Source organism: Methanolobus sp. ZRKC4, from assembly GCF_045291305.1.
GTDB lineage: Archaea > Halobacteriota > Methanosarcinia > Methanosarcinales > Methanosarcinaceae > Methanolobus.
In genome coordinates this window covers 460,706-518,376 of the sequence record NZ_CP146983.1, presented here as the reverse complement: position 1 = coordinate 518,376, position 57,671 = coordinate 460,706, and the positions used below count along the sequence as shown (strand labels likewise).

The window sequence follows — 57,671 nt, the reverse complement described above, 5'->3', positions numbered from 1 at the left end:
AATATGTACCAGACAGTACAACTGTCTGGTCATTCAGGAAGAGAATTATCGACAATGGTAAAGAAAAAGCGGTGTGGGATGAAATGCAGAATCAGCTTGATGCTCTTGGTTTGAAGATTAAAAAAGGAATGATCCAGGATGCAACTTTTATTCACTCAGATCCAGGACATGCAAAAGCAGATGTACTCAGAGGAAAAGATGCGAAAACAAGAAGAAGCAAAGATGGAACCTGGACTAAGAAAAATGGTAAATCTCACTTTGGATACAAACTTCATACAATTATTGATAAGGATTATGAACTAATCAGAAGATTTGAGACAACAACTGCATCACTTCACGATTCACAGGTTGATCTGTCTGAAAAGGGTGAAGTGGTGTATAGAGATAAAGGATATTTTGGAGCAATAGCAAAAGGTTTTGCAGCAACAATGCAACGAGCTGTAAGAGGACATCCTTTAGGAATAATGGATATCCTCAGAAATGAAAGAATAAGTGTGAAAAGAGTCCCTTGCGAAAGAGTGTATGCAGTGACAAAAGAAATATTTAAAACCAGAAAGGTTCTTGTTACAACTGTAGAAAGAGTGAATGCAAAAATGTTGATGACAGCTTTTTGTTTTAATCTGCATCAATTGAGGACACTAAAAACCAAAGGAATAATCTAGGATAGCGGAAGCTATACTAAAAATAAGGATTAATGAAGAGAAATAAACAAAATGATAAAAAATGAGAGGATATAATTGAGTTTGAATACTTTAATGATCTAAAATGAGGGAATATCGAAATCCTCTTAAGTATATTCGCCCTATGTCCCGGAGAATTCATAAGGCCTTCGTGAGCTGCGATAAGGTCAGGAGGATAATGCAAAGCAATGTTCTCACCCGCGTACACGATATCATAGCCTGTACTGCTCAATCTTTCCGAAAAAGAAGTTCCATCATAGGAATCATGAGAAAAATAATCTTCTTCGATCATCTCTTTGCTATGCTCACTTGCAGCATCGTTCAAGACTGAATTGAAGCTAAATGGTTCAAGGCCATATAATGCTCTTTCCTCGTTGATAAGGTCAAGCATCTGCTGCTCCTCTTCAGCATATTCATTTATTGCACCAGTAACCCCGGTCAAAATACTGAATAAGATGACCAGGAAGATAATTTTCATTAACGTTGACATATTGATCAAATAACCCCATAAACAGATTATGCAAAAATAAATTCGAGGGCATATATAAATATTGTATTAAAAAAAAGAGAAAGTAAAGGGACCTATAAAAAATAAGGGCATTATGCCCTTAGTTCTTCATGATCAGATAATTTATGCTGGGACTCTGCTTGTATTTCAGTCTCCAGCAATTTCCCCACGTAAACTCTTGCCCACACAAAAATGAACAACGAACCTAGGATGTTACCTACGACCATGCCCCACCAAACACCTATAAGCCCCATATTCAGATTAAAAGCGAAAAACAAAGCGAACACTGGTACGAATATGACAGCACGCACAATTGTTGCAACAAGCGCATAAAGTCCTTTGCCAACTCCCTGAAAAAGAGACGAAGAGAGCATACCAAGAGATACTGTGGGATAGAATATGCAAATAATCCTCAGAAATATAATAAGGTCATCTGTGATATGAGAAGCGCTTTCTGAAAGAGTGAATGCGTAAGCTATCTGAGGAGCCAGTATGAATGTAAAAAAAGCAATGACTGTTTCTACAAGAAGACCGATCTTCATTGAATATATATGAGCGAAGGAGACTTTGTCATATGAACCTTCACCGTATGAAAAACCAGTCATCGTTACAACTGCTGTTGAAATTCCAATGAGTGGAGCAATAGCTATGGTTGCAACACGCCATCCAACAGTGTAAACAGCTACTCCATCGGTATTACTGGCAGCTATTATGATGACATTCATTACAAGCATCATAAGTGCCATAGATGCCTGTTGTACAGTGGCAGGAATGCCAACCTTGGATATGTCCCTGAGAATTCCCCGCTCAAAACTGAAATCCTTGAAATCAAAGGATAAATAAGTATCTTTTTTGAAGAACAACCAGCTGGACATCAGAACTGCAGTCACTCCCATTGATATCACTGTGGCCCATGCAGCACCCGCAACACCCATCTTGAACTGATAGATGAAAATCGGGTCAAGTACTATATTCAGAATGGAACCAAATATCATTGCATTCATAGCTCGTTTGGTGTCACCTTCACTGCGAAGTATCGCATTTGCAACATTGGTAAAGAACAGGAGGATACTGCCTCCAAAGATAATACGACCATAAGATGTCGCCATTGCAGTTGTCTTTCCGGCACCTATCATAGCAAATATCGGCTCTGCAAATGTGAAGAGTGTTATAGTGAAAACAGCAGACATCAAAACCATCAGGATCATCGTATGAACTGCAACATTGTCCGCACCTATTTTATCCCTTGAACCAAGCCGTCGGGATATTGCTGAACCGGCACCAACCCCAAGGCCGTTTGACAATGCAATGATAATAAAGAAGAATGGAAATACAAAACCCACTGCTGCAAGAGCATCCGAACCCAAGCCGGAAACCCAGAAAGTATCTACAAGATTGTACAATGTCTGGATGGACATACCAAGCATCATTGGTAATGCTAATTTAATTATAGCCTTTTTCGGGTCACCCAACATGGCTTTCATTCCGGAAGTTGCATTTGGAGTCTCAAATGCAGGTCCCTCATTTTCATTATTTGTAGTATTATTCATTTGAAGCCTTCTTCATTTCGTTTTCAGATGCTATGTTTTTGGCAGCTTTTTCCATCATGGAAATAAACATAGCCTTTTCTTCAGTGCTAAAGCCATGCAAGAGTACATCATTGAGCTTTGAGCTTATATCGATCAGCACAGGCTTCATTTCGCGCCCTTTATCAGTAAGGTAGACACAGTAGGCACGTTTATCGCAAGGGTCCCTTTTCCTGATAACATAGCCCATTTCTTCGAGTTTGTTAACAGAGCGGGTGATGGTTGCACGATCATATTTCAATGAACTGGCAAGTGATTCCTGACTCACTCCTTCATGATACATTAAAAGCTTAAAAAAAGGGAACTGTCCACTTCCAATGCCATATGGTTCCAGCTCTTTTGAAAGATATATATTGATCGACCTGAAAAGGTGAGATATATCCCTACCTATGGATTCATGTTTTTTAATGCTACAAAGGTTTTCATGTTTAACGGGATGTGTCAGAACTACCACCTATTAGTTGCGTTTGCAATTGTTGCATACTCAACTATATTATAAAAAAGCATTCTCCAAAACAGCAATAATTTGAGAATATCAGTCTATAAAAAGTTCAACACCCATAAGTTCAAGGAAGATCTCTTCGAGGGAAGGTACAATAGTTCGCATTTCTACAATGTCCCCACCCCTGGCTGCAACCCATTTGGTAGTATTGTTAACAATATCAATGTCACTGGTTGTAACGACATAGTTATCGTCCACTATCTTGGTTTCGGAGATGGAGTACTCTTCAATACCGTCCACTTTGAACTCAAGACGATACTGTATCTTGCCATATTTCTTTCGTATTTCCTCAGCAGTACCCAATGTTACCAGCTTTCCTGCCTTGAGAATAAGTATCCTGTCACACAGGCTCTCCACCTGATAGAGATTGTGTGCAGTGAAAATTACCGTTTTGCCGGCTTTTTTAAGGGAGCGCACATAATCGGTAATGTACCGGGAAGTCATGGGATCAAGACCGGATGCGGGTTCATCGTAGATCAGGATATCAGGATCATTAATAAGAGAGCGGGCTATGGCAACCTTGCGCTTCATACCCTTGGAAAGGTCACCTATCCTCTTGCCGTCTGCATTAAGAGAAAGATCAAACAGAAGGTTACGGATTCTCTTTTTAGCTTCACTCTTTCCCACACCATAGAGTTCTGCGAAGAAGATAAGGTAGTCATCCACCGACATACCTTCGTATAAGGGAGATTCCTCCGGCAGAAATCCCAGAAAAGACTTAATTTCAACAGAATCCCTGGACATGTCCAGGCCTTTCATGGCAATGTTGCCCCTGCTTGGCCTGATAAGACCTCCGAGCATCTTCAAGGTAGTAGTCTTACCGGCTCCGTTGGGACCCACTATGCCAAATATTTCACCCTTACCTATGGAAAAGTTCAGGTTCTCAACAGCAACAAAATCCCCGTATTCTTTTCTAAGTCCATTGACTTCGATAATTTTCTGTTCCACAAGAAGGTAATATTCTTCGCTATATATAAACAATGTTATAAAATAAGGAAAAGCATAGTTGCAGATCAACTATGCCTGAAGACAGTTTAATTCTTGTACATATGTACATCCAGCTGTGGGAAGGGAATCTCAATCTCTTCCTTGCCAAACGCCGCATGTATAGCTATTGTCAGGTCATTTTTCACAGCCCAGAAATCAGGGGTATTGACCCAGGCACGAAGCTGTAGATTTACAGATGAATCTGCCAGTTCGGCGGTAACAACTGCTGCTACAGGGTCAGCAAGCACACGGGAATCCTGTTTGATGACATCCAGAGCGATCTGTACAGCTTTTGGAATGTCCGTAGTGTAACCCACACCAACATCGACCCTGCGTGTAGGCATTCGGGTAGCATTGATAATAGGGCTGCCCCATACCAGCTTGTTGGGAACGGTGATGAACTGGTTATCAGGAGTAAGGAGTTCGGTCGCCATCATACCTACCGCATCAACCGTGCCTGAAAGACCATCAACGGTTACATACTCACCTTTATCCAGGGGCCGAAGCGATGCAATCCAGACGCCAGCAGCCACATTGTTCAGGGAATCCTGCATACCGAAACCAAGGATCAGTCCGATTACCGCAGAAAGACCCACAACAATGGCACTTACATCAAGTCCCAGCGCACTGACAAAGGCCAGCAGCACAGCCACGTAGAGTAATGCCCGCAGAAACCTTACAAGAAATTCAGATACAAGTTCTGGAAGCTTAGTCTTCTTCAGACTGTTCCTGAACATCCTGGAAAGAATTCCGGCCACAATGAGACCGGCAATAAGTACTACCAGTGCAAATACTATGTTTGCTATCGTTATCTCTGTATAAGGTATAGTTTGAGCTAAAATGTCTACCAATCTACCACTCCTGTGTATTATTAGTAAATAATCATATAAAAGTAGACAATTGCCTGCATATAACCCTTCGTAATTATATAGCAAGTGTAGAAATATCTATTAATATAATAAAATACTAATAAAATCTGATGCCAGGCTGGTTCACAATAGCAAAATGGGAGTTCTTCAGGTCCAGACTCAAATTCGATGCAAGATCATCCATCATGCTCATTTTTTCTCTTATACTGGTAATAGCCGCATCTTTTGCTGCTGCACAGACCGAAATGAGCATGAACCAGAAAATATATCTTGTAGCTATTTCACAGCCTGAAGTACAACCTGTTATCGAAACCGATCAGAGATTCGATCATATTCTTGTAGACAGATTCACTGCAGGTAGCTACTATGAATATGGTGCTGATATGGCCATCATAGGAAACAACGTATATCTGGGGGATACTCGTAAAGCAGCGGCTGCGGGCGATTCATTGGACAGTACTTTTAAAACATATCGTGAAGCGGTACTTACTTCCTACAATGACGTAAATAACAGCCATCCCGTATGGGTTACAGTCCATGATCTTGAGAGGCCGCAGGATTTCCAGCTGGCAGGAGCTGAGGAAACTGTTGATGGCATTAAAAAAGGAGCCAACGGACCTGCGGATCTTGAAGATGTACCCCGCACTGGTGCCACAAACGAGCAGGAAAGAAGTGGATCCGTAAGAACTGGCTCATCAACTATCTCCCCGGAAGATATCGCAGCTCTTGATGCCATGGAAGGGAAGACATTCTTTGAGAGACAGACAATCTCCACACCAACTCATTTCTCACCACCCATACCTTTCACTGCAATTCTCTACGCATTCCTGTTCATTTTCCCCATATATTTTGTATCACAGTTTTATTCCACAAGCATTATGGATGAACGCACCAATAAGAAAGGTGAACTTTTGCTTGCTGCACCCTTGCGTGGCATAGATGTTGTGGTTGGGAAAACTATCCCCTATCTTTTCATCACAATGGCTATCCAGACAGCAATAACTCTATACATAATCGGCATACCGTCAACTTTTGCAGGTGTAGAGAGAGTATTGCTTGTACTTGCAGCCATATTCCCCGTGGTGCTGCTGTTCTTCGCACTCTCCTTTTTCGGAGCTATCCTTTCAAGAAGTTTCAAGGAGCTTACCTTTGCAAGCGTATTTCTTTCGGTAGTAATTTCAGGCTACCTGTTCTTCCCGGCTATGTTCACAAACATCCATGCAATAAGCTCCATATCCCCAATCACGCTCATAGTCAGGCTCATTGAGAACGAGGAAGTGCTGATAAACACATATCTTTTCTCAACCCTGCCATTCTACTTCGTAGCAATCTCAGTATATGCATTCGGGACATTCATTTTCAGGGAAGAAGACCTTTTCACCCAGAAACATGTATCAGATAAGATAATAGACTGTTTCGAAGTTTTCCTTACATACAAATACGGTTCCGTTTTCCTTCTCAGTATCATATTCATTCCTTTCGTTTATATGACTCAGTTGATGCTGATTGTCATGCTCTTCAATCTACCCGCACCATACTCGGTAGTTACAATGATAGTACTGTCTGCAATGGCGGAAGAACTTGTAAAGTCCGTAGGTATTTACACTATATTCAAGAGGAAACTTGCTGATATCTCCCTGAAGAATGCTATCCGGCTTGCGATTCTCTCGGGAACAGGTTTTTTTGTGGGAGAGAAAGCTGTTGCAGTGCTGACACTGGCACCTATAGCGAGTTCAGCATTCGGTTCGGTTATGACAATGGGCACTTTGCTATTGATACCATTGTTCCTGCATATCACAACAGTTCTCATCAGCTCACTGGTAATGTACAAAAAAGGACCACGATATTACGTGGTAGCCGTAGTACTTGCAACCCTTTTCCACAGTTTGTATAACATGATAATCCTAAGGGGGCTGTTCTTTTGAATAAATTCGGAAATTCATGCAGCAAAGTGAAGACCATAGCTAAAAAGGAATTCAAAGATCTCATGCACGAGAAGACATTCATACTTTCCGTTTTGATCCAGCTTTTCATAGCATCCTTTTCAACCTTCCTCGTGATAGGACTTACTTCCTTCTATGACCCAAGCACATTGGGAGATATGGAACTGGAAGGAACTTCCATTGCTGTGGTTGGAACCCAGGACAATGAGCTTTATAAGATATTACAGGAAAGCAATGTCAGGACATATCTTTATCACGACTTCCAGTTAGCATATACAGATTTCTATGACCATAAGTTAGATGCGATCATTGTGGCTCCATTGGGGACTTCTACTGGAACTGATCTGCTCAATGTTGAAATATACCTGCCAAAATCAGAAATAAAGGCAACTGTTGTTTCCCTTCAGCTTAAGGAACCACTTGAGATGTACGAGCAGAGTGTGAGGGATGTAAGGACGCAGAGATTGCCCGGATATACACCTATAGATATCAACATCATAAAAAGAGGGGTGGAAACCTCTTCTACTTACTTCGAATTCATCTACGTAGCACTGCTTCCATTGCTGGTATTCACACCTGCATTCATATCAGGAGGACTTGTAATTGATTTTATAACAGAGGAATATGAGAGAAAAACGATGGAACTGTTGCTTGCCTCCCCGGCATCCATACTTGACATCATTAATGGAAAGGTGATACTGGCAATATTGATAGTTCCCCTGCAATCGTTTGTCTGGATGCTACTGCTGTCAATGAACAGGGTGTCGATACAAAATTCATTGCAGATATTACTACTTGTGACAGTTATCGCTGCTGTACTTGTACTGTCAAGTACTATAATCGCAGTCCTGTTCAGAGAAAGAGGAGTTGCACAGCTACTGTACTCACTTATCCTCATCTTCCTGTTCATGGCCTCTTACCTGTTCACGAACTCCCCACTGAACTTGGTTACCCGTCTTTCTATAGAAAGCATAGGAGCACTGGAAAGCTGGACATGGATGGGGATCTATATCCTTGTGGCCATATTTCTGTATGCCTCAATGGTGATTGCAGTCAAGAAAGAAGCACATAACATTTAAAACATACAAATATATAGATGATAATAATGCCAACAAAAAAGCTCCTTTCAGCAATCATAATGTTGCTAATTCTTATTGCACCTGTAAGCGCTTATGGAATCAGGGAGGAGAACATATGGATTTTCCAGGGTTCCTACGACCTGGGAATTGCCGAAAGAGCATACCTGGAAGGCTTCACTATAAAAATACATGAGATCAACGTCGATAATGAATCCTCAGCTACATTGTTGGTATACAGGAACTCCATTTTCAAAGAGGCTGTTCAGGTTGATAGTGAATTGAACAGCGAGCATATCTATAACGGTGAGCTCAAGATCAACGTACTTGCCATAAGCCAGGAGAAAGTCTCACTGGAAATATACAAACAAAAATCTGAACTTGTATGGGTCACTGACATTCCAAAGACATCATTCAGAACAGGTGACACGCTAACAGGAGATAAATACAAGATCATCTTTGCTGATATCAATGAAGATGGGGCAGCAATATCAGGAGAGTATGATGGCAACAAGTTTGAAGGAACTTATAAAACAGGAGACCATCAGAAATTCTCTGATGAGTTCATGATCAATGTAGTATATCTGAAAAAGGATACAAAAGAAGTGTTTATAGAGACACTAAAACCGGGAGCTCCTGATATAAAATTAGATTCTGCAGATGTAAAAGATAGCTATGAACCAGATGAGTACGTGGAATATGAACTTCTGGTCACAAACAACGGGACAATACCATTGCATGGGATGATACTGACTACGGAATGTGATGACGGATACGTAGAAGAAGCAACTCAGCAACATTCGATACTCGAAGCCGGGAAACAAAAAAAATTCATCATCAAGATTAGACCTGAAAGTGAACCCGTAGGTAAGAACATAAGTATAATTTCAAAAGTTCAGGGCTATGATTACAGAGGAAATGAATATAGAAACGAAATCTCGACAGAAGTGAACGTCAAACCGTACATATCCATCGAAAAAGAGATAATTACAAGGGAAAAAGCATCTGAAAATCCTGAATTTGGAACCGAACAGTACTTCCAGATAATTATTACTCTTGAGAATAAGGCAAACTTCCAGACAGCTGTCACAGTCACAGATGAATTGCCTGCATCTTTTATTCCCAATGATATAGAAACTACTGAATGGGCAGTATTGCTTGATGCCAGAAGCACAAAGACAATAGAATACTTTGTATCACCTACAGAACCTGGGGATTTCATATTCATGCCTGCAACAGTGATATGGAAAGATGGAGGGGAAACCTACACACTGGACTCTGAGAAAACTGATACGCTCTTTCACGTAAGTGGCTCGAAGGTTATTGTAGAAAAAGAACTCAGTTCCAGTTATATGCTTGTGGGAGAGGAAATAAATGTCACTATTATAGTAATTAATGAAGGTGATAACGCTTTTAAAGTATCTTACAAGGAAAGCATTCCTGATGAACTCACTTTCATCGAAGGAGATTACAAGTGGGCTGGAACACTGACAGCAGGAGAGACCAGGAAGTTCACTTACATTGTACGGGCGGAAAGAGCAGGAGAATACTACCTGCCTATGACCGAACTGAGTACTACAGACGAAGAGGGGAAAAAAGAAAACACTGTTTCAGCTCAACCTTTCCTTTACATTGATGATGCTCTTGTGGAAGATGAAATCTACATTGAACAAAGCAGCTATAATGAGCCATATGATAGCTCCTTTGAAAATAGTGATGAGACTGCAACAACAGAGCCTGAGATCACAAGGGTTGAAGCTGCAGGTTTTTTAGCATCTTCATTTGTCAGCCTTTTCCTCTTAATTGGTGTTGTACCTGGCTTCATATATTTATATATAATCAGAGAATATAAACAAACGAAATAAACTGACAGGAGAAAAAGACTATGGGAATTCTAGCTTTTGTAGGATCAGGGATGCTTTTTGCATTATTTGCCGTGCTAGTACTTTTTGTTCTGATCAATATGTCTTCCAGACTTGCACTCATTATTCTGTTCATTACACCCCTTTTTTTTATGCTCCTAATACCAGGAACTTCAATAGCTTTCCTTTCTTACAGACAGATGCTCCTTGCAAACGGACTTGTACCCATAAACAATTTCCACATATTGCTAATGCTCTGGTCCACCCTTATAGGAATAATACTGTACACTGAGTTTTTGACATGGTATCTTGGAAAGGGTGCAAAGATGAAGAAAGGAAGTACAGGCAATAGTCAAAATATGGAAACTTTTGGAAACGTACTACAAAATACATCTTCTGCAATCGAAAAAGTAAAAGATAACGTTCTGAAACGTAATTAACATCTGGCAAAATTGTTATGCAAAGGGAACTATACCCTATTACATAGTTATGGGGGAATAAGTCTGACAGATGAAGAAGAGAAGTATGTTATAAATGTAGAGGAAGACGAAGAACATAAACCAATGCCATGGAGATCCGCACTCTATTCCCTGGTATTCCCTGGACTTGGGCAGATGTACAACGGAGATTTTGCCAGAGGTTCTTACTATTTTGTAATTGCGTTTATACTGATTGTTGCATCATATCTTGTAATACCTATATTGATACTGATCGTTTTCTGGCTGTACAACATATATCAGGCTTTTAGTTTTGCCAGAAATTATGAAGCTAATGAACAGGGCTGAGAAAAAAGGAATAATAAAGGAGGCTAAGGCCCATGTTATGCTGGATTATTCCTGTTATAAGGTGCAGCAGCCAGTGATGAAATGCTACCTGCAGAAATGGAATTGTAAACAGGCTGAGTCGGTGCAAGCCAGACAATTCCTGTTCCTTCAAATGTTTGCAGGCGCCCTTCTCCAGATGTCATTGATCCTGCAATTCCCTTTGAGGATCTTTCCACACTGAAATTAACTGAGTCTGACCTGAGCAGGGCAAAATTGCCATCTACCTGTAACCTTTCATTATTCAGGTTGCACTTGAGTATCTCATTCATTGGTACGGGACTCTCCAATACACAGATGCCTGTACCACTGATCCTGGTCTGGAACCAGTCTCCTCCAAAGAGGCCTGCAGAGATGTTCTTCTGGCTTGCAACCCCAACTTCAAGAGTGTCCTCACAGCAGTAGAATATACCCTTGTCCACGATTACTGAGCCATTGTCAAGCTTTACTATCAGGAAATGGCTGAAACCCGGTTCAAGGAATACCTCACCTGTTCCGGTGTAGCGGGGTTTGAAAGTTGATTCGTTTGTCAGTTTATTGTGGAGCATTTTCTTGGCAAGACCGCCAACGCCACCGATATTGGATTCACATGCAATATTTCCTTTGTGAAAATAAAGAGCACCGGGTTCGACTATAACGCCACTATCATTCAAGGTTACTTTTACCTGTTTCAGATGCATACCTGCCATCTGTGTATAATGCAGGTTCCTTGCAATGGCAGGGTCCTTGCTTCCGGTTAAAGAATTGTACTGAAGGATCTCTGCTTTAAAATCACCTTTGTCAACACTGTCAAGGACAGTTATATTGTTATAGAATTTTGTTTCCACTATAATACCACATCCAGAAGAAAAACAGCACCAAGACGCATCAGCATTGGCGCTAACTTATAATATATTTATAGATATATAATATATAAACATATCCTTTTTTAATCCATGACTGAGATATAAAGTCTGACAACCCATAAAGGTCCCTGAAATTAAGCATGAACCCAAATCCTAGAAAACACGGAACAGCACCATACACAATTGCAGTCGTCCATGGTGGTCCCGGAGCGCCGGGAACGGTGACAGAACTGGCCATTGAACTTTCAAGCAGGTCAATGACAGGAGTATTGGAACCACTGCAGACATCAATGAGTATCGAAGGGCAGATAAGGGAATTGAGAAAAATGCTGAAAAAAAATGGGAAACTGCCTGTTTCACTGATAGGGCATTCCTGGGGTGCATGGCTTGCCTTTATGTTTGCCGCACATTACCCTTCCTATGTGAAGAAACTGATACTTGTTGCAAGCGGACCTTTTGAAGAAAGGTATGCCTCCACAGTTATGCAAACAAGACTTGAACGCATGAGTGAAAGCGAAATAGAAGAGTACCTGCATCTTAGCTCAAGTATGAGTGATCCATCTGTGGCAAATAAAAATCATGTCTTTGCAAAATTCGGGAAACTTATCTCAGCTGCAGATTCTTTTGATCTTGTGCCTTATGAAGGAGCAAATGCAGGGTTTATGCATGATGTTAATAGAAGTATATGGAACGAAGCCAGTTATTTGAGAAGAAGCGGAAAACTGCTTGATATGGGAGAACACATAAAATGTCCTGTAGTTGCAATTCATGGGAATCATGACCCACATCCTTTTGAAGGAGTAAAAGCCCCTCTTTCAAAGAGGTTAAAACACTTCAGGTTTACCATGTTGGAGAACTGTGGACATTATCCCTGGCAGGAAAAACATGCTTCAGAAAAGTTTTACCAGGTAATCCAAAAAGAACTTTTGTGAGAGAATGGAAAAAGAAGAAGAAACAAAACTTACGGATCCTTAACCAAACAGATGGTCCGGTCTTTTAATTCCTATCTTTTGCAGACACCGGCCTTTGCATTCATATAAGAATCAAACGACAGTTCCATTGTACCTTTGACTTCAATGACATTCATATCAAAGTACTTTGCAAAATCAGAAACCGATCTGTCATAATCACTGTTTGTAAGCGACGGAGTATTTATCTTGAAAACTTGTTCATATTCCGGATTGTCAAAATATTTTTTGATATCATTGAATTCTGGTGTTGATCCATCCAGCCATTCCTGAAAACTGAAACTCCACATTGGAGTCGTATATATAGAACCTTTCCCGCCCCACTTGACTTTTGTTTCAGTATAGCTGCTATTTCCACCGAGGGCCACACTGATGCAATCATCCGCAACCCCCTTGTTATTGTCTTTCAGGAAATAGACAGGACACTCAAGTGATTTTAAGTCAGCCTCAGATTCAGAACTATAAGCACATTTCCCGTAAAAAATCAGGATTCCATCAGATATTTTTGACATTTCCCTAGCATTACGACATACTTCAGAGTGCAGGCGATCCAGATCAGCATGCAGGTTCTTTGACAGGAGATTTACCACAATAATGAGCTGTTCATCCTTCTTTGCTTTAAGTTCAGCATGGATATTTTTAAGAAAATCAAATTTTGAAAAGCGCAGAATGAGGTCTAAAAAGATATTGCGCTCATTTTCTGTAACGATGTCTGGTAGCCTGTCAAAATGAAATACCAATGGGTGAAGTTCTTTAGACTTAAGTTTTCTTGTTAACCTGAAGCTATTCGTATTTTCAACTAAGTACAACTGTTTGATACCATGATCTTTAGAGAGAACATGTACGAGTTCATCTTCAAGCATTTCACAGGCAAGTATACTCAGGACAGGCATAGCAAAACCAGTTTCATTAGTTACTGTTACTTATTTCGTTCTTGATGGAATGGTAACATTTCTCAAATATTTCCTGATTGCCGCTAATCTCGAATACGCTGTATCCGAACAACTTTGCATGTTCTTCTACCTTTTTATCAAAGTCCTTTACATAATTAAGACCAGTGTTGACCTTTGCAACTCTTGAATATCCAGAAAGGTCACTAATCATTTTTGTCAGCTTCACGAATTCTTCAGGATTTGAATCAAAATCGTACCCTGTGAGAGGGAACTCTTTCCATGCATGAGCATACATAGGTGTAAAGAAAAATGCAGGCTCTTTACTATGGGTTTTCAGCAATTCAAGGTAGTTGGCACTACCACCCACTGTTGCTCCGATACAGTCATCAACGATCCTTTCATCATTATCCCTAAGTATCCGTACTATGCAACCATCTTCTTCCATAGAGAAGTCTTTCTCTACATCACCCAGAACATTGCCGCAAAGCCCGTAAAAAATGAGCATTCCATCGGAAAAAGGTATCATTTCCCTGATACTTTGATAGACTTCAGATTTCAGCGTTTTCGGAACAGCATGAAGCCCGAGTTCCAGAAGGTTGACTACAACAGTCAGTTCATCCCCATTCTCGGCTTCAATAATAGGTGGCATCTCTTCAAAAGGAACAATATCATAGCAGACTTGTTGTTCAGCAAGTTTTTCAGTAAACTCTTGGATATCTTTATTTTCTACTATTATAATTTTCTTGATTTCAGGATCATTGCTTAAAAGCCAGAGAATTTCATCCTGAAGTATTTTACATGAAATAATACTCATGGTGTTCATTATAATGTCTCCTCAATGATGGTGGGTAACATGGTGGCCAATTCTTTAAGGAAAAATTGAGCATATAAAGATATGCTACTTACATATAAGTAAGTTATGCTTCAGAAAAAAAATTAATCTTTCCAAGCAAGATCTGATTTGATCAGAGCGATAGACCTTACAAGTGTTTTTCTCCCCTTGATGCTGGATAATTGCCTGGCACCCAGCAGAGACTCAAAGACTACTTCCGCACGCGTCTCCGCCGGACCGGAGAAATTAAACTTCCCCTGCTCCCGACCGGCATTAAGAACCTCGGTTAGCCAGGACAATATATCATCAAGTAGCAACATATTTTGCATTTTAACCTTTTCCGGAAGCTCTTCAAAACCAAGGATCACAGAACCAGGAGGACAGATACTTTTCCCTTCATCAAACTCCCTCAATGCAAAATCAAAATAGTATTGGAGCTGCTCCTGCTCAGAACCCCCTGAATATGCTATCTGGAAAACATCTCCCACTATGTTCTTTCTGCTCTCTTCAAGCAGGGCGGCAACTAGGTCTTCCTTTTTGGGATAATAATGATGAATGGCAGCATTTTTAATTCCCAGTTTCTGGGAAATATCCTTGTAACTGAATCCATGATAACCCCGGCTTTGCAAAAAAATCCTTGCATAATGAAGTATCTGTTGATTAGTCTGGTTCATATATTTCATAGCAACACACGCATCCATTATATACATAATTACATATGATATCTAATCATTAAATACTTATTGATTAGTAAGTAATTGTGAAAGAAAAAACAATAATCAAAAACAAAGATATTGAATTTAACAATTCCTGAATGAAAACAGAATAAAAAGAAATAAAAAAAGAAAAAGGAAATTACTCATCCAGAATATTGTGGTAGTAGTACTCTTTTTTAGCTTTCTGTTCCCGGTCGAGCCTTGAATTGGGCTTGTTGACACGGGGACGGGAAGTGTCTTCGTCACGCCTGAAGGTAATATCCAGATTCTCAAGGAACTGGTTCATTCCATCCTGCATACTGGCCGGCTGGTGAGCCTTACCGTAAACTGCAGGTTCACCCTCAAAGACTATGAGGCGCTCACTGAGCATGTCTATCATATAGATGTCATGGTCAACAACCATTGCGGTTTTGCTGTTATTTTCTGCAAACCTTTTGATAACCCTGGTAGTCATGGAACGCTGTTCAACATCAAGATGTGCACTGGGCTCGTCAAGAATATACATATCCGCATCCCGGCAAAGACAGGCAGCAATAGCAACCCTCTGCAATTCACCACCACTCAGATCTTCAAGGGAACGCTCGTAAAGACCCTCAAGCTGCATGGGCTTGGCGACCTCTGACTGGAAATAGCTGGTATCGAACTTCGAGGATATGCTGCGCAGGTAATATTGCACCTGCATGGGATTATCACCTTTGATATATTGGGGCTTGTAGGAGATGGAGATATCCAGGTCAAGCTTACCCTCGTCCGGCTCAATCTCGCCTGCCAGCATCTTCACAAAAGTGGACTTACCGATACCGTTCGGACCGACTATACCCAACACTTCACCCTGTTTTAAGGAGCCTTCTTCTGTCTCAAGGTAGAAAGCCTCATCGTATCTCTTGGAGAAGCTGTCATATTCCACAAGAGTTTCCACATCAGTTTCAGCTCTTGGGGGATGGACTTCAAATTTGATGGCATCGGGTCGGATACGCACATTTTCTTCGGGCAGGTATCCCTTAAGGTACTGATTAATACCAATACGTACACCCTTTGGATAAGTGATTACACCATAAGCACTTGGCTGGCCGTATGCAACATGCACGACGTCAGCAAGCATATCGAGTATTGCAAGGTCGTGCTCCACCACAAGTACAGCTTTTTCCTCTGCAATCTCCTGGATCAGCTGGGCGGAATTGATACGCTGGTAGATATCAAGATACGGACTAATCTCGTCAAAGAAATAGAAATCCGCATCTTTTGCAGCGCAGGCGGCAATGGCGACTCTCTGGAGTTCTCCACCACTAAGTTCTGTGATCTTTCTGTCAATGATATGGGAAAGATCAAGCCTCTCTATTAGTTCTTCAAGAACACCGCGCTCATCGGTCTTTTCAAGTAGTTCACTGGTCTTACCCTTGAATGCCTTAGGTATGAGATCCACATACTGGGGCTTCTGTGACACTTTTACGTTGCCATCAACCACATCACTGAAATAATCATAAAGAGCCGTACCTGCATAATGTTCCAGTACTTTCTCCCAGTTACCGGTTTCCTCACCAAAATTAGGAACAAGGGTACCTGATAATATTTGTACGGCAGTACTTTTTCCGATACCGTTGGGTCCCAGTATACCCGTGACTCTACCGACCTGGGGAACAGGAAGTCCATAAAGTGCAAAGGCATTTGGACCGTACCTGTGTGTTGGTTCCGTGAGTTCTTCAGGAAGCCCGATGATCATGATAGCATCGAACGGGCATTTGTTGATACAGATACCGCAACCGACGCAGAGCTCCTCTGAGATAGATGGTTTTCCGTCATCCAGGAAAACGATAGTTTCGTCTCCTGTTCTCACACGAGGGCAGTATTTTTCACATTCATGACTGCAACGCCTTGGCTGGCATCTGTCTTTGTTCAGTATGGCTATTCGCATGTAAGATCCCTGTCAATGAAAATAAAAATGATATGAAAAAGATATCAGTTCAGAAGCAGCGTCCATGTTACAAGGCAGAAGTCTATGACAATGAACTCAACATAGAACCAATCCTTGAAACCGAATTCCTTTGTATTTATCTTGATGAGTGGGAATACCAGTTTCATTGCGTAGAAGGAAAGTGCAGCAATGATGGTCAGTATTGCATACCATTTCACAGTGGGGTCATCAGCAATACCAAGCTGTATGTAGGCAAGAATACCCGCTATTATACCGATAATAGCTGCAACTGCCGTTTTGATGATACCCTCCATGTGAGCTATTTTCCTTTCTTCCGGAGTCTTCACCTTAAATGTGACCTTCCCGGAGCCGGATGAAGTAGGAGCTGGTTGCGCAATATCAGTGGATTCTTGCTTAGATGAAGCCTCTGATTGCTTTTTTTTGGATGATTTTGACAATTGATCTGATCTCCTGGTTCAACTTGGATAGTGTGAGTACTATAAAAACCAATACTTATATAAATGTTTATCCTGCCAGACGGCATATCACACAAATTCATTGCTCAATATATTAGTGATCATGTCCGTGGAAAGAGCATTAAATCCGATGGAATCGAGATGTTTTGCAAATCTTCCGGGACGGTGTCCATTGGGATGATAGACAACCGTGAATTCAGGGTCTATGTCCTTTACCATCTCCACAAGCCCCCTGGCATCCAGGTGATCACTTATCTGGATTGCAGGATAGCGATAATCGCTGCGCCCGGTCATGACATATTTAGAAATATGAGACGGCAGTTTACCCAGGTCCCACGGAGGAACGACACTTATACAATCTCCGCAGGTTTCTCCGATACATGCAAGTTCCCCGGAATCCTCAAGGAGAGCCCTGGTCAGTGAAAGTGATTGATCGTCCATCTCTATTGTTCCATCATAACCAAGTTCCCTGAGTAGTTCCACAGCCCTCTGTGCCTTGCCGAATGCATAGGCTCCAAAAGCAATAGAAGGATTGGCTTTGAAGGCATTCTCAAAACCTGTGAGGTCATCCTCAAAATAACAGGTTGTATCTCCGGGATCCCCATAGTTGGCTTCGGTTATCAGAAGATCACAATGAGGAAGCATGGAAGCATCCTTTACATCACCGGTCACAAGTATCTTTGTACCAAGTTCATTTTCCCACATAAATGCTACTGAGCCGACTGTGTGAAAATTCGGGAAAGTCTGCACTTTTACGCCTTTGACATCTATAGTTTCGCCAACTTTGAACATCCTGCCTGCATACTTGCGCTGGTGGCGAATCTCAAGAGCCAGAGCAGTCTTTTCCGAACATATGGCACGCTCGGATAGCATTGCGGATTTCCCATTATGATCGGAATGGGCATGAGTAATAAGATAAGCGTCAGGCTGTTGGTATTTCCCAGCAGTCCTTGTAGTATCAATAGAAAATGTGACAAGGTCGCCTTCAACAGATTTGAACTTAATAGAAAGGTGCGGCTTGAAAGAGCCACGGGAGTTCTTCTCCCTGAAAACCATTACACCAAGATCGACCAGTTCCTTCAATTTTCTAAACCCTCGAAACCGGATTGATCTTAAGGTATTTACGTTTTTTCAAAAAATACGTTGGAAAATAAATTAAAAACAAAGAACCGGTGCTTAAAGCACCTTATTTAATTCTTCGATTAGAATAGCTGCGGTTGTAAGCCCTGTAAAACGTTTTGCTACTTCACCATCCTTTAGAATGACGAGAGTAGGTACCGCCTGGATGCTGTACTTTCTTGCAAGCTCCTGGTTCTTATCTACATCAATTTCCTTAACTTCAACTTTGTCACCAAGTTCTGCCTCAACTTTTTCAAGGAAAGGTTTCTGCATCTTACATGGTCCACACCAGGTTGCACTGAAATCTAAAAGTTCCACTTTGCTCATATAAGCACCTCTGTATTGTATAATCAATGAATTAATTATAAAGTATTGTTTATCGATACCACACATCACCATGCCTGAAAGAGAGTTCTTGTCGCCCGAAGTCCCCTAAAGACACAAACCTCTTTAAGATGGTAATGCGAATTACACACACAACCATGTGAATAATTGCATATAAAGTTTACGTCCACCTTATATAATCATGTACGTCTTATTTTAGAAGTCAAATCAAGAGGCTTTGAATAGTAAGGTGCTGTGGTTACAATGACATCCACATATTTTGCATATTCAGGGATCATGCCGATATTTATTCCACCAACTGCAATCTCCAGATTGGGATTGAGTGCGCGCAGTTTTGGCACAAGTGACTCAAGATCCTGTGGCTCGTAGTGATCCAACAGAAGCATGTCAGCCACCGGAGCAGACTCGTAAGCCTCTTCTGTGGTCCGTGGTTCTATCTCTATCTTGCGCATTGACTTGAGCTTTACCTGTTTATCCATGACATCCAGATGGTTCTGCGTTATGAGAATAGAATCACTAAGGGAATTACGATGGTGATCTCCACCACCTGTTTTTACAGCCTTGAGCTCATATTTACGAAAGCCCGGATGAGTCTTGCGACTTGTGGCTATCATTATATCAGGATTTGATTTTCTTGCAAGCTCGACAGCAAAGCGAGTCTTTGATGCAATGGAGCATACCATTGAAAGGAAGGTCTGCGATATCCGCCAGAGTTTGAAAAGTGTAGGAAGGTCACCCTGAGCCTCAAATATAACATCGTTAGGGTTGAACTCCGCACCATTTTCAACCATGTTTACGACTTCAAGACCGTTCTTTTTGTAAAAAACCGCGAGGTCATCCATACATGCAGCAACCCCGTGCTCTCTTGACTTTATACGAATTCTTCCATCACCTTCTATTTCAAGAAGCTCTGTGGTCTCATCGCCGTAAGGACAATCCTCTGAAAGATAAATATCAAAAAAGTCTACCATAGTAATCACCTGCACTAATCAAAGTAGTGTATACTTCATAACTGTTACTATTTCTGTGTTTTCGATAAATAAACAGGAAATTATCAAACAATTTTCGGTATAAATATATAGACTTTGCTATGTTTTGTATTCTAAAGAATGATTTCTTTAAATTACACATATTTTCCGGTCAGGCTGGATGAAATTAAGAATTAAAAGGATATGAATACGATGTTTAAGAAAAACGTTGAGCTGGTCATTGTATTTTTACTGATGATAGCATTGTGCACCCCAGTTGCAAGCGCAAATCAAACGAACGATTCTGACAAATACACCTTAGATAATTACGGTGGAGAAGTTTACACCCCTGAGCCGATGGAGTTTGGCGCAAACTTGAATGACAATTCTACTCTGGAAAACGGAAACTCCAGAAAATATATGATGTTCCAGTTCTATTCAACTCCTAATGATGAACAACTGGAATTATTAAAGGAGTATGGAGTTCAGCGCGTAGGTGTTGCTGCAGACTATACTTATATTGTTTCAATACCCGCAAATCTAACTCCCGCTGATCTGCCAGACGAAAGCGGACTTCGCTGGATGGGCGAGATACCTGTTGAGAACAAGTATGATCGAAATTATGGCTTGCACGTGCCGGAATGGGCAAGAGCTGAGGACGGAAACGTAAAGCTTGCAATTCATTTTTATGAAGATGTATCTTCACAGGATTCAACGAATATAGCACAAAAATACTCTGATAATTTCTCAACTCCTCTAAATGGAAGACCATGGTTTTATAGGACAATAATAAATGAAACTAATATCACTTTTATTGCCAGTGAAGATGCTGTCAATAAAGTTACATATTATGGCTCTGAAGTTGTGCCTGATGGTGGAAGTGACTTTGTAGACTATGAAGTAATAACTGAGGAAAATGAAACTGAACTTGTAGATGAGCAAGAAGATGGCATTCAGGAAACTATTGAAGACATCGACGAATCAGAAGAGAAAGAATCACCGGGCTTCGCATCAACCACTGGAATCCTGATACTTGCACTAATAGCTATTTTAATGGCAAAAGACAGGACAGACTAAAAAGAAAATGAAAGGAGGAGATTAATCCTCCAGTGTTGAAACATCTCCCGGATCCATTCCAAGCTCTTTTGCTTTGAGCAACCTTCTCATGATCTTTCCACTTCGGGTTTTTGGCAGGGATTCTACAAATTCTATTTCCGATGGTATTGCGATAGGCCCAAGGATCATTCTCACGTGATATACCAACTCCGGTTTCAGTTTGTCGCCGGGTTCGTAGCCCTCGCAAAGCATGATGAAAGCCTTTATAGAATCACCTTTCAGGGGATCGGGTTTTCCAATAACAGCAGCTTCGGCAACCGCTTCATGGGACACCAGTGCACTTTCGACTTCCGCACTTCCGATGTTGTGTCCGGCGACAATCAGTACATCATCCGATCGGCCGAGAATCATGATATAACCGTCTTTATCCTTTACCGCAAGGTCACCGGCTGTATAGTAATTACCAATGGTGTTCCAGTACTGGCGATATCTCTCATCATTGTTGTAAACAGTTCTCATCATAGATGGCCAAGGCTCCTTTATCACAAGGAAACCTCCTGTTCCGGCCGGAACCGGCTCACCGTTCTCATTCACAACATCTGCAACAATTCCCGGCACCGGTCTTCCCGCAAAGCCGGGCTTCATAGGTTCACCCACTACGGTAGTAAGCATATGCATTCCTGTTTCAGTCTGCCACCAGGTATCCAGAATCGGACATTTCTCTTTTCCTATGACACGGTAATACCATTCAAAGGCCTCAGGATTCAGGGGCTCTCCAACAGAGCCAAGTACACGCAAAGAACTCAGGTTGTACTTTTCCGGCCACTGCTCACCCATCTTCATAAACATGCGAATTGCCGTAGGAGCAGTATAGAAAACCGTTACGTCGAATTCCTCGATCATGTTCCACCAGACACCTGGGTCCGGATAGTCAGGAGTTGTCTCGGATATCAGGATGGTAGCTCCCATTGCCAGGGGACCGTAGACAATGTAACTGTGACCTGTAATCCATCCCGGGTCGGCAGTACACCACATAACATCACCCTCTTTAAGATCAAACATATTCTTCGTGGTATAATAGGTACCTACCATGTATCCGCCACAGGCATGAACGATGCCTTTTGCAGGGCCGGTAGTACCACTGGTATAGAGGATGAACAGCGGGTCTTCGGCGTCCATTACTTCAGGTTCACATTCTTTCTCCGCATCTTCCATGATCTCGTAGAAATCCACTTCAATCTCAGAGAAAAGCTCCATCGGAGGAGACATCCTTCTGAGGACCACTATTTTCTCCACACTGGAAGAGTTGACAACAGCCTCGGAAACAATAGATTTAAGATCAAGACGCTTGCCACGCCGGAAACTTGCATCCGCAGTTATGACGATCTTTGCCTGCGCATCCTTTATCCTGGAATGCAGGGCATTTGCACCAAAACCTCCGAAGACTACACTATGAACAGCACCAATACGGGCACATGCAAGCATAGCGATGATCTGTTCGGGGACTAACGGCATGTAGATGCATACCCTGTCACCCTTATCAACACCAAGAGACTTCAAACCGTTTGCAAACCTCATCACTTCACGGTAAAGCTGGCGGTAAGTAATTACCTGCTCCTCACCGTTATCCCCAACCCATATTAAAGCTACCTTGTTCTTTCTGCCATTGAAAACATGACGATCCAGGCAGTTACAGGTGATGTTAAGTCTGGCATTTATGAACCATTTTGCATAAGGGTGGTTCCATTCCAGTACCTTGTCCCACTTCTTAAACCATTCAAGCTCTTCTGCGATACATTCCCAATGCTTTTCAGGATCACTGAGAGATTCACTATAAACCTTTTCATAATCCCGGATCCAGGAATTTTCTTTTACCGAAGGATCAGGAAAGTAGCTCTTGCTCTCCAGTTTCACATCAAAATTCTCAGACATGTTTACTCCCTTCATTATTATTTACCGTTGAGGTATTCGCCATGACCTCAAGTATACTCCAGGTCAATCGGACATTTTTTGCAGGGCAACCGTATCATGTCATTTTGAAAAACAAACAAAGGTTCGCGAAAGAACCCCGGGACATGAATGGGACCGCGTTGAAAGAACCACAGACAATATGTAGAATACTTTCAATTATCATGTATAATCGTGATATTAATATAAACCTATTTTGGTCCCTAAAGAATTACAAAACTACGTTTGAAAAAAACCAAAAAGATAATTGAGAAACATGTTGCAAAAGAGAAAAAACCGCAAAAACAGTTACAACCGAGTTAAAAAAATAAAAAATGAAATCGAATAAAATAAAAAGAATTAAGATGAAAGTGCCAGAATGGCTTCCGCAAGGTCACCGTTGGCATTCTTCAAGGCATCTCTTGCTTCTTCTTCTGAAACACCGGTCTGTTCGGCTACCAGCCTTACATCGTCGTCAGGAACTACAAGTTCCCTGGCAACTTCTTCCGGGGTACCGACTATCTGATAAGTATCAACACCCTGTGCGTTCATAATAGAAACATTCGCATCGTTGAAAACAATCTCCTTGTCAGGAGTCCTAATGATGACCTGTTCCACATCATTAATCTCTTTGATGTCTATACCCATCTGTTTCATCATCTGTTTGACCTTTGCAGGGTTCATGCCCCTGCCGCCGATTCCCGGAAACATGTAATCACCTTTGATATGAATGTAAAGTACCCAATTCGTTTAGTTCATTAAGTTCATTAAATAGTTGCTTAGCAGCAACCGCCGCCACATGATGATGAGTTACAGCCACCGCCGGACTGGTTGTCAATGACAAAGCCCTTTCCTGATGGACCATCTACGTAGTCGATGTTTGCACCTGCAAGACCCTCTGCATCATCCTTACTCATTACGATCTTAAGACCTTTTACTTCAACTACAAGATCTTCCTCTTCACTGATCTCGTTCTCCAGTGACATTCCATACTGGACACCGCAGCAGCTCATTCCTGCTATAAATATCCTTAATGAATGGTCCTCTTTTTCCTGTTCTACAAGCAATGATTTCAATTCTGCTGCTGCCTTTTCACTTACTTCTACCATATTAATTCCTCTTTGTCTACTTACTACAAGATGATTTATCCGGTAATCCCTTATATGGGTTTTTGATATATAAATTATTCGTATAGTTACGAACTTGTTTGCTTATTCCTACAATAAACCTCACACGAACTCAACATCATCATCTACAGGATTCTGCAAGACCTCACCGCTATAAGCATTTATTTCTAAAGAATTCCTCTGGCCTTTTATTTCCCATATGGGCACATAGACAAGATCCACCTGCAAATTAATATCTGATGGGCTTGGTTTAAATTTTTTGTGTTCGGAAATGATAGCTTCACCCTGGGAATCATCGAAACGCAGGTCACGTGTGTATTCGTCTACTATCATATCAAGAAGTTGCTTTTGAGCTTCCTCATTGGTGGTAACAGGCATTTTTACATCATATTCCACATCAGGAACGACAACACTCTCACGTACATCGGTCAAACGCATTTCCTCTAAGTTTCCATTGAGTGCATTAAGACAACCGGAACCATCGCCGGATATGTCAATTATTTTAGATTTGTAGCGATGTTCCACACCAAGTGAATAATGGTACTGCCAGAAAGGTACGAATTTCAATGTTGCTGTGTTAGCTGCCCTAACATGGGGCATTGCTATTGAAACTGCACGATCCCTTGATACATTGATAGGTGGTGAATGCAGACTCATGATAACTGAATCCATTGGCACTTTCTGAATAGGAGGTTCAGGAGGCACAGGCGCTTCAACACGAGGTTCCTCCGGAACATCAGGTACCTCTAATATAGCAGGTGTCTCTAATATTTCAACACCCTCTGATTCAGAAGAGGTAGCACTTGGACGATAATATTGTACTTCTGTTACTCGTTCCACAACAGGTGCGGACGGTCTGGAGAAACGCGAAACTAATGGCTCCTCTAACGCTGATTTTTCTACATGGGGAGAGGAACCCGTGCCAAATATAGCATTTATAGCTTCTTTTGCGATCTCATCCGACTTGTTAACCGGTTTTTTCCTGCTCGTCTCAAGCAGGTCAAGTTCTGCTGTTGATCCTTCCATGTCAGCAAGTACTGCCCTGCCTATTTTAAGAGCCATGTCATCACGACTCCATACTTTAAGACCAGATGCCTCTGCCTGACGAAGGACTTCATTGTTTGCCTCCCCGGCAATCACATAGAGACCTTCACCATCTGTTATCTGGCTTACAAATTCCCTTAGCTCTGTAAGGTTCGGGCCATATGAAAGTTTAATGAACGTCTTCAAGCCGTCCCTCTCAGCAATTAGGTCATGCCGGAAAGAATCCGTAACATTATAACCTGATGATGTGAAAATATCCCTCAAAATTCGCACTAAGTCTTGTTTCATTATGATCATTACCCATTTTATCGATTAAGTAAAATAGCTTTCTATGAATAAAAAGTATAAGGACTAGAAATAATGTTTCCTTAATTGGAAACATGAAAAATATTAAAGAACACGTGTAGTGGTTTCCAGTTCGATTCCCTTCTTTGTGACCATATAGGAAATTGTCCGGTTAGGAACAAGCATTCCACGCATCTTCCTTATCATTATAGTACGCTCGATCTCGCTTCCACGTTCATTGAGCCTGAATTCAATTACACCGTCACATATGTGGCGAAGGGTATTCTCCGTAATTGGATCGTGCATGCCACTGGTCATCAATACTAAGTGAATGGCCCCTGTTGCCCTGCCGATGGAAGAAATCAGTTCAATTGAATCGACTACTGTATTAAGACTGTAGCCGCGCAGGAAATATGAAATAGAATCTACAACACCTCGGTATTTTGTATCTCTTTTTTGTGTCACTGTGGCTTTCAGGAGATTCATCGAATCCGTACCTTTCTTAAGGAAATCCTTTGCAGAGAGATTACTTGTTAAATCCTTAGGAAGCACATTATAGAAACGTGGCCCATAAGCATCAACGAAATCAAGACGCCCATCCTCAAGATACTTTTCAACATCCCATTTCATGTTCTCCATCTCATGAACTATATCATGACCGGGATGTTCGGACGTGAAGTAGAATACTTCCTCGTCATTCAGAAGGCCACCATAAACAAATTGCTGGGCAAAAATATCGGAATTGGCACCTGGCTCCGCAAGAATCAGAATTGTTGTTCCGGGAGGTACCCCTCCCCCGAGCTGCACGTCCAATCCGGCTATCCCTGTTGAGATTCTATATCCACCTGTACCATCAAAACTATAATCCATAATTAGACCCCATATTACGCAATTATTTCTTTGTCAATTATATTAATAATGAAGTATAATAGTATTTTATAGTATATAGTAATTAGTGATGCCATGATAAAACCTGATGATCTGAAATATGATAACGGCCTCATACAGGCCATTGCTCAGGACAGTGAAACAAAAGAAGTACTCATGTGTGCCTTCATGAACAAAGAAGCAATGGAGAAGACTATTGAGAACGGCATAGTCCACTACTGGAGCCGTAGCAGACAACGCCTGTGGAAAAAGGGTGAGAGCTCCGGACACGTGCAGAAAGTTGTTGAAATAAGGATAGATTGCGATATGGATGCGGTCCTGCTATTGGTGCAACAGGAAGGAGGAGCATGCCATACAGGCTTCCGTTCATGTTTTTACAGAACAATAGATGGTGAAGAAGTAGGAGAAAAGGTATTCAACCCCGAAGATGTGTATTGATTATATTTCTTAGTAACTATTCAGCCTGACTGTTTTAATGATGCAAAAAACAATATACTATGGCTTCATTCTATGTGTTAAAAAATATTCAGTAAAATATCATAAAAAACGTCTATCAATCTGAGGGGATTTGTATAGACCGCGAAGAAATACTTGCAGTTTATGAAGCTGGTCCAGAAGCAGTAGTAGAACTTGTAACTCGATTACTTGGGATAATTGAACATCAATCTCTCCAAATTGCACAACTTGAAGAGCGTGTCAGGCATTTGGAAGAAATGCTTGAAAAGAATAGTCGCAACAGTAGCAAACCACCTTCTACTGATTCTTATGCACGGAATAAACCAACCGTTAAAAGTCAAAGAAAAAAGACCAATAAGCATGTAGGTGGTCAAAACGGTCATCCTGGTACTACATTAAGAATAAATGATGATCCGGATGAAGTTATTGTTCATCCTGTTAATCAATGCGTCAATTGTGGGAGATCGTTAGCTTCTGTTCCCTCTGACTATGAAAGAAGACAGGTCTTTGACATTCCTCCTATAACTATCAATTGCATTGAACATCGTTGCGAGATTAAAACATGTCCCAAATGTTCTCATGTAAACAAAGCTCTTTTTCCAGATGGTGTAACTCAGCCGACTCAATACGGTCATCGAGTTAAGTCATTTGCAGTTTATTTGCACACTTACCAATTACTTCCTTATCAGCGTGTTACCAAGTTGTTCTCTGATATTTTGGGATGCAAGATAAGTCCTGCTACTTTGGTGAACACGGAACGTAGTTGTTTTGAGAAGCTTGGAGCTTTTGAAAATACAGTGAAACATCTCCTGAAAGAATCTCCTGTCATCAATCTGGATGAAACAGGAATGAGAATAAATGCAGTTCGTAATTGGCTTCATGTGGCAGGTACAGACAAACTGACCTATTATTTTGCACATCGCAAAAGGGGCTCAGAAGCAATGGATGCTATGGGCATATTACCAGGTTACACTGGTGTTGCAACACATGATTTTTGGAAACCGTACAACAAATATGAATGTCAACATTCATTATGTAATGCACATTTATTACGAGAGTTAACTGGAGCTTCCGAAAACAGGGATCAACAGTGGCCAAAGATAATGAGTGATCTCTTGATATGCATTAAACATCATGTTGATAATGATCTTTTAGATACTGAGCTAATTCAAAGGTTCAGTGAGGATTATGATCACATAACTTGTTTAGGAGTGAATGAAAATCCTCCTGATCCGGAATCAAATGTGCGGTCTAAAAAACGAGGACGTAAGAAGCAGACCACGGTAAAGAATTTGCTGGATAGGTTTATTGGCCATAAAGAGGATATCTTGCGATTTATGTACGACCAAAACGTTCCGTTTGATAACAATCAGGCTGAAAGAGATATCAGAATGACGAAAGTACAGCAGAAGATATCAGGTACTTTCCGCAGTGAACAGGGTGCAAAAAATTTCTGCCGTATAAGAGGATACGTGTCTACTGTTAATAAGAATTCTGAATCTGTTATCGATGCAATTAGTGCAATATTTTATGGCAATTCATTTGTTCCAAAGTTGCAGAATTGATCGTGGATGAAGAAATCAGCTTGGTGGAAGTGAGCTAGGCTGAATAGTTACATTTCTTATAATAATACTAAACATCACTAATCCTTTCATTGACCCTTCTATTCTTTTTTACACATGATTTAAAGGTGTGGCGACTTAATTAAATAGTCAGCAACCCTATTCATGACTATGGAAGAAAGTGCAGAAAACAGGCGAAAGATAGTCCCTGATACGAGTGCAGTCATCGATGGTATCCTTTCCACAAGGATACGTGATGATGGGCTGAGGGATGTAGACATTCACGTTCCAGAGGCAGTGGTGGCTGAATTGGAAGCCCAGGCCAACAGGGGACTTGAGATTGGATACAAAGGCCTTGAGGAGATACAGGAACTCCAGAGATATGCAGACAAAAGCAATATCAGAATATTTTTCACCGGGCCCAGACCAAACCTTGAGCAGGTCAAGCTTGCCAAGGGCGGCGAGATAGATGCACTAATAAGAGAGGTCGCAGAGGGGCTTGATGCAAATTTTGTCACCGGTGACCGGGTACAGTCACTCGTTGCAAAAGCAAAGGGACTTGAAGTTGATTTTGTAAAACCCCCATTTGAAAAATTCGGACCATTACTTGTTGATGACTTCTTTACAGCCGATACTATGTCGGTACATCTGAAAAACAATGTTCCGCCCATGGCAAAGAAAGGTTCCATAGGAGATGTCCGGTATGTCAGTATTAGAGATGAGCCCAGCACCTATGCCGAACTGAAAGAGATATCCAGGGAATTACTGGACAGGGCACGTTCTGATCACAATTCATTCTTTGAGTTATCCTTTAGCGGGGCTTCGGTGCTTCAGATAGGCAATATGAGAATTGCTATTGCAAATCCTCCGTTTTCGGACGATTTTGAAATAACGGCAGTACGTCCGGTAGCATCTGTATCCCTTGAACAATATCGCCTGAGCGATAAGCTGAAAGAGAGAATATGTGACCAGAGAGGCATACTCATTGCCGGACCTCCCGGAGCAGGCAAGTCAACTTTTGCAGCAGGAGTGGCCAATTTCCTGAACAATATGGAATTTGTGGTGAAGACAATGGAGTCACCCAGGGACCTGCAGGTGCCGGACGAGATCACCCAGTACGCACCTCTTGACGGCAATCTGGAGAATACTGCTGATGTACTGCTGCTGGTGCGTCCGGACTATACTATTTACGATGAAGTGCGCAAGACCAAGGATTTCGAAATCTTTGCGGACATGAGGCTTGCAGGCGTGGGAATGATCGGTGTTGTACACTCCAACCGCGCCGTGGATGCCATCCAGAGGCTTATTGGCAGGGTAGAGCTTGGTGTGATACCTCAGGTAGTGGACACAGTTATTTTCATAGACAAGGGAGAGGTCGCCAAGGTGCAGGTACTGAAATTCACTGTGAAGGTGCCCGCAGGCATGATGGAAGAGGATCTTGCAAGACCGGTTATTCTTATATCAGACTTTGAGACAGAAAAGAGCGAGTTCGAGATATACACCTACGGCGAGCAGGTCGTGGTGATGCCTATTGGCGGGGAACAGAAGAGAAACCCATCATGGAAATTTGCAGAAGAAGAGGTTAAGGATGTAATCGGCAACTATGCAAACGGTCCGATAGAGGTGGAAATGATCTCAGATAACCGTGCTATGGTGCGTGTGAGAGACAAGGACATGCCCAGGGTGATTGGTAAAAGCGGCAAAACGATCGATGATATCGAGAAAGGGCTTGGCATTCATATCGATGTACGTAAGTTCGAGCCTGGAGAGGAACCTAGATATCAAGATAATGAGGAACGCAAACCACGTTCAAATAAAGAACACCACCCCATCATCGAACGTACAAAAAAGCATGTCATACTCAATGTCCCTGAAGCTTCAGGTCGTGATGTGGAAGTCTATGCAGGTGAAGGGTTCATGTTCTCAGCAACTGTAGGCAGACATGGTGATATCAAGATGAGGACAAATTCCGAGGTCGCCCAGGAGATCTTGTATGCTATGCAAGAGGGCGAGGTTTTGTGGGTTAAGGAAGTCTGAGAGCATAAAGATTACAGGGATAGTGATGCTTTTCCCTGTGACCCATCCTTCTATTTTTCAAATATTGCTGTATAGTCTGAATCAAAATGTATTTATATTTATAAATAATTAAATTTTGATTGGAATGGAAATAGACATAAAACGTGGTTATGATATCCTCCCTGACAACAATATCACGTTTGGAATAAGAATCACAAATAATACTGATCTTGTCATTTCTGACGTACAGATCATCCTCGATTATAATGAATCACTTTTCAAGTCGCAGGAAGACAGGATTCAGAAACTGGCTAGCATCCCCCCGAGCACAGCCATAACTGCTAAATTCACCTTGAAGCCCACGGGATGTATCCTCAACGAAAAAATTGGGGCAAGCATAATCTATCGTGACCCTAAATGGGAAAAACACATGGTTGATATGCGACCAAAGGAAGTACATTGTATCTGTCCTTTTTTGCGTGCAAAACCAATAACAAAAAACGAATTCCTTCAACTATCAGGTTCAGGATATGCTGTGGAATCCAGCATGAATTTTGAAGATATGAACATAGAGCAGATTACTTCTTTCCTGATGCAGACCTGTGCAACACATCTCTACATAGTAGATGAATACACAATTGCAGAAGGTAATGTGCTCCATTTCTCAGGTGAAGTCATAGGCGAGAATAATCACTACCTTCTGACAGCCCTGATAAAGGAAAATGAAGGACTTACTCAGGTCATGCTCAGGGCAGTTTCTGACAAAAAAGATGGAATACAGGGATTTCTCAACGAGATGCTGGCAAAGCTCAAGCATCTTGCAAATACAGTTAATTCTGCAAAAGAGATTGGAGTTATCAAAAATAAGCAGGTGGTCAATGTCCTTGATTCCGTAGTGAAGAGAAGCAATTCATCTGTCGAAAACACGAAATCTCCAGTTAATATCAAAAACAGTATAGTGCAGCAACCTAATACTTATTCAACCCGGAATTCAGGAATTGACCAGAGCAATAATCATGGGAAGAATCCCATGAACGATGAGGCGATTGCTGGCAAAAATAATCAAAATTCGCAAGATGAAGATGTTGCGAAAATGTATGATACCTATCGAAAGGAAATCAGGGAGAAACAAAACGGGACTGAAGAAAAAAGAGAGGTCAGTATCATCCCATATTCCCGTAATCCTGCTCCTTCTGACAAGAAACTTACTATTCTTCGCAGCACCGCACCGCCACGTAAAAAAGAAAAACCTAATTTAAAAAGACATAAGAAAAACAAGAAAGAAATCCTCATGCAGATGTTATTCATTATGGTTCTGGCCATTGTTGCAGGTTCCTTAATGCAAATCCCCATAATCAAAGAAAATATCGGTGGCAGGTTTGGAAGCTCTGACACAGAATCCAATGAGGTGAAGTTTATAGCCATTGGTTTTCTCAATGCAGTGAATGAAAGTCAATTCAGTATTGCTTTTAGTATGTATCAGGGAAAGGATCTTCTTGTTCCCGCAAGTGTTGAGATGCTGTTCAGTAATGAAGGAATTAAACCGAATAGTATTAAGCAGATAGATATTGTATCAAATGAAATCGAAGACGACACTGCAGTCATGGCACTAAACTGTACTGTATCCAGTGTTGATATTCTTGGAAAGGAAACTGATATTTCAGTTATACCGGTCTATTTGCAGCTACATGATATTGACCAGGGCTGGACAGTAACATCTGTTTCATTTATCCAGCCGTATGATATTGAATCCAGTAGATCGGCAGAAGTGGTTTAAGAGTAACGAGTTTCAACCCTCCTGAACGAAACAGCTACAAATTTGGTTTTTATTCAGCAATTCGTGAGAGAGTGCAGGAAGAGTTAGTGATGTGTGCTTAGATACTCTGCGACATACCTGGCAAAATCATCAAAATCGTCCAGCCTTTCGGTCAGGAACATATACAGAATATCGAGGTCTACTTCTTCGTACATGTGAACAAGGATATTTCTAAAACCTGCTGCTTGAGCGAATTCTTCTGCAAATTCACCTGGAATTATACCCTTCTGCCCTAATGTCAGAAACACACTTTTGTAGTCCTCAGGTCTCTTAAACCCTTCTTCAGAAATAATTATTTCACCTATGTCTATTGCACTTTCAATAACAAGCTGGAAATTTCTTTCAACTGCACATCGTAGTTCATAATTTGTTTCCAGATTGGTACTCTCTGTATCAATAGACTTCAAGTAACTGACACATCTTTGCATAAAGTTCAGTTTTCTGAGGATTTTGTCAGCAGCAGATATTCAAACCAGCCCCTTTTCCATAATTCTTTTGAGAAGACTCTGGTTCAAGAAATCCTCATGGTACTTCCTGTCCAGATATTGTGACATTATACGCTGCTCCACATCCAGTTTCAAATCGTGATTCCTTTCAAGTATCAGAACGTTTGGCTTTATAATCTCAAAACTAAGCACCGGTGATGTATCATTGATTATCAGAAGGTCTAATCTATCACTTTTGAGCAAAGTTGTGAGACTGCCTATCAGTTCAATAAGTTTATGATTTTTCTGGGCTTTTGTCAGCGATTCTGACAAATAGACACCTATATCGATGTCACTCAGAACACCGGCTTTCCCCTCTGACACAGACCCAAAAAGGTAAGCAAGCTCAACGTGTTCCTCTTTCTGAAAGAAATCTTTGAGGAGAGGGAGCAATTTATCTTTTTCGAAGGGTTGGTTGCTTGTATTCATGGATATCTGAAAAGATAATGTTCTAAATTTTAGTATGTGTTTATAAGTGATAAAGGTTGAGTGGTTAGTCCTTTTCCCACAGGTGACCACAAAAGTGCTATATAGAATGTGGTCACCCATACAAGCCGGAATAACATCGCTGCCAAGCAACTCACCCTGTTGCTTTTAAGCCTTTTTCAAAACAACTGCTTTGTCAGGAAAACGTTTTGGCCTATCCACAACTGTAAGCCCTGCACTACCGGCTATTTTAATGGATTCTTCAAATGCCTTTTTTGAAACATGCAACGGTGGCTCAACTACATAAATCAGACCATCTGTTTTGAGTATTGATTCCAGCTCCCTGAAAAATGCGTCTTTATCCGCCACCTCATGAACCATATAGAACAGGAAAACAAAGTCAAAATTCCCGGACACACCTATTTTGTCTGCAGCACACTTATGCAGTACGATATTCAGTTCTGTTTCAGATCCCTCTATCTTTTCCCTCAGTTTCGCAAGCATACTTTCCTGCAAATCTACGGCTACGACCTGACCACTTTTCCCAAGCATCTGAGCCATATCAATAGTAAAAAATCCCGGACCACATCCTACTTCCAGAACATCCATCCCTTCTTTAATATACGGACCAAGTATTTTCCGTGGGTTTTGCAACCATCTGCGAATTCTGTTGTTGAGAATGATGGATATTGCTACGGGGCATACGTGGGTGGTATTGGAGGTCATTGGGTATCTCTTCTTTCGATCATGAATACTATTAGTAGAAATGTTGTACTCTGAGATTAAATAGTCCATGTTTTTTGTTGCAGGTGACCATAAAAGTGGTATTAGAATGTGGTCACCCCACAATAAGTCTCGCAGTTTCTCTTAATAAGTGAGCAGGCATTGCATATTTGAGACGCCATACAAAATTAATAGGTTTTTCACCTTCATGGCTCACATACTCCGATGGTCCTAAGAAATAATAAGGTTGAGCCAAAGAATTGACACTTTTATGTATCCTTACAAAAAGAAGAATTGTATGGTCTTTATCTTTGTGATTGATATATCTCTGTCCAGTTTTAGAATCAATCCTAGTTGATGCCTGACTTTGCCAATGGAAGAGATTTTCGTTAATTGCATAGTCATTATACATCGTAGTTGGAGAATAGTCCTTTTCATTCTTGTTTAACGTAATGAAAAATAAATCTGTCTTTTTGTCTTTGATATATAATACTCCAGTCTGTATAGTATGATTATTTTGTAAATCAAAATACCCAAGTCCAGCGAGCAGTTCTGCTTGTGTGTATCTAGAATGCAAACTTAGAGATGAAACGTATGGTAATATTATTTCAGGAGAAATCGTTTTTACGATGCTCTTTTTGTATTCTAACAGCATGATTATTTCATTATAGATTACAGGATTAGCTAGTAACTTAAAAAAAGCATCTTTTAATGAAGCAAACTTTTCCTTATTCCAGATAGTTAGAATAAACGTAACTATTCAGCCTGACTGTTTTAATGATGCAAAAAACAATATACTATGGCTTCATTCTATGTGTTAAAAAATATTCAGTAAAATATCATAAAAAACGTCTATCAATCTGAGGGGATTTGTATAGACCGCGAAGAAATACTTGCAGTTTATGAAGCTGGTCCAGAAGCAGTAGTAGAACTTGTAACTCGATTACTTGGGATAATTGAACATCAATCTCTCCAAATTGCACAACTTGAAGAGCGTGTCAGGCATTTGGAAGAAATGCTTGAAAAGCAGTGTATTGACAGGATATCCTTTAGGAAATTCCTGGGATTTCCTGAATATGTACCAGACAGTACAACTGTCTGGTCATTCAGGAAGAGAATTATCGACAATGGTAAAGAAAAAGCGGTGTGGGATGAAATGCAGAATCAGCTTGATGCTCTTGGTTTGAAGATTAAAAAAGGAATGATCCAGGATGCAACTTTTATTCACTCAGATCCAGGACATGCAAAAGCAGATGTACTCAGAGGAAAAGATGCGAAAACAAGAAGAAGCAAAGATGGAACCTGGACTAAGAAAAATGGTAAATCTCACTTTGGATACAAACTTCATACAATTATTGATAAGGATTATGAACTAATCAGAAGATTTGAGACAACAACTGCATCACTTCACGATTCACAGGTTGATCTGTCTGAAAAGGGTGAAGTGGTGTATAGAGATAAAGGATATTTTGGAGCAATAGCAAAAGGTTTTGCAGCAACAATGCAACGAGCTGTAAGAGGACATCCTTTAGGAATAATGGATATCCTCAGAAATGAAAGAATAAGTGTGAAAAGAGTCCCTTGCGAAAGAGTGTATGCAGTGACAAAAGAAATATTTAAAACCAGAAAGGTTCTTGTTACAACTGTAGAAAGAGTGAATGCAAAAATGTTGATGACAGCTTTTTGTTTTAATCTGCATCAATTGAGGACACTAAAAACCAAAGGAATAATCTAGGATAGCGGAAGCTATACTAAAAATAAGGATTAATGAAGAGAAATAAACAAAATGATAAAAAATGAGAGGATATAATTGAGTTTGAATACTTTAATGATCTAAAATGAGGGAATATCGAAATCCTCTTAAGAATATATAATAAATTGCTTTTTAAAGATAATATTTCATAAAATCCCACAACCCCAATCCTAATATACACTCCCCAACAATCTTCTACCACAAGGAGAATCTCATCATGAAAGTATCAATTATAGGTTCAGGCTATGTCGGATCGGTCTCAGCCGCATGCTTTGCAGAACTTGGTCACGAAGTAATCTGTATTGACATTGACGAGGAGAAGGTAAAACAGATCAATGCAGGTATTGCACCTATCTGGGAGGAGGGGCTGGATGAGCTGATGGAAAAGCATACGCAGAAGAATCTCATTGCCACATCAGATTATGATTATGCTGTGCAGAATACCGATGCTTCATTTATCTGCGTTGGGACACCGTCGGGAGAAGACGGGAGCATTGACCTCTCAATTGTGAAAGCTGCAAGTGCCAGCCTTGGACGGGCGATTGCGAAGAAAGATCACTATCATGTTGTTGTTGTCAAGAGCACTGTAGTGCCTGAGACAACTGAGAAGGTCGTGCTGACTACAGTTGAAGAGCACTCCGGCAAAAAGGCAGGTAAAGATTTCGGAGTTGCAATGAATCCGGAGTTTTTGAGAGAAGGCAAGGCTGTCTATGATTTCATGCACCCGGACAAGATCGTGGTTGGTGCGATAGATGAGAGGTCATTCTTTGTAGTGTCCGAACTCTACCGCAAGCTGGACTGCGAGGTCACGCACACCAATACCAGGACAGCCGAGATGATCAAATACGTCAACAACTCATTTTTGGCAACCAAGATATCTTTTGCAAACGAGATTGGCAACATCTGCAAGCAGCTTGGAATCGACACCTATGAGGTCATGGATGCCGTGGGCACTGATTTCAGAATAGAGCGCAACTTCCTCAACTGTGGTGCCGGTTTTGGCGGTTCATGTTTCCCAAAGGATGTCAAGGCTCTCATAGGCAAATCAAAGAACATAGGGTATGAACCACAGCTACTGAGATCTGTGGTCGGTGTGAATGACAAGCAGCCCCTGAAGATGGTGGAACTACTCCAAAAAAAGCTCGAGAATCTCAAGAACAAGAGAATCGCTGTGCTTGGTCTGGCCTTCAAGAACGACACCGATGACATCAGAGAATCCCGCTCAATTCCGGTAATAGCTGAACTGCTGCGACTTGAGGCTGATATTGCTGCATATGACCCAATAGCAGAGGAAAGCATGAAGAAGCTCTTCCCTGAGATCACATATTGCAAGAACTCATCCGATGCCCTGCAAGAGGCCGATGGATGCCTTATAGTGACAGAATGGGACGAGTTCAGGAAACTGGACAGTGAATTCAACGTCATGGCAAACAGGGTAGTCATAGACGGCAGGCATCTGATAAAACCAAAAGATATCAGCGTTGATATCGATTATGAAGGACTTTGCTGGTAAGCGAGCCAGTAACAGAGAACAGTATTATTATCAAAGGAGGAAGCCATGGCAGATGCATTTACCATTGCAACCGGGGAAAGGAGAAAGATAAAAAGCAGCCTTTTCGGAACCTCCTTAGATATAATGTACGGTGGGATGTCCGATGATAATTCATTTTCTATCGGGCTTCTTTTATCAAAAGGTTACCAGGGACATGGGCTGAATCTGTTCTATCCTAAAAAGTCCACGTATATCAGGCTGGACAAACAAAAATACTATGTCCTTAATGTCACTCCTGAGAATATAACACTTCAATTATCTGAGTGAAAATCGAAGGATTTTAATACCTTCGATAAAAATGACAGGTCTGTTGGTGGACAGACCTTGAAAAACGATCAGCAGATAAAAGAAGACATCAACGGCAGGTTACACTCAATTGACCAGACCGTTCGAAGCGTGGAAAAACGATTGCGTGCAGTGGAACGCAAGCTCTCCCTGGATATCCCTCCAGAGGTGCATCACCTATATTCTCGGAAGGAACTATGAATAACCTGAACCCTCCCTCTGATATTGAACTGCCATCGGTAAACCCAGTGCCTACCACATACGTTCCGAATATCACCGGATCAAATGCCATCAGCAATCTTCCTGCATGTTATGCCACATATTTTATAGCAAAGTTCAACCTGGCTGTGCTGTCCGGGGAATCAAGAGCCTTGCAGATATATTTCGTGGTTTCCCCATCAATTGCAATCACATCACCGTCAACAAGCCCTGCATCTTCTGAGAACTTAAAGAACAGTTCACTCTGGTATATAGGAGTGAAATTGTCAATAGAGTTACAAATGACCGGTTTTACAAAATACACTTTCCCATTTCCAGTACTTTTTAGAGCGTAGCGGTTATTGTAAGCATGATACCAGAACTGGATTCCCTGACCAATAGTACGGGTTTCATATGCAAATGGCCTTATCATAGGCATGAACTCAAAGTAATCATGATCGTTGGAGTCTGTCCATGAGACACCTACATTTCGCTGTGTGAAACAATAGAAATTGGTCAATCCATCGCTGTATTCTTTTGTACCCATATGTTCTACTACTGTAATAAACGAAGATTGCCTGTCATCCACAGAAACTGGCTCCGGTTTTGCCATCAGTGCAAACCCGGATGAATCTACCCATAGATAGTAGGTCAGAATCATGGAATTCAGATATGCCTGAGGGGATGAATCATCTCCCTGAAAACCAATAAATGTCTGGCTATTGGTTGTCCCATAAGTATGGTTCACACTATTGGTAATGCGAACCACCCGGTCTGATATCGCGGTCTTGCCACCGCTTGTGAGGGTAGCAGCAGAGCTGGGAGTATAGGAATAATCCACCTTGATCCCTTCTGCATCTGAAATAACAGTGGAATCCGAGATTCTGGCGATGCAGGTGTATCCATCGGAATCTACTGCTACTACATAATCGGTGTTCCTGACGGCTGCAGTGTCTGATGCATCCGTAACCACTATGCTGGAAACTTCGGTCCCATCTCCGTTCCTGTAATTGAGCCTTACAAAATCAGTGTCTTCTAAAGTATGTGCTTCATCGGTCACGGATACAGGAGTCCCTGCAACTGTTGCATATGCATCCAGGTCACCTCTTATGGTGTTCAGGTTCTCCAGGTTCACTTCCATCATATCGCATTCGATGTATGCGACATGTTCCTTGATGCCAACCTTCACGATACCGGCGTTATCGGATTTAACCTCGACATCTTCCCATTCCTCCTTGAATACTGCATTGCGAATGGCGCCGATATTGACAAGCGATCCTATGGATGTGCCTATCTCCAGTTTACCAGATCCGAACCGGATGGCATTTGAGTTTTGTACTGTTGTTTGTGCCATGTTATTACCTCATGTGTATGATCTTGAAATCTATTGGAACGTGAAAAATACTGGAAACATCTTCTATGGCATCATGAGACCCCAGGTACGCTATTTGCTTGATGGGGTTCCCATCGGCCACACCTTTGTACCTGTTCAGACAGTCGATGACGGCATCTGAGAGCTGCTGAAGCTTGAGGTTGATCGCCTTTTCAATCTCATCCGTGTTTTCATCCAGAGCAGGCCTGAGGAAAGGCCTTGGTTGCTGATGGTATCTCCGTCCCAGGGAATCAGTGTCATTGAACCCCTTCTCGAGACGCATTGCATAGTTCATGGTGGAGCCGACCATTAACTCACATCGTTCGTTCGACTTTTCAACAGATACAGGGTTAACCTCTGCAAGGTTGCGGAACAGGTTACCTGTTATCCTGTGTGGGAAATCATCACCGCCTTTTCTGGAATTCTCCTGGGCAGCCCTTACAACAACATCTCCTCCTGCAAGCAGACCTTCCTCCAGGATGTCGGCAATGTCCTTGCCCATCTCTTGTAGGTTCTTTTGCAGCTTTTCCATTCCTTTGACTTTGAACTGGAACATATCATCACCAGATTATCTGGACAATCATCCCTGCCAGCTGCAGGATCACAACGATCATTAGTCCGACAAAAGCATTCCTTCCAAGCCAGCGGTTCTGTCCCTCTTCCAGCATACGGATCCTTTCTTCATGGTCCTCGATGGAGCACTTCTCAAGTACGCGAATTCTCTTTTCGTGGTCATCGAGCTGACAGCTCATCTTGTCAATGCCTGCACGAACGTGCTTGACATCGTTGTGGGTCTCGATTATTTTATCATAAGTGTCAGAATCGATCTCCATTATTCCACCGCCTTGAGCTTACATTCATAATGATGAACAGTAGAGTTGAACAGCCGGGTGATTGGTGTGACAAACAACACCTCATAAGAATGGGAGTAACCAGGAACTGCACTGCTTATGGTATCACCAGTTTTCACAACAACATCAGAAGGCAGTATCACTGAAATCTCTAAAATACTGTGCTTCCCGCTTTCAAGCATGTCGATCTGGCCCGGATTATCTGATGCCAAAAAACGACATGGGGATGCGGTACTGTTCTCTGTATATACAGGAGAACCGTATTCATCCGTCCCGGACTGGGTATTTGAAATAATGGTACACTCGTGGATCAGAGCAATGGCATGGATGGACATCCCTATTCTTCGCTGTTCACCGTTCTGACACCACTTCTGCCATATGGGATAGAGAAAGCCCGATGCTTGTACCTGTTTATGTATGAAGCGGCCTTCTTACGATGAATCTGTATCTCTGTATCAACATCGTTTGACTGCTGTTCGGACCCCAGTTTGACCTGCTTTGCAAGTTCACCGGTGTACTTCATTCGTTCCAGAACGGTTGCTGCTGACAAATGTACGCAGGCTATGCTCAGTGCAGGTTCCGTGCTCTCCATACTCGCACCGGTTTCTAGAGATATCTCTGCAGATGTGTGGGTAATGATGGCAAGGATATCATCATCTGAAACTGATTCAGGAGACACGATGGTTTTTACTTCTGACACTGAGCATAGCATCTAAGTTCACTTTCCGGGTGCTTTTCGTTTTGGAGTTGTCTTTTCAGATGAACTTTCATCTGGTTCTTCATCTTCGAGTATCAGAAGGGTATTGCCCATTCTTTCAGCTCTCTCTGCAGGGATATCGAACACATCTCCCTGCCTGAACTTCATCTCCTTTCCATCAAGATCTATAGCAAGATTTCTCACGTTTACCTGGACTTTGACCATTTTCTCACCTTAGATAGAACTGGTCTTGCAGATTGCCACGTTCTGTTTGATCCTCAGGATCCCGGCACTGTAAACACGACCGTTTAGATCACCTGTATCAGGGTGCTTTGAATCTACTCCATGCTCTGTCTTGAAATCGGACGTCATGTAGAAGTCGACATAAGGTTCTCCGACGTTCTCTGTGGGACTGACAAGCCCTGTACCTGCAGTCAGTGTGTTGGTACCGAATACCTGGCCGCCGTTGAGCATGTCCAAGATATCCGGCATTTCCTTGATACCATTTGCACTGCGGCTGGCCATTAGCTGCCTGCGCTGTGTGGTTGCAAGTACCCAGTTGAACGAAAGACTGTCAACAGGAATGCCATCATCGTCCATGAGCTCATAGACACCTGCCAGAGCATCTGTGGCATTTCCATAGGTCCCGAAGTCCTTGCTTACAGCATAATCATTGCCTGCTTCCTGGTACAGTCCATTCATATCATAATTTGTACCGTCATTGCTGACACCCATCATGATGGCTGCATTCTCTGCCTTTGCTGCCTTGTATGCTGCAGAGATGGAAGACGCTTTATCGACATCCACTCCACTTCTAAGCCAGCTCTCATAAATACGCCTGTCAACCGTGTAGTCCTTCCAGTAAACAGGTATCTTTGAGTTGGTCAGGGAGACTTCGACCTTATCTTCATTCCCATCACGGAAACCATAGGATACGTATCCGTCACTGACATCTGTAATCTTACCCCAGTCAACAGAAGTTATACCAAATCCCTTCTCAGGAGTCACATGCACAAGTTTCCTTCCAATGAGTGCGTTCCTAAGAGCAGGGACAAGGGAGGAGTCTATTTCTTTTGAAAATGTTGCGAGTGCGTTTGTCATGTTTTTTACCTCATATGAGACTCAGTACCAGGATGTCTGAAGCAGCAGAGGAAGCGTCCACTGACTGCTGTGTTATCGCGACAACAAGACCTTCATCAGGAATGGAACCGCTGACTATCGCCCCGTTTGCTGCTCCGGATGTAACCGGGGTGGAACCGGTATCAACCACGATAGATGTTGCAGCGGTAAGCTCACCGTTTGCAGCGGCTACGAGCCTTGTTCCCTTTGTGACGTTCTGGCCTGATGCAAGTCTGCCAACTATCAGGAAACCTCCGCCGTACAGGACCGCAGCCATGTCATTCTGAGCGTAGATGGTGTCAACGTCAGTGGGCATGAAAACAGGATTTGTCTGCTCATATCCAAGCCATCCCAATGCAGGACCTGCTGCGGTGTTTACTACCATGTCATCGTCGTTGGTGCCCCTCTTGACCAGACGACCTGGGTACATGTTTGTGTCAGTTTCGATTTTAAGCTCCTGTTCCAGAGGCTTACCACCGGCTACTATTTTGTTTGCCGGTTTCACAACACCTGAATATGCCACTATTCCACCACCCATTCATTCTTGGTACTGTCCCATCTACCGACAGTACCTGTACTGACTGAACTGGGGTATCTGACACTTTCAGCAGTTGCTCCGAGCTTGATACTTCCCAGATCCTCTGCAAGCTTCTCGATATCGGATGCTGTCAGATGCTGGTAGTCCTCGTCTTTTGTCTCGAGGTTCAGATCCTTCCTGGCAGCCGTGAGACTATCCATTGCATTTGCTCTCCTCTGCTCTTCCTTGTATGCTACAATCTTGGCAGTGGCGATCTCATCGGCTTTGCTTGCCACCAGTTCCTGGACTTTTTCCAAAGGAATAGATGCAGCCTTATCCTTTTCATACGATGCGACCACTTTTTCGAGGTCACCTACCTTCGTTTCAAGTTTTGCTTTAGCAGCTTTCAGATCCTCGATATCCTTATCTTTGACTCCATTGTCCTTTTCGAGCTCAGCAAGCTTTTCATTCGGTGAAGGATCTCCACCGCTGTTAGAATTGTCTTTGTTATCTGTCACAGGATCACCTGATGCGATGATTTTGAATTGATGAATGTTACGTACCGCTACCTTTCCGTCCTCGGCTGCTGCAATGTTCCAGGTTGCCTGCTCCCACGCAGGATTCTGGACAAGGGTCAGGGACCTGGCCTGGACTCCACTGGCCCAGTTATCGTCAATAGAATCTGCCAGAGAATAAACACTCCAGGTATTTTCCCAGGTCCCATCCTGAATCTTTCTCTCTGCCACTGAATCGGTTACTGCTGCTCTTGCTTTGATCTCAGATCCTTCACGCCAGGCATCGACAATCCTGCCAATCTCAGCATTCGGATCCTCAGAAAAGTCACATTCGTGTGGAGAATCCCGTGGGCAAATCCGAAGCACAGAATCTTTGAGAGAAGAGATGGCATTCTCTGCTTCTGAAAATGGAATTCCCCATCCGTTTTTGTTTATCTCGCCGAGTGGAAATGCAGTACCTTCAATAGTGATAGCCATCGACGTTAAAGTACAAATACAACGGGTATAAAAAGATTATACAAATGAAAATTGGAAGAAATGATATAATGTCCAATTTAAGTCACGCTTTATATAAAAGATGTGAACGTTTTTACACATAAAGTTCGATTCCCGGTAGGAAAGGTTAAGTTTTTTCCTGCTCAATCGATCTCAACCAGAATTGCCCGGATAGAATCCCTTAAACCAATCAGACGATTGCCAACAACATCCCACACAATCACATAATCGATTCCGAAATAACCATGAGCTAAGCAATCCCGCATACCGGCAATCACTCTCCATGGAACGTTAGGATAACTTGTTTTAATCTCATCCGGTACATTCTTAGCGGCTTCACCAATGATTTCTATATTCTTCACAACTGCCTTCTGGGTTTTCCTATCGTTCAGAAATTCACTGAAGTCCATTCCTGAAGTGAACTCTTCAATCTCATCAATCGCTTCAACAATATCAGTTAAAAATAACCTGTACTCACGCATGAAAACCACCTTATGCATGCGCATAAATCACTTCTGAAAAAATCCTGCTCTTCAATTCATCCCTTACAGCACGTTTCGAGATGATATCCACCTTTGATTCGAACTCGTCTTCAAGAAAAATTCCAAGGGCTGCGAGATCAAAAAGATCCGCACCTTTCTCAAACTCAACAAGGAAGTCAATATCGCTGCCGGTCTTGTATTCATTCCTCACCACCGATCCAAAAAGGCCTATTTCCTTTACCTTGTAGTTTATTTTCAACTCCGGAAGCAGCTCATCCAGTCTTCCCAGAATAATATCCCTTTTGATCATATTGATTCCCATATGAGACCTCTGATACACATTTTGGAGGTTCTTTTTATATTATTGCTTTGGTTGGGATTGTCTGACTACTCCCATGAATTCATTCATGAGAGTAGCATTATTTCAAGTATTAGTTTAATAGATTGTAACAGATTCTAATAGTTTAGACATTGGGTTATTGGTACATTCAGACAGTATCTCTATTTTAGTGTCATTCAGTACGGGCTTGTCTTTACTTGGGCCTCGACTTGGGCCTTAACTTGGGCCTTAACTTGGACCCACCGGATTTACATCACTAAACAATATTATAAATCAAATAAAATGTGCTCTACCATTAACCTTTTCTCAATATCCTTGTCCAAGATGAATTTAGATATCCGATATTTGCCATTGAACCTGTCGATATTCTCAAAGACTTTCTCTACAACATTCTCATCAGCCAATTCCTTAAGGAATTCTCCGCTCTGACCCAGATGATGGTGAAAGTCACGGTTCTCGAACTCTGTATCAGAATCAATTTTCTGGGCAATCTGCACAGGTTTAAGTCCTGATCGGCAGCTGTGATGGAGCGGAGGACGATACAGGTCCACAGAACCCTTTGATAGGTCGAACACTGTCCCATGCAAAGTCCTGCACTGATCACTTGTCCTATCATCAAGTTCAGCATCGAACTCGACATATTCCACTCCACGTTGTCGATACCGGTACACTGTTGTGTTGGTGGCGACATCTGCAGTGAAGGTCCTGGCAAACCTCACTGCTTTGTATCGTTCTCCTCCCCAGAGGTCTACTATCCTTTTGGCCAGCTGATTGGGATGCATCGTATAGATTGCTTCATCTTTGAGCATCTGGACGATAGATTCTACAACATTATCTGCCAGCTCTGTGGATATCCTCACAGCTTCTTCTGTTAGTACATATGAATCTTCGATTGCAGCCGCAGAGATTTGTTTTAGTTGATAATCTGCATATAGCAACGATTGTTTGATGACCTCGGTGATGATACTATCCAGTTGCTTCAAATAGGTCCTGGAACCAAATTCCCCACGAACATTGAGGACAAGCTCTCGCTCATAGTTCATGGTCCTTAATCTGAATGCCCTCTTCATGGTTCGCTCTAAAAGGGAGATAAGCTTATTCTCGACCCGGATCAGTTCTGGAGATTTCAGGAGTGACATTATATCGCCTGCTTATGTAATATTCGTGAAACACAAAGCAACGAAAGCAAGAATAAGTAACCAGACCACAGTTGCAACAAGAACAAGGCTGTTCTTATGCCTGATCATTCACCTTCCACCGGGAATCCCCCCATTTGAGAAGCTGCTCTCTTGTGAGAACTCCACTATTGTACCATTCTATCACATCACGGGATTCCAGCTGTGGCCGACTAAGCTCCTCGAACTCTATCCACACAGAATCTTCCGCCTTGTTCATGAGTCGAAGCCGCATATTGATGGCACAGTTGGCGATGTTTTGGACAATATGCTGCAGACCTTCCAGGACAACCATACGGTCCTCTTCGGATACATATCCGGCAGCATAGGTAGATCCTTTTGTATCGCCCATGCTAAGAGGGGACTGCAACAAGCCTATTTGGATATCTGTTTCCAGTGATTTCTTGAACGACATGACATCCAGCGAGCCCTTTGCATCAACGGGAATAACATCCAGGCCAACAGCAGCAATATCCTCGTTCTCCGAGAGGTACTTGTGTTCGTCAAGCCATGCATCTATGACCTTCTGAACAGTATCCCATGCATTATAGGAGCCACAAACCACGTCACTGAACTTCATGATTTTTCTTTTAGCCTTGTCACTTTCATTGATAACAATAGACCCAGTTGGAGGAGTGAGAATCTCCTTCGGATTCATTTCGCCTGCGGTAAAATCTTCCGGGAGAATCGTTGTGTTCTGCATGAGCAGGGGAATCAGAGAGAAGTTATCTGCATTTCCGGTTGGTAATGCCACATATGTTCCATCCCTGCAGAGAAGCCTGGCAAGTGTCTGCACCTGCTCAAGGAAGTTGATCTTAGTGGACCATCGCTCAAAATCTTTAACGATCTTAGAACCGGTTCCATCGAACTGCATGCCTTTGACTAGGGAAAGTGCCAGCTTGTTCAGAGATGTGGAAACATGTGGAGTGCAGGTTGAAAGTTGCTGGTAATACTTGAACCGATTATCGGTGTCGAAGTTCTGATACCCTCCAAACTTCGTCGATGTATCTGTCCTTTTCACGCCAGCAGAGGCCATAAGAGTAATGGGCTTTGTATCTGGATCATTGATTGTGGCATTTAGGCGGACCATAATACCTCATAGATGGTTCTTGATCAGAGCCTTTACTTCTGCAGCTGTGATCTTACCGTCTTCCAGTGACTGCAAGACTTCGTAGACAAAGGACTTACGCTCTTCTGCGGTCTTGTTCTTCCACCAGAGCTTTGTCCTTATGACTATGCCTGCACCAATTCCTATCAGGAAAGTAGCTGCTTCAGTTGCATACGATTCGATCATGGTTTGCTGCTCCTTGGTTCGTGTTGGCCACACCACTCATCAGAGGGAACTACCGGAAAACCAAGCTTCGCAACCGGAGACTCACGTCTGCAAAAACCGTATGATGGAGCAGTTGGCTTATAAAATGTGCATGTAGAACAGGTATCACTCATGCAGTGGAATCTGAATGCTGCAACTATATAAGTTTAATACATTTCCAGAAGAGGGGAACTTACATATCGTCGTTCTCTATGAGTTCAGAAAAGTTGAGGTCGACAACAAACAAAGCACCGCATGTTTTACAATAGTATGATTTTCTCCCAGAAGGAAGGCGGATAAGATTAGGATGATTGTATTCACATCTTGCAAAGAATTTGTCGCCTTCAATCTCTACGGTTGCTATCCAGGACATGTTGTTGCCTCGTAAGTATTCAGTGAAAACAGTACGTATCGACTTTATATATATTGTGTGGTGCCTATAAAGTACCTTCATTTTTCTCCTATAATGCACAAATACGGCTCTGTAGAACCTCTGTCAAAATAAAAATCAGCTTGATGAAAATGAAGATATAGCAATATCACACCACAGTTTGAAAACAATGTTTTTGAGATCTTGTTAATGCTTAGACCTTGTTACGAAAATTCTCGAATCACTAGGTAACACTTTATTTTCGTTTTCCTCGCATTCCGGGCAAGGTGCACCCCAGCCTTCTTCAATTAATTCCCACTTACCATCGTCTTCCAATATGTACAATCTTTCTATTTCAGAATGTCCGTGTTTGCAGAACAGATCAACTTTCAGATTGGTAAACGTCTCACCTTTGTCGTCGAAGGTATTTTCAATTGCAACAGGCTCAAAGCCTGCATTACGTATGGATTCAAGTATCTCTTCTTTAGATTCGAACACGTACTTGTCATGACCGGGTAGACACGATGATACATAAGTCGACTCCGTGCGTTCCATGAAAGATTTCTTTTCTTCTTTGTCCTTGAACATGCAGCATTTTTTGTACTTCTTACCACTACCACATGGGCAAGGGTCGTTTCTTCCTATTTTATCTGCCATGTTATCACTTTATGAGAGTAATTCTTCTGCATAATGACCATCATGCTCCTCTTCCAGGCAGTCCTCACATAGAAGCACTTGTTTGTGTTCCTCCTCCGAACAATCAATACAGATCCACGTAGCAATCGTTTTCTTTTGTATTTTCTTACAGGATACACAATATCGGTTTCTTGTTTTGTTCTTAGAAGTAATGCGGGGATATTTCGCTCCGGCCACCGGTTCTACAATTTTCTCTAGCTTAATTACGTGCTGTATATCATCACCAAAGTCATAAACATACTCCATGATGCTGCCTTCTACAAGTTCAAGTTCATCAATCTTCTTCTTAGCACCAGCACCACATCCGTCTGGTTCAATTTCGCCAAAACCCTCTGATCTCCACACCTTGCCTGAAAAGAACTCACTCAGGTGATAATCATCGTGATTGAATGCTTCACGCATGATGCTATCCAAATCTCCAAGCGTTTGACCACCCTTTATTTCTATACGGCGCCAGATACCTTTCCTATGTTTCAACGCAGCATTAAAAACGTATACTTTGTTATTTACCATAATAAGCCATCCAAGGTTACCATTGTAGCTAAACAAGAACTTTTATAATCTCCTCCCAAAAGTAGTTTGCTGCGGTTATATTGTAGCTATATAGATGCTAAAACAGTACCAACTCTAATTTAAATTGTTCTTGTCTGGATGTTCTCCACACCACTGCCATTCATCTGAAAAAAACAATGAACATCCGGCTACGGGAGCTTCACAATTTCTGCATTATCTGGATCAAGTCCGCTCCATTTCACCTTATATCCGAGAATATCAAATACCTGCTGCCCTTTTATTCCATATTTTTCGACAATAATAAGAGCTTCATTGTACTTTATCACACCATTCAACTCTTCCTCAACAGTTTTTAGGGTTTGATCATCAACAAGCTGGTTTCCAATCCGCAGATAATCATTGGCATTGTTGTCATGTTTAATAGCATTCAGCAAAGCATCGAGGGCAACCTCGTATTTTCTGGCAGTCTCATCGAGATCGATAATGTTTCCTTCAAAAGCAATTTCAACATTTTTAAGTCTTTCAATGTCCTCTGTAACCTGTTTCTCTTCGTATTTTCGCAGAATCCTGAGTATCTCTAGATACGGTATTTTCCTGTCGTAGAAAATGATGTTATCCATATTGAATTCAGAACCAGAGCATGCAAGCTTTTTATTCACAAGAAGTATCATTTCTTCTTTTTCTCTTTTCTCCAGCAGATTAATCTTTTGAATCTTTTTTTTGAGGTATTCTGGTGTCCAGAAACCGATTATTTCAACGAATATCTTCTTGCCATTTTTCTCTAAGGAAAAATCAGGAATAAAGGCGTATTGACCTGCTTTCAATACTGCCGATTCTCTCTTGACATGCCAGTCATTAAAATTGAGCAAAGAGAATTCCTTTTCAATGGCACTGTCAAAGCTCTCCAGAGCAGAGTTTGAATCGGGTTCAATATTAAAAATCTGCTTCGTATCATCAAGAGTGAAATCATATATCCGTTTTCCGGTCATTGTTTTTTTCGAGATACTTGCTTTTAAGCTCCATTTTTTGCACTTCATGATAATTGGCAGGAGTTTTGCCATGGAAGTGCCATATCTTTCAGTCAGTTTAAACAGGGAAACAGCTCCGTCCAGGTATATCCTGCCATCCTCAATGGAGTACATCAATCCAAACCGTTTGATCTTCCAGAAGACCTCCTGGAAATTATCCTCTATTTGAATTTCCATGCCTGTTGCTTTAAAAAGAAGAGTTTGTGTCAATGACAGGTTATATTGTCTGAGCAGATCTTCAGGCGTCATTGTCTGGAACTCCTTAACTATCAAGTTCTCCTCCATATCTGCCCATAAGGCTTTTTCCAGTTCATTGGGTTTAACTGATAAACTTTCAGCAACCCTATTTATGACATCATTCCTTTCTAGAGCATCAAAAACAGCACCCGTACACTCCTCAAAAACCATTTTTCGGGCAGTTGATGGCTCTATGTCCGCATCCATTTCAATGATGCATTTTCTCTTAAGTATCTGAGAAAGACCCCTTATCAAACGGAAGTCAATCTCTTCGATACCTTCAATTTCTTCAGAGAGTTCTCCATATGTTTTACCGATATGCTTCTGAAATATATCTATAAGAGAGCGTGAGATCTCAAGGTTCCCACTGTTGATTTTAGCGTAAACAGGTTCTATTTTTCCTTTATAGCTTTTCGTAACAAGAAGGTCACTAGTGAGCATTTTTATATTCTACCTCAGAGCTTTCTTTCTTCTTTTTGCTGTGTTGATCTCACTTGTTTCTGCCGATACGATCTCATATAGGACAGCTTCCTTCCCTTCCTTCTTTCTGAGTATCCTGCCCAAACGTTGAATGAAAGCCCTTCCACTGCCTGTTCCGCTCAGGATCACACCAACATCTGCCTCAGGAACATCTATGCCTTCATCCAGAACTTTTGATGTCACAACTGCCCTATATACCCCCGACCTGAACCGATCAAGAATCTCACTCCTTTCCTTGCTTGGCGTTTTATAGGTTATGGCCGGTATCAGGAATTCCTTTGATATCATATAGACAAGTTTGTTGTGCTCGGTGAAAATAAATAATCTGCTATCAGCATGCTCTTTCAGGATCTCCCTGAATTTTTCTATTTTAGATGCACTGTTCAGGGCTATATCCCTTGCTTTATTTCTCGCAAGAAGGGCTTCTCTTGCCTTGGGATCTCTTCCACTTCGAATAACGATTTTCTGGAAATCTGATGGGCTTCTGATTATAATGTTACTTTTTCTGAGATAGTCTACAAAAATTCCCTGATTTTGCTCATATTCTATCTGCTCTTTCTCAGTCAGCTCAACCGCTATCTTTTGAAGCTTGAAAGGGGATAAATGCTTCCCTGCAAGATCTTTTACCTTTTTCTCAAAGACCTTTCCACCAACAAGCCTGTTAATCTCACTATGGGCTCCATCTTCTCTCTCATATGTAGCTGTTAGTCCCATCCGGAAAGGTGAAGCAAACATCTCGGCTATATTCTTGTAACCTTCGGCAGGAAGATGATGCACTTCATCAAAAATCATAAGACCAAATTTGTTTCCCAACATGGCAGCATGGATATATGCAGAGTCGTATGTGGATACGGTTAAGGCTTTTATTTCCTGCTTTCCCCCGCCAAGCATTCCCACATCTACTTTGAACTCCTCTTGCAGTTTAGAACGCCACTGGTCAAGCAAGTCAAGAGTTGGAACTATCACTATTGTTGGCGTGTTCAATAAGGAAATTGCGTTAATCCCCACAACAGTTTTACCACTCCCAGTTGGTAGTACGATGACCCCGCGTTTGCTGTTCTGGATCCATGCATCAATAGATTTTTTTTGATATCCTCTCAATTCTATTGTGCTCTGAAGTTCAGGACACGGTAGAAGGTCAAGAACATTATCCGTATAACTGATACTTGAATTTTTAAGATAATCGGTAATGTTCTGGTAATACAAAGCCATCGCTCTGAAGGTTTTTGAACGCTCATCCCATGTAGAGTGACGGATTCTGGCATCTCCCCGAATGACAATTGTGCCTTGGTTAAAGAAAAGTTCCATTGTGGTTTAAAATCGAATTGGATATTAATAAACGTTGGGTATACACAGTGAAAGTAATATGTGGTCGATTTGGTCTGAAAGATTCAATTCAAACCATTAGACTATATTTTTCATTTTAAGTTTCTCAATCACCAGTTCTGCAGTTTCTTCCACCTGCCTCTCCTTGAGATTATTCTGCATCTTCGAATAATATTCTGCAATAAAGTCCACCGCATGGCTCTTGTTACAATCCTGCTCCTTCATCGCCCGGTGAAGTACTGCGGTCGATGGACTTTTACAATCAGCGGCTCTATAGAAGTGTTATACACTTTTCCCAGAGCAAGGGGGAACTTAGATGTCATCATTTTCTATGAGTTCAGAAAAGTTGGGGTCGACCACAAACAAAGCACCACATGTTTTGCAATAGTATGATTTTATTCCAGATGGGGGGGCGAATAAGATTGGGGTGATTGTATTCGCTTCTTGCAAGGAGTTTATCATTCTCAATTTCTACGGTTGCAATCCAAGTCATGTTGTCCCCTCTGAAGTATTCAATAAAAACAGTACGCAGTGACCGTGTATATATTGTATCGAGCATATTAGATAACGTGCGCCATCTAACTGTTGTTTTCAGCTTAGTCTTTTTTCATAATGAATTTCTTGCGCGTCTTGCGCACCTCACCTGTGCGGCTACGCACGCACGGGCTCGGGCTTAAGCCGCGTTTTTCCCCACACCTATTCTACAATAAAGTTGTAAAGTGGTAACGCAGTAAGTAATTACATTTCCCTGAGTAGACGGAAACCGAAGTTGAAGTACCGGGAGTACGGGGCGTATTCGTAGCGATTTGCTGACCGACAGTTCTCGGCGTTGTTGAACCAGCTACCGCCACGAGAGACCCGGAGCGAGCCACTACCATCTTCCCATGCACTACCATCTGTAGGAGCACCTTCATAATAACTATGCCATCCATCCTGGCACCATTCCCAGACATTGCCATGCATATCGTACAGTCCCCAGGGATTGGGTTTCTTCTGTCCAACCGGATGAGTTTTGCTCCCTGAATTGTTTTTATACCAGGCGTATTCTCCCAGATCAGACACACTATCTCCAAATGAATATCTCATGGTCGTGCCCGCCCTGCAGGCATACTCCCACTCGGCTTCGGACGGCAAACGGTACTTATTCGTGCCTTCCATGTTGTTTAACTTTTTAACGAACTCCTGCACATCATTCCATGAAACTTTTTCCACAGGATTGCTGTCACCATCAAAATAAGACGGATTATCGCCCATCACCTCACCCCACTGTTCCTGGGTCACCTCATACTTACCAAAGTAGTAGGCTTGCCCGATAGTTACCTCATGAACGGGACCTTCATTATCATACCGGTCTTCTTCATATAATGGAGAGCCCATCTCAAACTCGCCTGCCGGAATGAGTACGAATTCCATGTCAATAGAGTTGGTATAGGTCTTGGGGTTATTATCCTCAAGTTCTTCAGCTACAGCAGGTTGCGCAACTGGTTCATTTTCAGGTTCACCTGATTTTTCATTAGTGGTTGTTTTTGTTTCAGCTATCTCTCCATCGTCAGACTCATCGGTTTCATCTACGAGTTTATAGAGAGGATCATCATCAATGTCATATGACTTTGTATCAGGAAACATTTCTTCGGTTTTTTCCTCGTTTTCTGTATCAATTGGATTCTCAGTATCAGTACAGCCAGAAAACATTGTTGCAATAATCAATACCAATAACAAAGTTAGTTTCAAACAATTTTTAAAATTCATTACATTAAACGGTTTTATATCCACCATGCCACTCCCACTCAAATTTCTATAACATTTTTTGGAAGTTACTTTATTTCACATATATGTTATATTTTACGGCTAAATCTAATTTTACATCAACTTTTTCATTTTAAGCTTCTTAATCACAAGCTCTGCAGTCTCTTCCTTTGCCTCCCTAGCACCTTTAATCTCCTTCAGGCGGGCGGTAACATTGACCTTGTTCACCTTGTCGAGTTCGGAGAAAGCACCCTCATCGCCTCCCTGCTCTTCTTCAAGTTCGGTCTTGCTGGCGGTAGCGCTTTCCATTTCAGCAGTGAGCTGGTCGATAATCGCCTGTTCCTTAGCAAAGTAGCGAGCCACGATAAGAGCTTTAGGAACAAGGTCGCAGGTCCAACCTTTGTCTTTTTCCTTACCTTTCTTGTCCTTCTCTATAATACGATAGGTCTGAGCCTTCCAGCCATCATCAGAGATCATGTAGCAATCATCCTGCATTGTTTCAGCCCAGTAATCCATCAGGTGCTGGTACACATCGTATTGGCTGATGAGAGGCTTGTCTGCGTAATGTGCAAGCAAGTCTTCGGAGAGTTCTGCTATGATCTCCTTAGGGTGACTTTCGACCTTCAACTGGCGCAGTGTGACTGAAGACTTCTCACGCCATTCAGCAAAGTGTGCATTCATTCCATCAATAGAAGCAGCAAACTCCGGATGCTCGTAGATGCTGGATTTGATAGCAGACTTGTCCACGGCAAGCTCCAGATAGCCATGACGCTTCTCTTTGAACAATGCCTGCCGAAGCTGTGGACAAATATCCCAGTACCTTTGGAGTGCATCGATATCAGCACATGGAATGCCACCGTGCAGGTGACCTTCTATGTCCTGAAGGTCCTCAGCATTGCCACGGAAAAGAACACCATGAGGCAGGATACATGCACCCTTACCTGTGCTCTTGAGAGAGCGGACGATGTGTAATAGATAGGCGTAATCTCCCTGCTTGCCGGGAGGAATTCCGAAAGGCTTGAAACGATCGTGTTCGTCTTTAAGAGGATCAAGTCCGGTACTCCATCGCTTGTCACTGAAAGGTGGATTAGCGACAACATAGTCAAAGGTCTTGATAGTTTCCCCATCCTTGAACTTTGGTTCGGCCAGAGTGTTACCCTGCACGATAAGGGCTTCGGGATTGTTGTGCAAGATCATGTTCATGCGAGCGAGACCGGACGTTGCAGCATCTTTTTCCTGACCGTACAGGGTTAGCTTTGTTCTTGCCTCGTCTGCAACCTTCAGCAGCAGTGAACCGGAACCGCAGGTAGGGTCATAGGCAGTGGTGGAGCTGGTGGTATTTGCATTACGGATGCCAAGTATCTGTGCTATGATACAGCTGACCTCGGCAGGAGTATAGAACTGGCCTTTGCTTTTGCCGCTCTCAGTTGCGAAGTGACGCATAAGGTATTCGTAAGCGTCGCCCAAGATATCATCGCCTTCAGCACGGTTCTTCGAGAAATCAAGCGCGGGGTTCTCGAAAATAGCTATGAGATTGGTAAGCCTGTCCACCTGTTCCTTGCCGCTGCCAAGCTTGCTGGCATCATGGAAATCCGGCATATCGGACAGCTTGTTCGCATTGACCAAGGGAGCGATTATCTTCTTGTTTATCTGGTCGCCTATGTCAGTTTGACCCTTAAGTGCTACCATGTCCTTAAAGCTGGCACCTGGCGGGACACTGATAGGGGCGAAGGGTATGTCGGCGTATTTGTCACTGACGTACTTAATAAAAAGCAGGACGAGTACATAGTCCTTATACTGGCTGGCGTCCATCCCACCGCGCAGTTCATCGCAGCTGGACCAAAGGGAAGAGTATAGTTCGGATTTTTTAAGGGCCATTTCATCACCAAGCTCTCATTAGATGACCATCGGTGTTTTCAACTATGTTACAAGTAAAAATAGGAGTAAGGAATACGTTATTATCTCTCATGATGTAACCTGGGTGCATATTACGAATCAATATGCTATTAAAATGATGATGCATCTTACTTTCTGAGATGCATTATCATTTTCTTATGAAGTGTTTCTGTTAAAGTATAAAAGATTTATTTTTTGCTTTGAATTGTTATTATTTAATAAAAACAAATTATATGGGATTTATACTTTCTAAGATTATTAAATCCAATATTGATAGGTTAAATCTTTTTGGATGTAAAGTATACCTAACTGATCTTGACGGCGATATTATCGTTAAGACTGATAGGAATGAATACACTGTAGAAACTGCAGAGGAGGAATAATGATGAATAGTAATTTCAAGATGTCACTGGATAGAGTGGAAGGAAATTTCACAGTTCTCTTTGTGAGATATGAAGAGTCGAATAAAATCGATTTTCCTATATATCTCCTTCCGACTGGATTAAAAGAAGGAGATATTCTGGAGACTGGTATAAGTAAGGATGAAAAGGAAACCGAAGATGCAAAGAAAAGGGTAGCATCGTTGATAGAGCATTTGAAGAATAAAAGTAGTCGAACGGTAGATTTTTTGTTATGAATAAGTGTAATCGAAATGATTCTTGTTTATTGACTCAAAATTGTAATTAATATCAGTACATGTTGGTCCAGATAGTAATCCACTTGTTCTCATTACCGGTTTTCCATTTTTATTTTCAAGATAGATAACTACATTAGCAAACCACAAAAGATATTCTTCATATAATTTATCTAGTGTTCCAAGCCGGAGAATATAGAGAGAAGAAATATTATGCTTTTCTTCCCAGTACATATTGTGTCTGAGATATTGAATTGCGATTTCTCTATCCGTGAAACATAGGAAATCTGATAAGGAATCATAAACAACACAGATTTTAGAACATTTTTTATTTTTCAGAATACGCTGAAGTGCTTCCTCGTATTTTTTGTTCAAAAGATGAGGGTTCCTAGGATCTGCTATTAAAACTGGTTCCTTAACAATTGGATCAAAGGGTCTATTGAGGTTAATATGATATTTCTTTTCTTTCTTTTCTGATGTTAATTTCTTGTAACAATCAATTATAACCACATTTTTCAGTTTATTTTCTACCCATTTTTTATTCGCATTTTCATTACTCTTTTTTATCTTATCTTCAAGAGCTTTTTTTATTTTCTCATGAGGTCGTGCAAATGTGAAATAGATTACACCACTTTCTTCATTGAGGTATGGACTAACTAAATTTTCTGCCACTTGCCAGGGTCTCCAGCTTTCATCTGCTGCCAATATAATAGGATAAGGATGAAATTGTTTCTTAGCATCTGTAGCTTGATTCTTAGCTGATTCTATCACTTTATCTAAACACTCCATATTAAATTCAGGAGGAGATAGCTTTATGTTGGTTATATTTTTATTAGATTCTACAGTATCCTTTGAAAAACCAATCAATTCAAGGCAAATTATATGATAGAAAATTCTTAGCAGAAGTGCTACAATGACTAATGTAATAAACAGTAGAGAAATTAAAAGATCAGGAACTAAAGTTAAATTTATAATAATAACTGAAATCCAAAGAACACATAAGTAACAATATAACTGTTTTCTCCACCTTATGTAAGCTCGTCTTGTTAATGCATATCCAATTAAAAGTGTAAGAACGGACGTAATAATGTTTCCAATATCATTAATGGCGCTAGAATCTACAGTAACTAAGCTTGAAATACCTATCATTAGAGCAGTCATGTCACTTCAACCATTATGTCTCCTTTAGTTGAACATGAATCTGGTTCACACGGACAAGCAGATATTGCAACTGTGCAATTCTTGAGAGCTAAAAAAGATACTGAATCATCACTTTTTGCTCGTGTGGTCTTTGTTTTGAATGTGTATTTGATAGAATCTAACTCAAAATCCATGAATAAATTAATAGTGCTTGGTAGGTCTGTTGTTTGAATTCCAAGAGCAGAGGCAAGAATATCTCTACACCCATCTTTTTCTTTCCCAAAATGTTCACTATAAATTTTTCTCCTGCAACCTGGATACAGGATATTGGTGTCAGCTTTAGAATTAATTGAGATCACTTTAAGAACAGCTTCTTCGTTAACATCAAATAATTCATCTCCATCTTTTAATATAAATCGTCGAATTCTATCAAGAGTTATTCCTTGATGGTAATTTAAGAAAACCAAATCAGATAATTGACCACCGTCTTGACACCTAATTTTAACTTTCTGTCCCTGTGTTAAGACAAAACCTTTTGCTTCCCCTTTCTTTAAAGTAAAAACTATTTTTGCCATGTTCATTCCTTTTTAAGTATATTACTATCTATTAACATTCGATATAAACTATCACTATGATGATATCTAATTACAGTGCTTTCTATAATTTTACTTTTTTTGTTCCTGCCACAATTGACCTAATTCAAACACTCAATAATAACCAAATACTTTGCATTATTCTCAGACTATATTCTATTAGTTCCTATAATTGGCATATCGGAATGATACATGGAAACGGCTCAATGCATTATAGTCATAAGAAACATATCTTCAAATTTGTGACTATGGAAGAGATCACTGACAATGTAGATGAGGAAAAGCAGTCTGTTCTACCCACAATGCATATATAAAGAAAAATCCTGATTTATTGTGTGGGCTTTTATAGTTATTAACCAAACTTTTAATACTAATTGAGTATAACAATACTGTATGGCTAAACCCGAACAAATTCCGATAAAGCATCATCTTTCATCAGAAGAATTGCTTAAACATATTAAGTCATTAGAGAAAGACACACGAGTTCTACAACGTTTATATTTTGTTAAACATCGTTATGAAGGAGCTTCTGTTAATGAAGCAGCTAAACTTGTAGGGATATCAAAACCCGTTGCATATCAATGGCAAGAGCGGTGGAATCAAGACGGAT

The 57,671-nt window shown here is 41.5% G+C and carries 64 protein-coding genes and 2 pseudogenes (2 of these 66 running past the window's edge); 17 read left to right on the top strand and 49 right to left on the bottom strand.

The features are described 5' to 3' along the window. On the top strand, window positions 1-662 hold the 3' portion of the coding sequence (locus V7O67_RS02625) for an IS5 family transposase (RefSeq protein WP_342305031.1). The gene continues 283 nt to the left of window position 1, outside the view; the window shows 662 of its 945 coding nt (coding positions 284-945); the start codon falls outside the window, past its left edge; its stop codon occupies window positions 660-662. Between the two features lie 16 nt (window positions 663-678). On the opposite strand, the gene V7O67_RS02620 is transcribed toward V7O67_RS02625, so the two are convergent. The 5 genes from V7O67_RS02620 to V7O67_RS02600 all read right to left on the bottom strand — a co-directional run bounded on the left by V7O67_RS02620 (window position 679) and on the right by V7O67_RS02600 (window position 5,114). Next, on the bottom strand, window positions 679-1,122 hold the full coding sequence (locus tag V7O67_RS02620; RefSeq protein ID WP_406670750.1) for a CAP domain-containing protein: 444 nt from the start codon (window positions 1,120-1,122) through the stop codon (window positions 679-681). Between the two features lie 158 nt (window positions 1,123-1,280). Further along, window positions 1,281-2,738 (bottom strand): MATE family efflux transporter, encoded by a 1,458-nt coding sequence (locus V7O67_RS02615; RefSeq protein ID WP_342306365.1) that lies wholly within the window; start codon window positions 2,736-2,738, stop codon window positions 1,281-1,283. Then, on the bottom strand, window positions 2,731-3,228 hold the full coding sequence (locus tag V7O67_RS02610; protein WP_342306366.1) for a MarR family transcriptional regulator: 498 nt from the start codon (window positions 3,226-3,228) through the stop codon (window positions 2,731-2,733). The genes V7O67_RS02615 and V7O67_RS02610 overlap by 8 nt, the downstream gene beginning before the upstream one ends. Window positions 3,229-3,309: 81 nt before the next feature. Then, window positions 3,310-4,224: an ATP-binding cassette domain-containing protein gene (locus tag V7O67_RS02605; protein WP_406670748.1), complete on the bottom strand. Its 915-nt coding sequence runs from the start codon at window positions 4,222-4,224 to the stop codon at window positions 3,310-3,312. An 86-nt stretch (window positions 4,225-4,310) separates the two neighbouring features. Continuing rightward, window positions 4,311-5,114 (bottom strand): mechanosensitive ion channel family protein, encoded by an 804-nt coding sequence (locus V7O67_RS02600; protein WP_406670746.1) that lies wholly within the window; start codon window positions 5,112-5,114, stop codon window positions 4,311-4,313. Between the two features lie 128 nt (window positions 5,115-5,242). On the opposite strand from V7O67_RS02600, the gene V7O67_RS02595 reads away from it, so the two are divergent. The 5 genes from V7O67_RS02595 to V7O67_RS02575 are packed head-to-tail and all read left to right on the top strand — an operon-like array spanning window position 5,243 to window position 10,798. After that, window positions 5,243-7,057, top strand: coding sequence for an ABC transporter permease (locus V7O67_RS02595; protein ID WP_406670744.1), 1,815 nt, complete (start codon window positions 5,243-5,245; stop codon window positions 7,055-7,057). Beyond that, window positions 7,054-8,154 carry an ABC transporter permease gene (locus tag V7O67_RS02590; protein ID WP_406670742.1) on the top strand — a complete coding sequence of 367 codons (1,101 nt, stop codon included), beginning with the start codon at window positions 7,054-7,056 and terminating at the stop codon, window positions 8,152-8,154. The genes V7O67_RS02595 and V7O67_RS02590 overlap by 4 nt, the downstream gene beginning before the upstream one ends. 26 nt (window positions 8,155-8,180) lie before the next feature. Continuing rightward, window positions 8,181-10,016, top strand: coding sequence for a hypothetical protein (locus V7O67_RS02585; protein ID WP_342306373.1), 1,836 nt, complete (start codon window positions 8,181-8,183; stop codon window positions 10,014-10,016). Window positions 10,017-10,036: 20 nt separating this feature from the next. Beyond that, window positions 10,037-10,453: a hypothetical protein gene (locus V7O67_RS02580; RefSeq protein ID WP_342306374.1), complete on the top strand. Its 417-nt coding sequence runs from the start codon at window positions 10,037-10,039 to the stop codon at window positions 10,451-10,453. A 12-nt stretch (window positions 10,454-10,465) separates the two neighbouring features. Beyond that, a complete protein-coding gene (locus V7O67_RS02575; protein WP_342306375.1) occupies window positions 10,466-10,798 on the top strand; it encodes a hypothetical protein in 333 nt (110 codons plus the stop codon). A gap of 35 nt (window positions 10,799-10,833) precedes the next feature. On the opposite strand, the gene V7O67_RS02570 is transcribed toward V7O67_RS02575, so the two are convergent. After that, on the bottom strand, window positions 10,834-11,661 hold the full coding sequence (locus tag V7O67_RS02570; RefSeq protein ID WP_406670740.1) for an AIM24 family protein: 828 nt from the start codon (window positions 11,659-11,661) through the stop codon (window positions 10,834-10,836). A gap of 158 nt (window positions 11,662-11,819) precedes the next feature. Here V7O67_RS02570 and V7O67_RS02565 point away from each other — a divergent pair, with 158 nt between their 5' ends. Beyond that, complete coding sequence (locus tag V7O67_RS02565) at window positions 11,820-12,611, top strand: alpha/beta hydrolase (RefSeq protein WP_342306377.1); 792 nt, start codon at window positions 11,820-11,822, stop codon at window positions 12,609-12,611. Between the two features lie 71 nt (window positions 12,612-12,682). Here V7O67_RS02565 and V7O67_RS02560 read toward each other — a convergent pair whose 3' ends face one another. The 8 genes from V7O67_RS02560 to V7O67_RS02525 all read right to left on the bottom strand — a co-directional run bounded on the left by V7O67_RS02560 (window position 12,683) and on the right by V7O67_RS02525 (window position 19,911). Next, on the bottom strand, window positions 12,683-13,540 hold the full coding sequence (locus V7O67_RS02560; protein WP_342306378.1) for a DUF1638 domain-containing protein: 858 nt from the start codon (window positions 13,538-13,540) through the stop codon (window positions 12,683-12,685). 16 nt (window positions 13,541-13,556) lie between these two features. Continuing rightward, the gene (locus V7O67_RS02555; RefSeq protein ID WP_406670738.1) at window positions 13,557-14,363 is read right to left on the bottom strand and encodes a DUF1638 domain-containing protein; all 807 of its coding nucleotides are present in this window, start codon (window positions 14,361-14,363) and stop codon (window positions 13,557-13,559) included. A 113-nt stretch (window positions 14,364-14,476) separates the two neighbouring features. Beyond that, the gene (locus tag V7O67_RS02550) at window positions 14,477-15,055 is read right to left on the bottom strand and encodes a TetR/AcrR family transcriptional regulator (protein ID WP_342306381.1); all 579 of its coding nucleotides are present in this window, start codon (window positions 15,053-15,055) and stop codon (window positions 14,477-14,479) included. A gap of 172 nt (window positions 15,056-15,227) precedes the next feature. Next, window positions 15,228-17,000 carry a ribosome biogenesis/translation initiation ATPase RLI gene (locus V7O67_RS02545; protein WP_406670737.1) on the bottom strand — a complete coding sequence of 591 codons (1,773 nt, stop codon included), beginning with the start codon at window positions 16,998-17,000 and terminating at the stop codon, window positions 15,228-15,230. Window positions 17,001-17,044: 44 nt separating this feature from the next. Next, on the bottom strand, window positions 17,045-17,458 hold the full coding sequence (locus tag V7O67_RS02540) for a hypothetical protein (RefSeq protein WP_406670735.1): 414 nt from the start codon (window positions 17,456-17,458) through the stop codon (window positions 17,045-17,047). An 87-nt stretch (window positions 17,459-17,545) separates the two neighbouring features. Next, window positions 17,546-18,559, bottom strand: a complete 1,014-nt coding sequence (locus tag V7O67_RS02535; RefSeq protein WP_406670733.1) for an MBL fold metallo-hydrolase — start codon at window positions 18,557-18,559, stop codon at window positions 17,546-17,548. Window positions 18,560-18,652: 93 nt separating this feature from the next. Then, window positions 18,653-18,922: a thioredoxin domain-containing protein gene (locus tag V7O67_RS02530; protein ID WP_342306384.1), complete on the bottom strand. Its 270-nt coding sequence runs from the start codon at window positions 18,920-18,922 to the stop codon at window positions 18,653-18,655. A 197-nt stretch (window positions 18,923-19,119) separates the two neighbouring features. After that, window positions 19,120-19,911: a nicotinate-nucleotide pyrophosphorylase gene (locus V7O67_RS02525; protein WP_342306385.1), complete on the bottom strand. Its 792-nt coding sequence runs from the start codon at window positions 19,909-19,911 to the stop codon at window positions 19,120-19,122. A 210-nt stretch (window positions 19,912-20,121) separates the two neighbouring features. Between V7O67_RS02525 and V7O67_RS02520 the strand changes: the two genes are divergently transcribed. Beyond that, the gene (locus V7O67_RS02520) at window positions 20,122-20,985 is read left to right on the top strand and encodes a hypothetical protein (protein ID WP_406670731.1); all 864 of its coding nucleotides are present in this window, start codon (window positions 20,122-20,124) and stop codon (window positions 20,983-20,985) included. A gap of 21 nt (window positions 20,986-21,006) precedes the next feature. On the opposite strand, the gene acs is transcribed toward V7O67_RS02520, so the two are convergent. The 5 genes from acs to V7O67_RS02495 all read right to left on the bottom strand — a co-directional run bounded on the left by acs (window position 21,007) and on the right by V7O67_RS02495 (window position 26,237). Further along, window positions 21,007-22,896, bottom strand: coding sequence for an acetate--CoA ligase (gene acs / locus V7O67_RS02515; protein WP_406656128.1), 1,890 nt, complete (start codon window positions 22,894-22,896; stop codon window positions 21,007-21,009). A 375-nt stretch (window positions 22,897-23,271) separates the two neighbouring features. Beyond that, window positions 23,272-23,622 carry a nascent polypeptide-associated complex protein gene (locus V7O67_RS02510; RefSeq protein WP_406670729.1) on the bottom strand — a complete coding sequence of 117 codons (351 nt, stop codon included), beginning with the start codon at window positions 23,620-23,622 and terminating at the stop codon, window positions 23,272-23,274. Between the two features lie 68 nt (window positions 23,623-23,690). Further along, window positions 23,691-24,020, bottom strand: a complete 330-nt coding sequence (locus tag V7O67_RS02505; RefSeq protein ID WP_406670727.1) for a HesB/IscA family protein — start codon at window positions 24,018-24,020, stop codon at window positions 23,691-23,693. Window positions 24,021-24,140: 120 nt separating this feature from the next. Then, window positions 24,141-25,346: a hypothetical protein gene (locus tag V7O67_RS02500; protein ID WP_406670726.1), complete on the bottom strand. Its 1,206-nt coding sequence runs from the start codon at window positions 25,344-25,346 to the stop codon at window positions 24,141-24,143. Window positions 25,347-25,472: 126 nt separating this feature from the next. Continuing rightward, window positions 25,473-26,237 (bottom strand): ATPase domain-containing protein, encoded by a 765-nt coding sequence (locus V7O67_RS02495; RefSeq protein ID WP_342306391.1) that lies wholly within the window; start codon window positions 26,235-26,237, stop codon window positions 25,473-25,475. A 93-nt stretch (window positions 26,238-26,330) separates the two neighbouring features. On the opposite strand from V7O67_RS02495, the gene hisI reads away from it, so the two are divergent. From hisI to V7O67_RS02475, 4 genes are all read left to right on the top strand, one after another. Continuing rightward, window positions 26,331-26,693, top strand: coding sequence for a phosphoribosyl-AMP cyclohydrolase (gene hisI / locus V7O67_RS02490; RefSeq protein WP_342306392.1), 363 nt, complete (start codon window positions 26,331-26,333; stop codon window positions 26,691-26,693). 134 nt (window positions 26,694-26,827) lie between these two features. Continuing rightward, the gene (gene tnpC, locus V7O67_RS02485; RefSeq protein WP_406671410.1) at window positions 26,828-28,276 is read left to right on the top strand and encodes an IS66 family transposase; all 1,449 of its coding nucleotides are present in this window, start codon (window positions 26,828-26,830) and stop codon (window positions 28,274-28,276) included. 168 nt (window positions 28,277-28,444) lie between these two features. Beyond that, a complete protein-coding gene (locus V7O67_RS02480) occupies window positions 28,445-30,310 on the top strand; it encodes a PINc/VapC family ATPase (protein WP_406670723.1) in 1,866 nt (621 codons plus the stop codon). A 124-nt stretch (window positions 30,311-30,434) separates the two neighbouring features. Further along, the gene (locus V7O67_RS02475) at window positions 30,435-32,066 is read left to right on the top strand and encodes a hypothetical protein (RefSeq protein WP_342303617.1); all 1,632 of its coding nucleotides are present in this window, start codon (window positions 30,435-30,437) and stop codon (window positions 32,064-32,066) included. A gap of 83 nt (window positions 32,067-32,149) precedes the next feature. On the opposite strand, the gene hepT is transcribed toward V7O67_RS02475, so the two are convergent. From hepT to V7O67_RS02455, 4 genes are all read right to left on the bottom strand, one after another. Further along, entirely contained in the window at window positions 32,150-32,533 is a 384-nt protein-coding gene (hepT, locus tag V7O67_RS02470) for a type VII toxin-antitoxin system HepT family RNase toxin (protein ID WP_342303618.1), read from the bottom strand. Window positions 32,534-32,572: 39 nt separating this feature from the next. Next, entirely contained in the window at window positions 32,573-33,019 is a 447-nt protein-coding gene (gene mntA, locus V7O67_RS02465) for a type VII toxin-antitoxin system MntA family adenylyltransferase antitoxin (RefSeq protein WP_342303619.1), read from the bottom strand. Window positions 33,020-33,184: 165 nt separating this feature from the next. After that, a complete protein-coding gene (locus V7O67_RS02460; RefSeq protein WP_342303620.1) occupies window positions 33,185-33,742 on the bottom strand; it encodes a class I SAM-dependent methyltransferase in 558 nt (185 codons plus the stop codon). A gap of 112 nt (window positions 33,743-33,854) precedes the next feature. Next, on the bottom strand, window positions 33,855-34,478 hold the full coding sequence (locus V7O67_RS02455) for a DUF3427 domain-containing protein (protein ID WP_406671414.1): 624 nt from the start codon (window positions 34,476-34,478) through the stop codon (window positions 33,855-33,857). A gap of 279 nt (window positions 34,479-34,757) precedes the next feature. On the opposite strand from V7O67_RS02455, the pseudogene V7O67_RS02450 reads away from it, so the two are divergent. From V7O67_RS02450 to V7O67_RS02440, 3 genes and pseudogenes are all read left to right on the top strand, one after another. Further along, window positions 34,758-35,474: pseudogene (locus V7O67_RS02450) on the top strand (IS5 family transposase); the annotation flags it as partial. Between the two features lie 235 nt (window positions 35,475-35,709). Next, window positions 35,710-37,005, top strand: coding sequence for a UDP-glucose/GDP-mannose dehydrogenase family protein (locus tag V7O67_RS02445; RefSeq protein WP_342303621.1), 1,296 nt, complete (start codon window positions 35,710-35,712; stop codon window positions 37,003-37,005). A 45-nt stretch (window positions 37,006-37,050) separates the two neighbouring features. Then, window positions 37,051-37,311 (top strand): hypothetical protein, encoded by a 261-nt coding sequence (locus V7O67_RS02440; protein ID WP_342303622.1) that lies wholly within the window; start codon window positions 37,051-37,053, stop codon window positions 37,309-37,311. Between the two features lie 88 nt (window positions 37,312-37,399). Here the strand turns inward: V7O67_RS02440 and V7O67_RS02435 are convergent, their stop codons facing one another. The 24 genes from V7O67_RS02435 to V7O67_RS02320 form a co-directional block, all read right to left on the bottom strand. Next, the gene (locus tag V7O67_RS02435; protein ID WP_342303624.1) at window positions 37,400-37,621 is read right to left on the bottom strand and encodes a hypothetical protein; all 222 of its coding nucleotides are present in this window, start codon (window positions 37,619-37,621) and stop codon (window positions 37,400-37,402) included. 18 nt (window positions 37,622-37,639) lie between these two features. Next, window positions 37,640-38,881, bottom strand: a complete 1,242-nt coding sequence (locus tag V7O67_RS02430) for a hypothetical protein (protein WP_342303625.1) — start codon at window positions 38,879-38,881, stop codon at window positions 37,640-37,642. A gap of 4 nt (window positions 38,882-38,885) precedes the next feature. Then, window positions 38,886-39,455 carry an HK97 gp10 family phage protein gene (locus tag V7O67_RS02425; protein ID WP_342303627.1) on the bottom strand — a complete coding sequence of 190 codons (570 nt, stop codon included), beginning with the start codon at window positions 39,453-39,455 and terminating at the stop codon, window positions 38,886-38,888. A gap of 4 nt (window positions 39,456-39,459) precedes the next feature. Further along, window positions 39,460-39,732, bottom strand: coding sequence for a hypothetical protein (locus V7O67_RS02420; RefSeq protein WP_342303629.1), 273 nt, complete (start codon window positions 39,730-39,732; stop codon window positions 39,460-39,462). Beyond that, on the bottom strand, window positions 39,732-40,085 hold the full coding sequence (locus tag V7O67_RS02415; RefSeq protein ID WP_342303631.1) for a hypothetical protein: 354 nt from the start codon (window positions 40,083-40,085) through the stop codon (window positions 39,732-39,734). The genes V7O67_RS02420 and V7O67_RS02415 overlap by 1 nt, the downstream gene beginning before the upstream one ends. 2 nt (window positions 40,086-40,087) lie before the next feature. After that, window positions 40,088-40,450 carry a hypothetical protein gene (locus tag V7O67_RS02410; protein WP_342303633.1) on the bottom strand — a complete coding sequence of 121 codons (363 nt, stop codon included), beginning with the start codon at window positions 40,448-40,450 and terminating at the stop codon, window positions 40,088-40,090. A gap of 18 nt (window positions 40,451-40,468) precedes the next feature. Further along, on the bottom strand, window positions 40,469-40,672 hold the full coding sequence (locus V7O67_RS02405; protein WP_342303634.1) for a hypothetical protein: 204 nt from the start codon (window positions 40,670-40,672) through the stop codon (window positions 40,469-40,471). 9 nt (window positions 40,673-40,681) lie between these two features. After that, window positions 40,682-41,548 (bottom strand): encapsulin, encoded by an 867-nt coding sequence (locus tag V7O67_RS02400; protein ID WP_342303635.1) that lies wholly within the window; start codon window positions 41,546-41,548, stop codon window positions 40,682-40,684. A gap of 10 nt (window positions 41,549-41,558) precedes the next feature. Beyond that, window positions 41,559-42,089: a hypothetical protein gene (locus V7O67_RS02395; protein WP_342303636.1), complete on the bottom strand. Its 531-nt coding sequence runs from the start codon at window positions 42,087-42,089 to the stop codon at window positions 41,559-41,561. Continuing rightward, window positions 42,089-43,075, bottom strand: coding sequence for a hypothetical protein (locus V7O67_RS02390; RefSeq protein ID WP_342303637.1), 987 nt, complete (start codon window positions 43,073-43,075; stop codon window positions 42,089-42,091). The genes V7O67_RS02395 and V7O67_RS02390 overlap by 1 nt, the downstream gene beginning before the upstream one ends. A gap of 161 nt (window positions 43,076-43,236) precedes the next feature. Continuing rightward, on the bottom strand, window positions 43,237-43,575 hold the full coding sequence (locus V7O67_RS02385; RefSeq protein WP_342303638.1) for a DUF86 domain-containing protein: 339 nt from the start codon (window positions 43,573-43,575) through the stop codon (window positions 43,237-43,239). A 10-nt stretch (window positions 43,576-43,585) separates the two neighbouring features. Continuing rightward, the gene (locus V7O67_RS02380; protein ID WP_342303639.1) at window positions 43,586-43,897 is read right to left on the bottom strand and encodes a nucleotidyltransferase family protein; all 312 of its coding nucleotides are present in this window, start codon (window positions 43,895-43,897) and stop codon (window positions 43,586-43,588) included. Between the two features lie 284 nt (window positions 43,898-44,181). Continuing rightward, window positions 44,182-45,054 (bottom strand): minor capsid protein, encoded by an 873-nt coding sequence (locus V7O67_RS02375; RefSeq protein WP_342303640.1) that lies wholly within the window; start codon window positions 45,052-45,054, stop codon window positions 44,182-44,184. Window positions 45,055-45,148: 94 nt separating this feature from the next. Then, on the bottom strand, window positions 45,149-46,180 hold the full coding sequence (locus V7O67_RS02370) for a hypothetical protein (RefSeq protein WP_342303641.1): 1,032 nt from the start codon (window positions 46,178-46,180) through the stop codon (window positions 45,149-45,151). A 6-nt stretch (window positions 46,181-46,186) separates the two neighbouring features. Then, window positions 46,187-46,384, bottom strand: coding sequence for a hypothetical protein (locus V7O67_RS02365; protein WP_342303642.1), 198 nt, complete (start codon window positions 46,382-46,384; stop codon window positions 46,187-46,189). Continuing rightward, entirely contained in the window at window positions 46,381-46,536 is a 156-nt protein-coding gene (locus V7O67_RS02360; protein WP_406670717.1) for a hypothetical protein, read from the bottom strand. The genes V7O67_RS02365 and V7O67_RS02360 overlap by 4 nt, the downstream gene beginning before the upstream one ends. Before the next feature lie 59 nt (window positions 46,537-46,595). Then, window positions 46,596-46,775: a hypothetical protein gene (locus V7O67_RS02355; protein WP_342303644.1), complete on the bottom strand. Its 180-nt coding sequence runs from the start codon at window positions 46,773-46,775 to the stop codon at window positions 46,596-46,598. A gap of 204 nt (window positions 46,776-46,979) precedes the next feature. After that, window positions 46,980-47,429, bottom strand: a complete 450-nt coding sequence (locus tag V7O67_RS02350; protein WP_342303645.1) for an SEC-C metal-binding domain-containing protein — start codon at window positions 47,427-47,429, stop codon at window positions 46,980-46,982. A 9-nt stretch (window positions 47,430-47,438) separates the two neighbouring features. Then, window positions 47,439-47,981 carry an IS1096 element passenger TnpR family protein gene (locus V7O67_RS02345; RefSeq protein WP_342303646.1) on the bottom strand — a complete coding sequence of 181 codons (543 nt, stop codon included), beginning with the start codon at window positions 47,979-47,981 and terminating at the stop codon, window positions 47,439-47,441. Window positions 47,982-48,169: 188 nt separating this feature from the next. Next, the gene (locus tag V7O67_RS02340) at window positions 48,170-49,687 is read right to left on the bottom strand and encodes a DUF790 family protein (RefSeq protein ID WP_342303647.1); all 1,518 of its coding nucleotides are present in this window, start codon (window positions 49,685-49,687) and stop codon (window positions 48,170-48,172) included. Window positions 49,688-49,696: 9 nt separating this feature from the next. Beyond that, complete coding sequence (locus tag V7O67_RS02335) at window positions 49,697-51,034, bottom strand: DEAD/DEAH box helicase family protein (protein ID WP_342303648.1); 1,338 nt, start codon at window positions 51,032-51,034, stop codon at window positions 49,697-49,699. Between the two features lie 96 nt (window positions 51,035-51,130). Then, window positions 51,131-51,277 (bottom strand): hypothetical protein, encoded by a 147-nt coding sequence (locus tag V7O67_RS02330; RefSeq protein ID WP_342303649.1) that lies wholly within the window; start codon window positions 51,275-51,277, stop codon window positions 51,131-51,133. A gap of 513 nt (window positions 51,278-51,790) precedes the next feature. After that, window positions 51,791-52,765 carry a formylglycine-generating enzyme family protein gene (locus tag V7O67_RS02325; protein ID WP_406670714.1) on the bottom strand — a complete coding sequence of 325 codons (975 nt, stop codon included), beginning with the start codon at window positions 52,763-52,765 and terminating at the stop codon, window positions 51,791-51,793. Between the two features lie 147 nt (window positions 52,766-52,912). Continuing rightward, complete coding sequence (locus V7O67_RS02320) at window positions 52,913-54,676, bottom strand: class I SAM-dependent DNA methyltransferase (protein ID WP_342303651.1); 1,764 nt, start codon at window positions 54,674-54,676, stop codon at window positions 52,913-52,915. 403 nt (window positions 54,677-55,079) lie between these two features. Between V7O67_RS02320 and V7O67_RS02315 the strand changes: the two genes are divergently transcribed. Next, the gene (locus V7O67_RS02315; protein ID WP_406670713.1) at window positions 55,080-55,331 is read left to right on the top strand and encodes a DUF3006 domain-containing protein; all 252 of its coding nucleotides are present in this window, start codon (window positions 55,080-55,082) and stop codon (window positions 55,329-55,331) included. Here the strand turns inward: V7O67_RS02315 and V7O67_RS02310 are convergent. Both V7O67_RS02310 and V7O67_RS02305 read right to left on the bottom strand, forming a co-directional pair. Next, on the bottom strand, window positions 55,326-56,477 hold the full coding sequence (locus V7O67_RS02310; protein WP_406670712.1) for a hypothetical protein: 1,152 nt from the start codon (window positions 56,475-56,477) through the stop codon (window positions 55,326-55,328). The genes V7O67_RS02315 and V7O67_RS02310 overlap by 6 nt on opposite strands. 8 nt (window positions 56,478-56,485) lie before the next feature. After that, complete coding sequence (locus V7O67_RS02305; RefSeq protein WP_342303654.1) at window positions 56,486-57,043, bottom strand: DUF1989 domain-containing protein; 558 nt, start codon at window positions 57,041-57,043, stop codon at window positions 56,486-56,488. Window positions 57,044-57,454: 411 nt separating this feature from the next. Here V7O67_RS02305 and V7O67_RS02300 point away from each other — a divergent pair. Continuing rightward, window positions 57,455-57,671 (top strand): annotated as a pseudogene (locus V7O67_RS02300) (IS630 family transposase); it runs 805 nt beyond the window's last position.

Bases quoted from the DNA above. Each gene is read 5' to 3' on its own strand.
- V7O67_RS02460 (WP_342303620.1), bottom strand. From the start codon at position 33,742: ATGACCTCCAATACCACCCACGTATGCCCCGTAGCAATATCCATCATT.
- V7O67_RS02360 (WP_406670717.1), bottom strand. From the start codon at position 46,536: ATGAGTGATACCTGTTCTACATGCACATTTTATAAGCCAACTGCTCCA.
- V7O67_RS02335 (WP_342303648.1), bottom strand. From the start codon at position 51,034: ATGGAACTTTTCTTTAACCAAGGCACAATTGTCATTCGGGGAGATGCC.
- V7O67_RS02525 (WP_342306385.1), bottom strand. From the start codon at position 19,911: ATGGTAGACTTTTTTGATATTTATCTTTCAGAGGATTGTCCTTACGGC.
- V7O67_RS02565 (WP_342306377.1), top strand. From the start codon at position 11,820: ATGAACCCAAATCCTAGAAAACACGGAACAGCACCATACACAATTGCA.
- V7O67_RS02445 (WP_342303621.1), top strand. From the start codon at position 35,710: ATGAAAGTATCAATTATAGGTTCAGGCTATGTCGGATCGGTCTCAGCC.
- V7O67_RS02585 (WP_342306373.1), top strand. From the start codon at position 8,181: ATGCCAACAAAAAAGCTCCTTTCAGCAATCATAATGTTGCTAATTCTT.
- V7O67_RS02555 (WP_406670738.1), bottom strand. From the start codon at position 14,363: ATGAACACCATGAGTATTATTTCATGTAAAATACTTCAGGATGAAATT.
- V7O67_RS02510 (WP_406670729.1), bottom strand. From the start codon at position 23,622: ATGTTTCCGGGAATCGGCGGCAGGGGCATGAACCCTGCAAAGGTCAAA.
- V7O67_RS02530 (WP_342306384.1), bottom strand. From the start codon at position 18,922: ATGAGCAAAGTGGAACTTTTAGATTTCAGTGCAACCTGGTGTGGACCA.
- V7O67_RS02435 (WP_342303624.1), bottom strand. From the start codon at position 37,621: ATGGCATTTGATCCGGTGATATTCGGAACGTATGTGGTAGGCACTGGG.
- V7O67_RS02350 (WP_342303645.1), bottom strand. From the start codon at position 47,429: ATGGCAGATAAAATAGGAAGAAACGACCCTTGCCCATGTGGTAGTGGT.
- V7O67_RS02315 (WP_406670713.1), top strand. From the start codon at position 55,080: ATGAATAGTAATTTCAAGATGTCACTGGATAGAGTGGAAGGAAATTTC.
- V7O67_RS02615 (WP_342306365.1), bottom strand. From the start codon at position 2,738: ATGAATAATACTACAAATAATGAAAATGAGGGACCTGCATTTGAGACT.
- V7O67_RS02505 (WP_406670727.1), bottom strand. From the start codon at position 24,020: ATGGTAGAAGTAAGTGAAAAGGCAGCAGCAGAATTGAAATCATTGCTT.
- V7O67_RS02545 (WP_406670737.1), bottom strand. From the start codon at position 17,000: ATGCGAATAGCCATACTGAACAAAGACAGATGCCAGCCAAGGCGTTGC.
- V7O67_RS02385 (WP_342303638.1), bottom strand. From the start codon at position 43,575: ATGCGTGAGTACAGGTTATTTTTAACTGATATTGTTGAAGCGATTGAT.
- V7O67_RS02345 (WP_342303646.1), bottom strand. From the start codon at position 47,981: ATGGTAAATAACAAAGTATACGTTTTTAATGCTGCGTTGAAACATAGG.
- mntA (WP_342303619.1), bottom strand. From the start codon at position 33,019: ATGAATACAAGCAACCAACCCTTCGAAAAAGATAAATTGCTCCCTCTC.
- V7O67_RS02405 (WP_342303634.1), bottom strand. From the start codon at position 40,672: ATGGTCAAAGTCCAGGTAAACGTGAGAAATCTTGCTATAGATCTTGAT.
- V7O67_RS02440 (WP_342303622.1), top strand. From the start codon at position 37,051: ATGGCAGATGCATTTACCATTGCAACCGGGGAAAGGAGAAAGATAAAA.
- V7O67_RS02330 (WP_342303649.1), bottom strand. From the start codon at position 51,277: ATGAAGGAGCAGGATTGTAACAAGAGCCATGCGGTGGACTTTATTGCA.
- V7O67_RS02370 (WP_342303641.1), bottom strand. From the start codon at position 46,180: ATGGTCCGCCTAAATGCCACAATCAATGATCCAGATACAAAGCCCATT.
- V7O67_RS02340 (WP_342303647.1), bottom strand. From the start codon at position 49,687: ATGCTCACTAGTGACCTTCTTGTTACGAAAAGCTATAAAGGAAAAATA.
- V7O67_RS02480 (WP_406670723.1), top strand. From the start codon at position 28,445: ATGGAAGAAAGTGCAGAAAACAGGCGAAAGATAGTCCCTGATACGAGT.
- V7O67_RS02305 (WP_342303654.1), bottom strand. From the start codon at position 57,043: ATGGCAAAAATAGTTTTTACTTTAAAGAAAGGGGAAGCAAAAGGTTTT.
- V7O67_RS02550 (WP_342306381.1), bottom strand. From the start codon at position 15,055: ATGAAATATATGAACCAGACTAATCAACAGATACTTCATTATGCAAGG.
- V7O67_RS02495 (WP_342306391.1), bottom strand. From the start codon at position 26,237: ATGGATTATAGTTTTGATGGTACAGGTGGATATAGAATCTCAACAGGG.
- V7O67_RS02390 (WP_342303637.1), bottom strand. From the start codon at position 43,075: ATGGCTATCACTATTGAAGGTACTGCATTTCCACTCGGCGAGATAAAC.
- V7O67_RS02375 (WP_342303640.1), bottom strand. From the start codon at position 45,054: ATGTCACTCCTGAAATCTCCAGAACTGATCCGGGTCGAGAATAAGCTT.
- V7O67_RS02365 (WP_342303642.1), bottom strand. From the start codon at position 46,384: ATGATCGAATCGTATGCAACTGAAGCAGCTACTTTCCTGATAGGAATT.
- acs (WP_406656128.1), bottom strand. From the start codon at position 22,896: ATGTCTGAGAATTTTGATGTGAAACTGGAGAGCAAGAGCTACTTTCCT.
- V7O67_RS02580 (WP_342306374.1), top strand. From the start codon at position 10,037: ATGGGAATTCTAGCTTTTGTAGGATCAGGGATGCTTTTTGCATTATTT.
- V7O67_RS02420 (WP_342303629.1), bottom strand. From the start codon at position 39,732: ATGGAGATCGATTCTGACACTTATGATAAAATAATCGAGACCCACAAC.
- V7O67_RS02400 (WP_342303635.1), bottom strand. From the start codon at position 41,548: ATGACAAACGCACTCGCAACATTTTCAAAAGAAATAGACTCCTCCCTT.
- V7O67_RS02430 (WP_342303625.1), bottom strand. From the start codon at position 38,881: ATGGCACAAACAACAGTACAAAACTCAAATGCCATCCGGTTCGGATCT.
- V7O67_RS02380 (WP_342303639.1), bottom strand. From the start codon at position 43,897: ATGGGAATCAATATGATCAAAAGGGATATTATTCTGGGAAGACTGGAT.
- V7O67_RS02595 (WP_406670744.1), top strand. From the start codon at position 5,243: ATGCCAGGCTGGTTCACAATAGCAAAATGGGAGTTCTTCAGGTCCAGA.
- V7O67_RS02475 (WP_342303617.1), top strand. From the start codon at position 30,435: ATGGAAATAGACATAAAACGTGGTTATGATATCCTCCCTGACAACAAT.
- V7O67_RS02320 (WP_342303651.1), bottom strand. From the start codon at position 54,676: ATGGCCCTTAAAAAATCCGAACTATACTCTTCCCTTTGGTCCAGCTGC.
- V7O67_RS02415 (WP_342303631.1), bottom strand. From the start codon at position 40,085: ATGTCCATCCATGCCATTGCTCTGATCCACGAGTGTACCATTATTTCA.
- hisI (WP_342306392.1), top strand. From the start codon at position 26,331: ATGATAAAACCTGATGATCTGAAATATGATAACGGCCTCATACAGGCC.
- V7O67_RS02425 (WP_342303627.1), bottom strand. From the start codon at position 39,455: ATGTTCCAGTTCAAAGTCAAAGGAATGGAAAAGCTGCAAAAGAACCTA.
- V7O67_RS02560 (WP_342306378.1), bottom strand. From the start codon at position 13,540: ATGCCTGTCCTGAGTATACTTGCCTGTGAAATGCTTGAAGATGAACTC.
- V7O67_RS02310 (WP_406670712.1), bottom strand. From the start codon at position 56,477: ATGATAGGTATTTCAAGCTTAGTTACTGTAGATTCTAGCGCCATTAAT.
- V7O67_RS02520 (WP_406670731.1), top strand. From the start codon at position 20,122: ATGTTTAAGAAAAACGTTGAGCTGGTCATTGTATTTTTACTGATGATA.
- V7O67_RS02355 (WP_342303644.1), bottom strand. From the start codon at position 46,775: ATGTCCTGGATAGCAACCGTAGAGATTGAAGGCGACAAATTCTTTGCA.
- hepT (WP_342303618.1), bottom strand. From the start codon at position 32,533: ATGCAAAGATGTGTCAGTTACTTGAAGTCTATTGATACAGAGAGTACC.